The organism is Cupriavidus sp. 05L310, from assembly GCF_056398185.1.
Genome location: NZ_JBFTOX010000048.1, coordinates 1 through 56,777 on the forward strand (window position 1 = coordinate 1; position 56,777 = coordinate 56,777).

49 protein-coding genes and 2 pseudogenes (1 of these 51 running past the window's edge) are annotated in these 56,777 nt (G+C 64.2%); 8 read left to right on the forward strand and 43 right to left on the reverse strand.

Annotated features, from left to right (window positions below; all coding sequences use genetic code 11):
• Both AC1DS6_RS29445 and AC1DS6_RS29450 read right to left on the reverse strand, forming a co-directional pair.
• A pseudogene (locus AC1DS6_RS29445) lies at positions 1 to 150 on the reverse strand (thiolase domain-containing protein); the annotation flags it as partial.
• A gap of 412 nt (positions 151 to 562) precedes the next feature.
• The gene (locus tag AC1DS6_RS29450; RefSeq protein ID WP_441629518.1) at positions 563 to 1,636 is read right to left on the reverse strand and encodes a helix-turn-helix domain-containing protein; all 1,074 of its coding nucleotides are present in this window, start codon (positions 1,634 to 1,636) and stop codon (positions 563 to 565) included.
• A 606-nt stretch (positions 1,637 to 2,242) separates the two neighbouring features.
• Here AC1DS6_RS29450 and AC1DS6_RS29455 point away from each other — a divergent pair.
• Positions 2,243 to 3,058 carry an arylamine N-acetyltransferase family protein gene (locus AC1DS6_RS29455; protein ID WP_441629519.1) on the forward strand — a complete coding sequence of 272 codons (816 nt, stop codon included), beginning with the start codon at positions 2,243 to 2,245 and terminating at the stop codon, positions 3,056 to 3,058.
• A 554-nt stretch (positions 3,059 to 3,612) separates the two neighbouring features.
• Here AC1DS6_RS29455 and AC1DS6_RS29460 read toward each other — a convergent pair.
• The 9 genes from AC1DS6_RS29460 to AC1DS6_RS29500 all read right to left on the reverse strand — a co-directional run bounded on the left by AC1DS6_RS29460 (position 3,613) and on the right by AC1DS6_RS29500 (position 11,078).
• Entirely contained in the window at positions 3,613 to 4,869 is a 1,257-nt protein-coding gene (locus tag AC1DS6_RS29460) for an MFS transporter (protein WP_477103713.1), read from the reverse strand.
• 39 nt (positions 4,870 to 4,908) lie between these two features.
• The gene (locus tag AC1DS6_RS29465; RefSeq protein WP_477103714.1) at positions 4,909 to 5,469 is read right to left on the reverse strand and encodes a 3-keto-alpha-glucoside-1,2-lyase-like domain-containing protein; all 561 of its coding nucleotides are present in this window, start codon (positions 5,467 to 5,469) and stop codon (positions 4,909 to 4,911) included.
• 100 nt (positions 5,470 to 5,569) lie between these two features.
• Entirely contained in the window at positions 5,570 to 6,028 is a 459-nt protein-coding gene (locus AC1DS6_RS29470) for a chromate resistance protein ChrB domain-containing protein (RefSeq protein ID WP_045242333.1), read from the reverse strand.
• 10 nt (positions 6,029 to 6,038) lie between these two features.
• On the reverse strand, positions 6,039 to 6,365 hold the full coding sequence (gene chrE / locus AC1DS6_RS29475) for a rhodanese family chromate resistance protein ChrE (RefSeq protein ID WP_441629522.1): 327 nt from the start codon (positions 6,363 to 6,365) through the stop codon (positions 6,039 to 6,041).
• 16 nt (positions 6,366 to 6,381) lie between these two features.
• Complete coding sequence (locus AC1DS6_RS29480; protein ID WP_441629523.1) at positions 6,382 to 6,972, reverse strand: superoxide dismutase; 591 nt, start codon at positions 6,970 to 6,972, stop codon at positions 6,382 to 6,384.
• A gap of 23 nt (positions 6,973 to 6,995) precedes the next feature.
• Positions 6,996 to 8,201, reverse strand: a complete 1,206-nt coding sequence (locus AC1DS6_RS29485) for a chromate transporter (RefSeq protein WP_441629524.1) — start codon at positions 8,199 to 8,201, stop codon at positions 6,996 to 6,998.
• A gap of 30 nt (positions 8,202 to 8,231) precedes the next feature.
• Positions 8,232 to 9,194 carry a chromate resistance protein ChrB domain-containing protein gene (locus AC1DS6_RS29490; RefSeq protein WP_441629525.1) on the reverse strand — a complete coding sequence of 321 codons (963 nt, stop codon included), beginning with the start codon at positions 9,192 to 9,194 and terminating at the stop codon, positions 8,232 to 8,234.
• A gap of 348 nt (positions 9,195 to 9,542) precedes the next feature.
• Entirely contained in the window at positions 9,543 to 10,076 is a 534-nt protein-coding gene (mug, locus tag AC1DS6_RS29495; protein ID WP_441629526.1) for a G/U mismatch-specific DNA glycosylase, read from the reverse strand.
• Positions 10,077 to 10,088: 12 nt separating this feature from the next.
• Complete coding sequence (locus AC1DS6_RS29500) at positions 10,089 to 11,078, reverse strand: SLAC1 anion channel family protein (protein ID WP_441629527.1); 990 nt, start codon at positions 11,076 to 11,078, stop codon at positions 10,089 to 10,091.
• A gap of 175 nt (positions 11,079 to 11,253) precedes the next feature.
• Between AC1DS6_RS29500 and AC1DS6_RS29505 the strand changes: the two genes are divergently transcribed.
• Positions 11,254 to 12,162: a LysR substrate-binding domain-containing protein gene (locus AC1DS6_RS29505; protein WP_441629577.1), complete on the forward strand. Its 909-nt coding sequence runs from the start codon at positions 11,254 to 11,256 to the stop codon at positions 12,160 to 12,162.
• Between the two features lie 348 nt (positions 12,163 to 12,510).
• The gene (locus AC1DS6_RS29510; protein ID WP_441629528.1) at positions 12,511 to 12,888 is read left to right on the forward strand and encodes a c-type cytochrome; all 378 of its coding nucleotides are present in this window, start codon (positions 12,511 to 12,513) and stop codon (positions 12,886 to 12,888) included.
• A gap of 215 nt (positions 12,889 to 13,103) precedes the next feature.
• Here AC1DS6_RS29510 and AC1DS6_RS29515 read toward each other — a convergent pair whose 3' ends face one another.
• From AC1DS6_RS29515 to AC1DS6_RS29525, 3 genes and pseudogenes are all read right to left on the reverse strand, one after another.
• The gene (locus AC1DS6_RS29515; protein ID WP_441629529.1) at positions 13,104 to 13,691 is read right to left on the reverse strand and encodes an isochorismatase family protein; all 588 of its coding nucleotides are present in this window, start codon (positions 13,689 to 13,691) and stop codon (positions 13,104 to 13,106) included.
• Positions 13,692 to 13,709: 18 nt separating this feature from the next.
• Positions 13,710 to 14,447 carry a pirin family protein gene (locus AC1DS6_RS29520; RefSeq protein WP_441629530.1) on the reverse strand — a complete coding sequence of 246 codons (738 nt, stop codon included), beginning with the start codon at positions 14,445 to 14,447 and terminating at the stop codon, positions 13,710 to 13,712.
• A gap of 10 nt (positions 14,448 to 14,457) precedes the next feature.
• A pseudogene (locus AC1DS6_RS29525) lies at positions 14,458 to 15,531 on the reverse strand (alkene reductase).
• 104 nt (positions 15,532 to 15,635) lie between these two features.
• Between AC1DS6_RS29525 and AC1DS6_RS29530 the strand changes: the two are divergent.
• A complete protein-coding gene (locus AC1DS6_RS29530; RefSeq protein ID WP_441629532.1) occupies positions 15,636 to 16,508 on the forward strand; it encodes a LysR family transcriptional regulator in 873 nt (290 codons plus the stop codon).
• A gap of 308 nt (positions 16,509 to 16,816) precedes the next feature.
• Here the strand turns inward: AC1DS6_RS29530 and AC1DS6_RS29535 are convergent, their stop codons facing one another.
• The 3 genes from AC1DS6_RS29535 to AC1DS6_RS29545 form a co-directional block, all read right to left on the reverse strand.
• The gene (locus AC1DS6_RS29535) at positions 16,817 to 17,419 is read right to left on the reverse strand and encodes a cysteine hydrolase family protein (RefSeq protein WP_441629533.1); all 603 of its coding nucleotides are present in this window, start codon (positions 17,417 to 17,419) and stop codon (positions 16,817 to 16,819) included.
• Positions 17,420 to 17,754: 335 nt separating this feature from the next.
• Complete coding sequence (locus tag AC1DS6_RS29540) at positions 17,755 to 18,903, reverse strand: NADH-dependent flavin oxidoreductase (protein ID WP_441629534.1); 1,149 nt, start codon at positions 18,901 to 18,903, stop codon at positions 17,755 to 17,757.
• 72 nt (positions 18,904 to 18,975) lie between these two features.
• Positions 18,976 to 19,962, reverse strand: a complete 987-nt coding sequence (locus tag AC1DS6_RS29545; RefSeq protein WP_441629535.1) for an aldo/keto reductase — start codon at positions 19,960 to 19,962, stop codon at positions 18,976 to 18,978.
• A 318-nt stretch (positions 19,963 to 20,280) separates the two neighbouring features.
• On the opposite strand from AC1DS6_RS29545, the gene AC1DS6_RS29550 reads away from it, so the two are divergent.
• Together AC1DS6_RS29550 and AC1DS6_RS29555 are read left to right on the forward strand one after the other, a co-directional pair.
• Complete coding sequence (locus tag AC1DS6_RS29550) at positions 20,281 to 21,189, forward strand: LysR family transcriptional regulator (RefSeq protein WP_477103715.1); 909 nt, start codon at positions 20,281 to 20,283, stop codon at positions 21,187 to 21,189.
• Positions 21,190 to 21,642: 453 nt separating this feature from the next.
• Entirely contained in the window at positions 21,643 to 22,617 is a 975-nt protein-coding gene (locus AC1DS6_RS29555) for a GNAT family N-acetyltransferase (RefSeq protein WP_441629537.1), read from the forward strand.
• A 220-nt stretch (positions 22,618 to 22,837) separates the two neighbouring features.
• Here the strand turns inward: AC1DS6_RS29555 and AC1DS6_RS29560 are convergent, their stop codons facing one another.
• The 14 genes from AC1DS6_RS29560 to AC1DS6_RS29625 all read right to left on the reverse strand — a co-directional run bounded on the left by AC1DS6_RS29560 (position 22,838) and on the right by AC1DS6_RS29625 (position 41,882).
• Positions 22,838 to 23,830 carry a Bug family tripartite tricarboxylate transporter substrate binding protein gene (locus tag AC1DS6_RS29560; protein WP_441629538.1) on the reverse strand — a complete coding sequence of 331 codons (993 nt, stop codon included), beginning with the start codon at positions 23,828 to 23,830 and terminating at the stop codon, positions 22,838 to 22,840.
• Between the two features lie 61 nt (positions 23,831 to 23,891).
• A complete protein-coding gene (locus AC1DS6_RS29565) occupies positions 23,892 to 26,042 on the reverse strand; it encodes an acetate--CoA ligase family protein (RefSeq protein WP_441629539.1) in 2,151 nt (716 codons plus the stop codon).
• A 73-nt stretch (positions 26,043 to 26,115) separates the two neighbouring features.
• On the reverse strand, positions 26,116 to 26,691 hold the full coding sequence (locus AC1DS6_RS29570) for a DUF2889 domain-containing protein (RefSeq protein WP_441629540.1): 576 nt from the start codon (positions 26,689 to 26,691) through the stop codon (positions 26,116 to 26,118).
• A gap of 100 nt (positions 26,692 to 26,791) precedes the next feature.
• Positions 26,792 to 27,247, reverse strand: coding sequence for a MaoC family dehydratase (locus AC1DS6_RS29575; protein ID WP_441629541.1), 456 nt, complete (start codon positions 27,245 to 27,247; stop codon positions 26,792 to 26,794).
• Positions 27,248 to 27,249: 2 nt separating this feature from the next.
• A complete protein-coding gene (locus tag AC1DS6_RS29580; RefSeq protein WP_441629542.1) occupies positions 27,250 to 28,398 on the reverse strand; it encodes an acyl-CoA dehydrogenase family protein in 1,149 nt (382 codons plus the stop codon).
• A 13-nt stretch (positions 28,399 to 28,411) separates the two neighbouring features.
• Entirely contained in the window at positions 28,412 to 29,611 is a 1,200-nt protein-coding gene (locus tag AC1DS6_RS29585) for an acyl-CoA dehydrogenase (protein WP_441629543.1), read from the reverse strand.
• 87 nt (positions 29,612 to 29,698) lie between these two features.
• Complete coding sequence (locus AC1DS6_RS29590) at positions 29,699 to 30,877, reverse strand: thiolase family protein (protein ID WP_441629544.1); 1,179 nt, start codon at positions 30,875 to 30,877, stop codon at positions 29,699 to 29,701.
• 31 nt (positions 30,878 to 30,908) lie between these two features.
• Complete coding sequence (locus tag AC1DS6_RS29595) at positions 30,909 to 32,057, reverse strand: porin (protein ID WP_441629545.1); 1,149 nt, start codon at positions 32,055 to 32,057, stop codon at positions 30,909 to 30,911.
• A gap of 127 nt (positions 32,058 to 32,184) precedes the next feature.
• The gene (locus tag AC1DS6_RS29600) at positions 32,185 to 33,096 is read right to left on the reverse strand and encodes an SDR family NAD(P)-dependent oxidoreductase (protein WP_477103716.1); all 912 of its coding nucleotides are present in this window, start codon (positions 33,094 to 33,096) and stop codon (positions 32,185 to 32,187) included.
• Positions 33,097 to 33,141: 45 nt separating this feature from the next.
• Complete coding sequence (locus AC1DS6_RS29605; protein ID WP_441629547.1) at positions 33,142 to 34,344, reverse strand: acetyl-CoA acetyltransferase; 1,203 nt, start codon at positions 34,342 to 34,344, stop codon at positions 33,142 to 33,144.
• Between the two features lie 14 nt (positions 34,345 to 34,358).
• A complete protein-coding gene (locus tag AC1DS6_RS29610; RefSeq protein ID WP_441629548.1) occupies positions 34,359 to 35,819 on the reverse strand; it encodes a 3-oxoacyl-[acyl-carrier-protein] synthase III C-terminal domain-containing protein in 1,461 nt (486 codons plus the stop codon).
• 90 nt (positions 35,820 to 35,909) lie between these two features.
• Positions 35,910 to 36,689 carry an AMP-binding protein gene (locus AC1DS6_RS29615; protein WP_441629549.1) on the reverse strand — a complete coding sequence of 260 codons (780 nt, stop codon included), beginning with the start codon at positions 36,687 to 36,689 and terminating at the stop codon, positions 35,910 to 35,912.
• 35 nt (positions 36,690 to 36,724) lie between these two features.
• Positions 36,725 to 37,702 carry a Bug family tripartite tricarboxylate transporter substrate binding protein gene (locus AC1DS6_RS29620; protein ID WP_441629550.1) on the reverse strand — a complete coding sequence of 326 codons (978 nt, stop codon included), beginning with the start codon at positions 37,700 to 37,702 and terminating at the stop codon, positions 36,725 to 36,727.
• A 355-nt stretch (positions 37,703 to 38,057) separates the two neighbouring features.
• Positions 38,058 to 41,882 carry a LuxR C-terminal-related transcriptional regulator gene (locus AC1DS6_RS29625; protein ID WP_477103717.1) on the reverse strand — a complete coding sequence of 1,275 codons (3,825 nt, stop codon included), beginning with the start codon at positions 41,880 to 41,882 and terminating at the stop codon, positions 38,058 to 38,060.
• A gap of 271 nt (positions 41,883 to 42,153) precedes the next feature.
• On the opposite strand from AC1DS6_RS29625, the gene AC1DS6_RS29630 reads away from it, so the two are divergent.
• Together AC1DS6_RS29630 and AC1DS6_RS29635 are read left to right on the forward strand one after the other, a co-directional pair.
• A complete protein-coding gene (locus AC1DS6_RS29630; protein ID WP_477103718.1) occupies positions 42,154 to 42,924 on the forward strand; it encodes an enoyl-CoA hydratase/isomerase family protein in 771 nt (256 codons plus the stop codon).
• Between the two features lie 81 nt (positions 42,925 to 43,005).
• Positions 43,006 to 44,145, forward strand: coding sequence for an acyl-CoA dehydrogenase family protein (locus AC1DS6_RS29635; protein WP_441629553.1), 1,140 nt, complete (start codon positions 43,006 to 43,008; stop codon positions 44,143 to 44,145).
• A 258-nt stretch (positions 44,146 to 44,403) separates the two neighbouring features.
• On the opposite strand, the gene AC1DS6_RS29640 is transcribed toward AC1DS6_RS29635, so the two are convergent.
• The 12 genes from AC1DS6_RS29640 to AC1DS6_RS29695 form a co-directional block, all read right to left on the reverse strand.
• Positions 44,404 to 45,414, reverse strand: coding sequence for a Bug family tripartite tricarboxylate transporter substrate binding protein (locus AC1DS6_RS29640; RefSeq protein ID WP_441629554.1), 1,011 nt, complete (start codon positions 45,412 to 45,414; stop codon positions 44,404 to 44,406).
• A gap of 57 nt (positions 45,415 to 45,471) precedes the next feature.
• On the reverse strand, positions 45,472 to 46,236 hold the full coding sequence (locus tag AC1DS6_RS29645) for an SDR family NAD(P)-dependent oxidoreductase (RefSeq protein WP_477103719.1): 765 nt from the start codon (positions 46,234 to 46,236) through the stop codon (positions 45,472 to 45,474).
• Positions 46,233 to 47,879 carry an AMP-binding protein gene (locus AC1DS6_RS29650; RefSeq protein ID WP_441629556.1) on the reverse strand — a complete coding sequence of 549 codons (1,647 nt, stop codon included), beginning with the start codon at positions 47,877 to 47,879 and terminating at the stop codon, positions 46,233 to 46,235. Before AC1DS6_RS29650 ends, AC1DS6_RS29645 begins: the two co-directional genes overlap by 4 nt.
• Positions 47,880 to 47,941: 62 nt before the next feature.
• Positions 47,942 to 49,510, reverse strand: a complete 1,569-nt coding sequence (locus AC1DS6_RS29655) for a class I adenylate-forming enzyme family protein (RefSeq protein WP_441629557.1) — start codon at positions 49,508 to 49,510, stop codon at positions 47,942 to 47,944.
• Between the two features lie 99 nt (positions 49,511 to 49,609).
• Positions 49,610 to 50,722, reverse strand: a complete 1,113-nt coding sequence (locus AC1DS6_RS29660) for a CaiB/BaiF CoA transferase family protein (RefSeq protein WP_441629558.1) — start codon at positions 50,720 to 50,722, stop codon at positions 49,610 to 49,612.
• A gap of 63 nt (positions 50,723 to 50,785) precedes the next feature.
• Positions 50,786 to 51,160, reverse strand: a complete 375-nt coding sequence (locus AC1DS6_RS29665; protein WP_441629559.1) for a hypothetical protein — start codon at positions 51,158 to 51,160, stop codon at positions 50,786 to 50,788.
• Positions 51,161 to 51,217: 57 nt separating this feature from the next.
• Positions 51,218 to 51,988, reverse strand: a complete 771-nt coding sequence (locus AC1DS6_RS29670) for a citryl-CoA lyase (RefSeq protein ID WP_441629560.1) — start codon at positions 51,986 to 51,988, stop codon at positions 51,218 to 51,220.
• Positions 51,982 to 54,126 (reverse strand): acetate--CoA ligase family protein, encoded by a 2,145-nt coding sequence (locus tag AC1DS6_RS29675; protein WP_441629561.1) that lies wholly within the window; start codon positions 54,124 to 54,126, stop codon positions 51,982 to 51,984. The genes AC1DS6_RS29670 and AC1DS6_RS29675 overlap by 7 nt, the downstream gene beginning before the upstream one ends.
• Positions 54,123 to 54,623, reverse strand: a complete 501-nt coding sequence (locus AC1DS6_RS29680) for a MaoC family dehydratase (protein WP_441629562.1) — start codon at positions 54,621 to 54,623, stop codon at positions 54,123 to 54,125. The genes AC1DS6_RS29675 and AC1DS6_RS29680 overlap by 4 nt, the downstream gene beginning before the upstream one ends.
• Positions 54,624 to 54,653: 30 nt before the next feature.
• Positions 54,654 to 55,817 carry an acyl-CoA dehydrogenase family protein gene (locus AC1DS6_RS29685; RefSeq protein WP_441629563.1) on the reverse strand — a complete coding sequence of 388 codons (1,164 nt, stop codon included), beginning with the start codon at positions 55,815 to 55,817 and terminating at the stop codon, positions 54,654 to 54,656.
• A complete protein-coding gene (locus AC1DS6_RS29690; protein ID WP_441629564.1) occupies positions 55,810 to 56,559 on the reverse strand; it encodes an SDR family NAD(P)-dependent oxidoreductase in 750 nt (249 codons plus the stop codon). Before AC1DS6_RS29690 ends, AC1DS6_RS29685 begins: the two co-directional genes overlap by 8 nt.
• Before the next feature lie 30 nt (positions 56,560 to 56,589).
• Positions 56,590 to 56,777 carry the final stretch of an IclR family transcriptional regulator gene (locus tag AC1DS6_RS29695; protein ID WP_441629565.1) on the reverse strand. 553 nt of this gene lie beyond the right edge of the window, so 188 of the gene's 741 nt are visible here — the last part of the coding sequence; its start codon lies beyond the right edge, outside the window — the gene reads right to left on this strand; the stop codon is at positions 56,590 to 56,592.

Consider the following 56,777-nt stretch of genomic DNA (forward strand, 5'->3'; position numbering starts at 1 on the left):
ATAGCCATCCACGTCCTGCAGGCTGAGTCCTGCGTCCTCCAGCGCGCCCTTGGCGCACTCGGCGTGCAGTTGCGCGACGGTCTTGTCCGGTGCCTTGCGGGTCGGGTGCTCGTAGGCCCCGACGATATATGCCTTGCCTTTGATGCTCACGCTGGTCTTCTCCAGGTATCCGATGTCGGCACTTTGTTCGCACATCGTAGCCGCACACCCGGGACACCAGGCAAGCTGAAGATGGTGCCCTACCCAATTAAGGTGGGGTGACAGCGAGTGATATGTACGTATAAATGGATGCCGATGCACCCTTGCGGCGGCGCGCGGAGGGTTGCCGCTTTGTACCCGGAGCTAGCATGACGAGGCCGGGGCGGCTGGCAACGCGCTCCCGGAACGCCTCCCCGCGATGGATTCGGTTTCGCAGGCACCTCGGAACGAGAGACGCCGATGCCCGACGCGGCTCCTTGCAAGGCGCTGATCGCGGCGGACGACGTGGTGATGACGGGACTGGTGGCGAAGACCTGCCTTGAAAGGCAGGGGGGGGGATGTTGGGGTGTTCAACACTGCCCGTCTATGCGAAGCGCTCCTGTGCCGCATGTTTGCGCCGGAGCAACGGCGCGTACTCGTGCAACTCCCGCGGCGCGATGTCGAAGGCGCGACGGAATGCACGCGTAAAGCTCGACGCATCATTGAAACCCAACCCCGAGGCAATGTCCTGTACCTCGATATGCGGAAAGCGCACCAGCTCATTGGCTGCCATGCGCAGCCTGCGGCTGCGGATATAAGCGGCCAGGCCGCCTTCATGCTCAAAGAGACGGTACACGCTGGCGCGCGAGAGATGCAGCGATGCCAACACGCTGTCGGGCGACAAATCCGGATCGTGCAGATTGGCCTCGACATGGCGCCGCACCTGTCCATAGACGGCAGCGCGTACCGCCGCGCGGCCATTGCCGGAAAGACCGGCCTGACGGCTGAAAGCGGCGACAAGCAGCTCTACCGCGGTGATAAAGCGCTGACGCGCTTCCTCCCGGTCGAGCCCGACGATTTGTCGATTCAATGCAACCAGATGCTCAATGATCAGGCGGATCAAAGGCGTGGTTGCGTGAATCCAGCGGCCATGCAGCGAGGCGGCATCGGGGAACGACCTCTCCACCAAAGCGCGCGGCACAAAAAGGAGCAGTATCCGACCCTGAAAACTCCGGATTGTGCACGGCTGATCCATGTCCAGCGCGAGGATACTTGGCACTTGCGGTATGTGCGGCGCGTCGGGCGGCGGCTTGCCGCCCAGGAACTGGCCCGGTGGCCCTTCAAGGAACACGCTGAAGCTTATGTCATGAACGCTCTCGGTCGAAACCCGGCCCAACGATCGCACGGCCAGGTTCGGCCCGGTGTGGAAGTCGAAGAAGCTCAGATTGTCGATCGTGTAACGAGACAGCGAAGCAGCGAAGGTATCCTCGGCTCGCTTTGACGGAGGCCGTATGTCGTAGACAGGACTCATGCGCTCCTGCCAGGCCCGGAAGCTTTGCCGGGCGTCGCCTTGCACGCTGAAACTGCTGTGCACGATGCCGGGCGCAAGCGTCGGCGGCTCCGGCGGCAACAACAAGCGGCTTAGCGGCATGGCAGTGTGTGGCAGGTCGTTGTTCAATGCAGCGCCCATCGCTGATTCTTCGTCCAGTTATGAGCACGCCCCGTGTGGCTGAACCTTAAGTTGAGCCACCAGCCCGCCCGGAGCGCGCTGGTGCAGGTTGCAAAGCATACCAGTACTTGTTTTGCCGTAGCGCACAGTGAACGACTCGCCGGCAAATCGATCGTTTCAGTGCTTGGAAACCACACACTATCTTGAGCAGACCGACTATCGGTGACCGCATGGCATTTCCGTCCCGGCTTGCCGGAATGACCGCTTTCGAGGAGGGCCACTGCCTGTTTCGGGTCGACCAGAGCCAAATGGCACACGGCTGCCGGAGGTCGTATTCCGGCCAGGAAGGGCCGCTTAGTCGCTCCGTCGGGAAGACGTTCCGATGTCCGTTGTGCCCACAAAGGCGTCTACTGGCACTAGTGGAAAGGTCTCGTTGACGAAGTGTTTGGTTCCGCACAGACGCGCCCAGATCTTCGGCAAGAATAGCCGGGGGACCTTGGTATCCCTCATGCTTGTTGCACGTTCATGCACTTTTTGGGATGGATCGAGAACCTCAACAACGGTCCATCGAAAGGAGACCGAAGGATGACACACGTGCCTTCAAACGAAAACGGAATGACCTTGACAGCCAGCCAGTTGGACGCCTATCTCGCAAGGATCAAGATCGACCAGCCGGTCTCTCTCGACCTTCACGGCCTGTCGAGGCTTCATCGTGCTCACCTCATGACGTTCACCTTTGATGCGTTGGATGCCTTCATGGGATGGCCGTCCTCGATCACCCCGGCGTCTGCCTTCGCCAAGATGGTGGAGGGCAGGCGCGGCGGCTGGTGCTACGAGATGAACGGTCTCTTCGGCGCAGCTCTCGATGCGCTCGGTTTCCGGGTAACCCGTCTGTGCGGCGGCGTTAATCGTGAAATACTGGGCGACGTTGCCATCGGCAATCACCTAACCCTGCGTGTCGATCTCGACTGCCCCTATCTCGCCGAGGTCGGCGTGGCCGACGCCATCGTCGAACCCGTGCCGCTGGATATCGGACCGATCAGCCAGCGCGGCTTCGATTTTTCAATCATGTCGACGGAGGACGGCTGGCTGCGCTTCAACAATCATGCGCATGGCATCGCGCGCAGCTTCGACTTCCGGGTCGACCACAGCGACGAGGCTGCCATGGCCGCCATGCATGCCTGGTTGATGCGGGATCCCGGGTCGCCGTTCACAAACGCGCTGGCAGTCCTGCGTCATACCGCGGACGGCTATGTCGCCCTGCAGAACGATCGCTTGCGCAACGTGATGCCCAACAGCGTTAGCGAACACCGCATCACCAGCGCGGACCATCTCGCGGACACGTTTGAAACCGTTTTCGACCTCGACATTCCCCAGCCCGGGCACGTTTGGGACAAGATCCGGGCGATTAGCAGCGATAAGGCTGGCTGAACAGGCGACACTCGCTCACCACTGGGTATCTCAATGGCACGGGCGGAGGCGTGTGACTCAGCGTTAGGAGTTCCAATCTCTTGGCACGTCACAAAGTGAAGTTGGCAATAGGCTTCTGTTCGGATGAGATCGTGTAGATGGCCGTTGAACCCGAATAGCCGCTGTTGAGGCAGGCAACTTCGAACGGCGCATTCGGCCCACTTCGGCCATTCGCGGCTTGCTCTCCCAACGGCAGGACCGGCCGATCAGGCGACCCAAACGAAAGTGCCCACGACGAAGTGCCATAGTTCGACCCGGTACAGGCGCCGGCTAACGTCGCGCGTAACTTCAGCCACCTCCTGACGCATAGTCACCGGCACGCGTTCACTATCGACGATTACCACCCGAAATGGCCGGAGCACCATTAAGGTGCAGGTTTCGTCGCGATATCCGGTGTCCGGTGCTGAACGGCAGGTCGTTCGCCGGCTGACATCGCGTCCATTGGACGGCGAGAACGCCAGGCCGTCGGCCCGGCCGCGTCGCATCAGACCTATCGACGCAACTCGCGTGTCACGTCAATCGACTGGCTTGATGCGCCGGAATGCACCAAGCAGCGCGAGGTCATAGGTGATCTTTAGCAGGCCGCAAGCGACCAGTGGCGCGCCGACCCAGCCCATCGCCAGCAAGCCGCCAGCGAGGGTCGGACCCAGCGCGGAAGCCAGGCTCCTGGGTACCGCGGTCAGGCTGGCGGCAGCGGGGCGCTCGGGCGGCGTCACGACCGCCATCACATAAGCGGTCCTTGTCGGTACGTCCATCTGCGACAGCGCGCTGCGCGCGAGCAAGAGGACCAGCGTCGCCACCAGCGAAGGAGAGAATGCTGCGGCGATCAGGCATAGGCTGGACGGAATATGGGTGAACACCATGGTGTTCAGCAAGCCGAACCTGCGAGCCAGCGGCACGGCAACCAGCAGGGAGCCTGCGGAGAGCAAGCCCGACCAGAAAAAGAACCGGCCGGCAGCCCCTGGCGAGAGGCCGAATCGTTGCATCAGCCACAGTGCCAGCAGCGAGTTCACCACCAGCCCACCGGCAAAGGCGTCGACGCTGAACAGCAGGGCAAGGCGGGTAACGATTCGGCGGGACGGGCCTAGTGGCGTTCTAACCGATGCCACGCGCGGCTCTGGCTCGGGCATCCGCGTATAGAGGAACCAGAGCGCGACACCGGTCAATGCATAGATCATGAACATCGCGCGCATGGCGCTGAGGAACGATACCCCCAACTGGGAGGCAAGCCAGCCCGGCAGCGCCGCTGCCAACGCGCCAATGGCGGCGGAGAGGGCTCCGGTCAGACTGTACCGGGCGAACAGCGCCGTGCGCGCATCTGAGGTAGCGGAATCAGCAAGGCGAGCCTGCTCCAGCGGCAGGAACACGCTGACGTCTCCGGAGCTTGGGTTAAGCGTACCGACGAACGCAACTAGCAGTAGTGGCCAGAGGGAGGAGAGCCCGGCGAATCCGATGCCGGTCGCGGCCATCAGCGCGGCCGCCAGCAACAGCAGACGGCGCTGTGGGTAGCGATGGCCGAGGACGCCCACCAGTATCGTCGCCAGTGCCGAGCCGATCAGGGTGGCACTGCTGACCAATCCCACTGCCAGTTGCGCGAAACCGAGCGCTAGCAGGTATGCGGGCAGGAGGACGGCGATGAACCCGTCGCAGAAGCCGCGTAACGCGCGCCCGACCAGAAGTGGCAAGGCACCGGCATCGACGCCTGCTGGCAGTAGCAGGCGAGCGAGCCGGGCTTGGCCGACGGTCACGGCAGGATCCTCAAGCGTTTGCATCGCGGTACGCGACCATTGGTTTCACATCTTTTCCCGGTGCTATTTCGTACCGCCGGACCCATATGAGAAGGTGTCGAACAAGGTCACGCTGTCCGCCTTGGTCCATACGCCCACCGCGCCGGCACCGCTGATATGGTCGTCCGCCACATCGATGTAGCGCTTGCCGTCCAGCGCGACCTGGATATGGTTCCCCACGAACTCCACGCGTAGCGTATGCCAGACCTTGGCTTCGACAGGCGCATCCTTGTACTGGATCGTGTGCCTGCGTCCGGCTGCCGTGTAATACAGCGAGACATTGTTCTCCAGTGCATTCGCCCGCGCGACATAGTAGTTGTTGCCGTCCTTCCAGCGCCAGACAACACCGCCTGCCTGGTCCTCGCGGCCGGACATGGGTTTGAACCTTGCCTCCACGAAGCCATTGGCGATGGAGGCGGCAGGGTTCACACACCAGGGGAAATCCCCGGAACCGGACTGCTTGAGCACGTTGGTGCCGTCCTGCACGGACGGGTCCGCCTCGACAGTCCATTTCGGCGTGCCACCGCCGGTGACACCGGCCACCCATCCCGCCGGCAAGGTACCTTGCCTGTCCTGGTTGAACATGATCGTTTCTCCGGTTGCCGGCATGGCTGTCAGCAGCATCCATAACATGAGCGGGATCGGCTTCACAGTGCATCTCCCGAGCAATGACGCGACTAGCAGTTCATGCAGGCATCTTCGGCGGCCAACGATGCGCTTCCGCCTGGCAATGCTGGCACCAGGCATACAAGGCGTCGTACATCACCATGCCGTGCCTGAGCATCTCGTGGTCGTCGGAAAACACCTGCGAGAGCCCCAGCGAGATGGCGTAGAGCCCGCCCGATTGCGGTGTGAGGTCCAGCTTCGACGTGTCCGCCCCCCGCACAATGCCAGCGAGTTGCTGCAAGGCGGGATCATTCAAACGGTACTTGTCCAGGAAGGCGTCGAAGCTGCACAGTTCTCCGACATGCGAAAGTTCGACACCAGGAATGTCATAGGGAACAGCCCCGGTCTCGCCTGCGACTTTCACGACGTTGCCGGTCGGCACGTACAGGAATTCCGGTTCCTTGTCGATAAAACGGGCTATCAGCCAGGGACAGGCAATCCGGTCTATCTTCGGACGTTCGCGGGTAATCCATTTCATGGCCGGCTCCTTACGATTTGCCGATGGTCGGGTGATCGCCGGCGGACCATTGCTCAATGCCGCCAGTGAGATAGGCCGCTCGGATACCTTCGTCCTCTAGCCGTGCGGCGCAGTCCTGGCTGACTTGCAGGCCATGCGCGCAATAGACGATCACCGGCCGGCTGGAGTCGAGTTTTGCGATCCAGCTATCCATGTCGTCAGGGTTGCGCCAGGAGGCACCGACAATCATTTGCGCGCTGGCATCAAAAGCCTGCCTGCGCCTGACGTCGACAATCTGCGGCGGGACCGGCGCTTGAATCGCTTCGGCAAGTTCGTGGGAAGAGATGGCAGTGGGCATGTTCTTGGCTCCGAACTTACTTCCGGGCTTCGGCGAAGCGCTCGGCTGCCTGGGCCCAATGGATGTTCTGCATGAAGGCATCCACATACGCAGCAGCTTTTGCACCGAAGTCCATGTGATAAGAATGCTCATACATGTCGAGCGCCAGGATCGAAGTAGCGCCCGCCAGAGTGTGTGCGTGATCGGGCGCCCACTGGTTCACGAGCCGCTTGTCGCGTGGCGAGTAGTTCAGCAGCACCCAGCCCGAGCCGCCGCCCAGCGCCTTGCCCATGCCCGTGAACTCAGCTTGCCAGCGGGCCACGCTGCCAAAATCGCGGATAAGCGCCGACTCCAGTTCGGGGCCCAGGGCGCCGCCTTCACCGAGCCCGTCGAAATACACCTCATGCAGGATCATCGAATTGGCGGCGATCAGTTCTTCACGCTTCAGGCCATTGAGCATGAAGACGGGTGCGGTCGCCGGATCCAGCGCGGCAAGTTCCGCCGTGATGGCGTTCAATCGCTTCACAGCGCCGCCGTAGTTGTTCTCGTAATGGCTGATAATCAGCTTTACCGAAAGGCCGGTGAGCTTGCGTGGATCGACGGCAAGCGGCTTCATCTGGTAGGTCATGATCGATTCCTTGTTCGTGCGGCTCAGGCGTGAAGTAGCGGGTAGGCAACCAGACCAGCCAGGGCTGCGCCGATGACGATGACTGGCTCCGGCAGCTTCTTGAATTTCCAGAGCAGGGCGACTGTGACGAGCGCAAGCAGGGCGGTAGGCAGATCGACAATCGAGCGTTTGGCCAGGACGATCACGGCACCCGTGATGGCCCCGACTGCCGCCGCCGTCACGCCATCGACGAAGGCGATGATCCCGGGCCGCTTGCCGTACTTCTTGAAGTAGGGCGCCGGGATCACGGTGAACAGGTAGCAAGGCAGGAAGGTGCCAAGCGCGGCCACGGATGCGCCCGGCAGGCCGGCGACCAGATAACCGATGAAGCCGACCGTGATCACCACGGGGCCCGGCGTGATCATGGCCACTGCGACGGCGTCGACAAACTGCTTGTCGTTCAACCAATGGTGTTCGGTCACGACGCCGCCATAGAGGAACGGCACGATGGCAAGCCCGGAGCCGAATACGAAAGCGCCGGCTTTGGCAAAGAACACGCCAACCTGCGTCAACAGCGGCCAATCCACGGTGCTGACGATCCCGCTCACTGTTGTGGGTACCTGCGTCGCCGCCATGGCATTGAGGCCGCCCTGACGCAGCCACTTCGGCGGCGCCCGCCAGAACCACACCACCATGCCGGCCGCCAGGAACAGCCAGGCAATCTCGGACTCGGTGACGACCGTCACCGTCGCCAGCATCAGGTAGATCACCCACAGCAGCTTGTCGCGGCCAACGCTTTTGTTCGTGAGCTTGTATGCGCTGATCGCAATGATCCCGATGACCGCGGCACCTACCCCATAGAATACCGACTGCATCCAGGTCAGTCCGCCAAACCGGACGTAAGCCCAACCCAATGCCACCACCATCAGGAACGACGGAACGACGAATGCAATGCCGACCAAGGTCGCCCCGACGATGCGGTAATGCACATAGCCGAGATAGATGGCGAGCTGCGCGGCCAGCGGCCCGGGTGCCAGTTGCGCCAGCGCCAGGCCTTCCTTGTAATCGGCATCGGTAATCCACTTGCGTTCATCCACCAGGTCCCGGTGCATGTAGCCGGCGAGGGCCACGGGACCTCCAAAGCCCAGCGTACCCAGGCGCAACATATAGAGCACGAGTTGCCAGAGTGTATAGCCCATTCGCTCAGCCGCTGGCATGTCGGGGATATTGGTTTGCTGCAGGTTGCTCATGGATCGTCCTTGAGATAGGTTCAATGACCCCTAGCGTTTCCGGTTGTTCAAGAAGTGGGCATGCAGGGAATCGAGCACCAAGCCGGTTTCGGCCAGCAGCGCATCGTCATCGGCCAGCCGTTCACGGGCGCCGGCCAGAATCGCCTCGAACCCGCTCGCTTCCGGGACGGTCGGTCCGCCGACATCCAGCGCATGGACCATCCCCGCCAGACGCTGCAATCCTGGATTTGCCTCCAGGGCAAAGCTCGCCAGCAGCACCTCGAAGGAAACCTTTTCACCGACATGGGTGAATGTCGCGCCGTCGAAATCGAAGCCCAGGGCATCGGCGGGACAGTCACCGGGGGCTTCGAGCCACAGGAAACGAGCATGGGGATCGATGAAGCGCTGGATCAACCACGCGCAAGCCACCCGGTCGACCCAAAGATGGCGGCGTGTCGCCCATAGCCGCCCCTGGTATTGCGTGGGGTCGCGTCGCGCGATGGCCCCTGCGGCGGGGTGCGGCTCGCCCGGCGACAGGATTGTTTCAATGGCGCCCGTGAAGTCCCGCCACTGTGCCTCGGCACGCAAGGACGCCTCGTTGGGAAAGAAGTCGATCTTGCGGATCGCCTCGTAGATGCGGCCGAGCCGTCGCTGCAGGCGATTGAGTTCGGCTTCACTTAGACTGGAAAGCGTCTGGCGGGCTGCCGAGACGGACGCGAGGAGTTCGGCGTAGTCGCTCGACCTGTCGAACAACGCGCGGTAGGTGGCGGCGTCGTCGTCCTCTTGGGGCTGTACCGTCAACAGCCAGGCTTGGCCGTCCTGCTGCTGTGTATCGTCGGCCAGTTCGCGGAACTGTTCCACTTGCTCGGCGCCGGCCGGCAGCAGATAAGCCCCATCGCGCAAGGCGGCGCCGCCTAACGCCTTGAGCGTGCGCCAGATCCGCATGCGGGCGGTCGCACCCGATGTGGGAAGGCTGACGATCAGCAGGATCCAGGAATCTTGGGACGTGGTCATGGAAGGCAGCATAGGGTTCCATAGCGCAGGTTTCAATGATGTAGAGATCATTACAAAAACCGGGCCGATTGGGAGGTGGTCCCTCGAATCCCAATGGATCGACATCGCCGCTGCCTGGGTTCGCCCGCGCAAACCACGGGACGGACCAGCCCGAAAGACCGGATCCGGTGTTGCTCGCGCCGCACAAATCGGGCGCGGAAGGCTCCGCTGGAGTCTCGTTAACGTCGACTAGCCGGCGTAAAGCCGGCACGCAATGTCGAGTGGCCTGACGCAGACGACCAGGCAATGCACCCCGCCTTCCGGAAGAGCGAGACGAAACGTACCGGGTGCGCGGCGGCTTTGCGAGCGTCAATCTATTGCAAGGTACAACTCCCTATAAGCCCCGACGAGGTCATCGAGGCTGAACGAGCGATTCAAACCGCTCGGATTTGGCAGGATCCACGCTTTCGACCCGCCGAACATAGCGTTCTGGCGTCCCCACAAGACGTGCCGCTGACCTGAAATGGCTGCGTATGCGGCCTTCCCCAGGAAGGCGATATAGGTGGGGCGATAAAGTTCGATTTTCTTCAGTAACGCCGAAGCCGACTCAAGGAATTCATGCGGTGAAAGCTGGCCGGCCCGCGCCGTAGGCCGGCCAACAGCTGTTGTCAATCCGCACCGATGGGCGAGCAGGTCCCGGTCGTTTTCGGCACGCATCAGTTCTGGCGTGAAACCGGCCAAATGCAGGGCACGCCAGAAACGGTTGCCATTCCCTTCAAAATGGTGGCCCGTCGCCACCGCTCTCATGCCGGGGTTTATTCCACAGAAAACGACCGCCAGACCTTCCGATATTGCGTCTGGAAGTGACGTCAACGCAGCTGTCCCGGGTGCGCAGGTAGCCATTTGTGTGCTGTTTCAACCGGCGAGCATCTTCCCGTTAAGGAGAATGTGCAGCGTTCTGACAAAAAGAATCACAATCGCGAGGCTCAGCATGGCGAGCAGGATGATTGCAATCACCTTCAGGGGCCAGGCCTGGACGAACATCGCGTATTTCAGCGCGGCACTCGCCAGCGCCGCCATCGGAAAGCTGATCGCCCACCAACCGGTAGCAAACGGAACCCCCCTGCGAAACACCTTGGGTGCCAGTGTGAGGAATATGAAAAGACCGAAGTAGAACAGCAACCCGGAGAAGGTATCGACGTGCTGCGTAAAGTTGGTGTAGGCAAGAAAGCCCACTTCGAACGGTGCCATCAGGATTAGCAGCGAAGGGACCATGCCGGCGGGCAGCGGCTCGTGGTGAATCATTCGCGACATGATCATCGTAAAGAACAACAGGGCAATCATCGTTCCCACGGCCAGCGCGAACATGTTGACCTCATGCGCCCACGGCATTGGCATGGTTCCGCCCGCAACGGCGATATCCAACGTGGCCACGCCCGGGATGAACCAGGCGGGAACTGCGTGCGCAGCGTCGATCTTTCCCCGCAGCAGCCGGCCCGCAATCGCGAAACAGAGCGCGAGCGTGAAAATCGTACCTACCGCCCACATGACTTCGGCAAGCATCTGGCTCAGTTGGGCAACGACCGAGGAAAGCAGCAGGATAGCGATCGTGATCGTGCCGAAGAAATTGCCGGCGACGGGATGCCGGTATTCCGCGACGACCGCCTCAGGATGTTTGACTGCCTTGAAGAGATAGCCCGCGCTCAGCACGACGAATACAACCAGGGCGAGGATGCCGGCTGCGTCAGAGATCAGCGGAGTCACCCCAAATTCGTGGCTGGCCTGGCGCCACGCAATAGACAGTCCGGCAATACCCATTACCGACGCAAACAGGTTGACGGGCAAGTTTCTGATGGAAGCGGTTGTTCGCAAGGACTGCGGATGGGGACTCGAAAGCGTTGACACAGCACATTCTCCTGATTCTTGGGGACCCGGGACGTGGCGGCCAGAAAGCAGCCGATTGAGAGGCCGCGAATCGTTCGCCGCCTCGCCTGTCGGGGAGATGCGGCCGATGGTATTCTCTTCCACCGATGAAGATAATCTGTCATTATTGGGAATCATCCTCCCAAAAAATGAGAACATGGCTGATCGCTTCGAATCCATGTCGATCCTGGTGGCCGTGGTCGAAGCAGGCAGTTTTTCTGCCGCGGCGCGCCAACTCAAGATGCCGCTCGCAACGGTGAGCCGCAAGGTTGGAGACCTGGAGTCGCACCTGAAAACCCGACTCCTGCATCGCTCCACCCGACAGCTTTCTCTCACCGAAGCCGGGCAATCGTATGTCGCCGCATGCCGGCGCATTCTCGAGGAAGTGGGAGAGGCGGAGCGTGCGGCGTCCGGGGAATACGCGGCGCCCAAAGGCGAGCTGGTCATCACTGCACCCATCGTCTTCGGACGCCTGCACGTCTTGCCCGTGGTCGCGGAATTCCTCAAGACTTATCCGGACATCGATGTGCGGATGGTGCTGACCGACCGCAGGGTGCCTCTTCTTGAAGAGCACGTCGACGTCGCATTGCGGATTGCGGAACTGCCCGACAGCAGTTTCATCGCGGCACCGATTGGCACGGTGCGTCGGGTGGTGTGCGCAAGCCCCGCCTACTTCGCCGAATACGGCACGCCGACGAGCCCCCTTGAGCTCGCCACGCATGCATGCGTTACTTTCGAACAGATGACATCCAGGCAGGTGTGGAGCTTCATGTCGGGCAAGTCGGAGATCGCGGTGCCCGTCCGCTCGCGGCTTGCCGTCAGCACTGCCGAGGCTGCAGTCGACGCGGCGGTGGCTGGCGTCGGGATTACTCGCGTGGTGTCTTATCAGATGGCGAGCGCGTTGCGTGCCGGTGCACTCAAGATCGTGCTCGCACCGTTTGAGCCGGCGCCGTGGCCCATCAGCCTTGTTCACACTGGACAGGGAATCCTGCCGCTGAAGTTGCGCGCTTTTCTTGATTTCGCCACGCCGCGGTTGAGGGCCCGGGTGGTTGAGGTGGGGGTCTGACGTTTGCAAGTCGGGGGGCGAACGTTGCAAGTGGGGCGGGAATGGTCGTCGCCGTAGATGGCCGCTCACGGCCAGTTTGCGACACTCGCTGGCGTGTGTCCGCAGACGATTGAACGGCGGTTCTACCTTGGTGGCGGACAGTGGGACAATGGCGGACCGAGCCCATGTGAAGGTAAGGCCGGCAGACCTATCAAACAAACCGAGAAGTAGTTCGTGCCGCAAATCACTATCAAAGATGGCAACCTTAGCTCTAATTTCAAATTTTATCGAGAGAATTGAGTGTTGCAGTGGAATCTCCGGGGATTTCCCTAGGTTCAGATCTGATTTATACAACAATGCCACATAAAAATGAAAATATTATTCATCGCTTCGCTGGGATTTTTAGCGCTAATTCAAGCATCACTATCCTTCGCGGATAATGTAAATGGAAAAAATCTCTATTTACAGAGATGTGTCATGTGCCACGGAATGGATCTCAAAGGAACAGGACCGTTGGCTAATAAAAGCAACCCTCCCACACCTGATCTTACAACATCCGCTTTCAAAAAACGACTAAATGATTATCCTGGCGTTATTGTATCATCGATAATACTTCGTCCAAATGGAGACTTGATTCCCAAAACTCTGCAAGAGAATGGTGTAAAGCTATCGCCGTACTCTTGGAGGGTTAAGGATTTTCGCGATTTAAATCAATACATGATTAGTGTGATTTCCAAAAATCGATGATTTTTAGATGAGAGGTGGGCACGGAAATCTAAGGGCCATTTCAGGGTCCGGACGGCCTGGCCCCGTCATCGGGCCCAGCCCAAAGGGTCTTCTAACGGCCCTGCAGGCAAGTGCCGCCCGGCCAGCTTGATGCCCTGCCTGTCGCCTGCGGTCTGCGCGCACCGCCAGGCCGTCGGGTTAGCACCTCGGGCCTAACAAGGGGGTGGCTCCTTCCCTCAGCCCTGCAATGCGGGCATGACCACTTCCTGCACAATCCGCATCCCTTCGGGCGTACTCCAGCTACCCGCAAGCTCGGCAATTACCTGGTTCGTACTGGAGAGCGTGACGCCGTTCTTCTCCATGCGGCGCAAGGCCATGTCGTCGCCGATCTTGCTCGGCGAGCCGCCGGCATCGGCGATCACCTGCACTTCGTAGCCAACGCGCACCAGGCTCAGTGCCGGGAACACCGTGCAGACATCGTTGGTGACGCCAGCGATGATGAGCTTCTGGCGCCCGGTTGCCGCGACGGCCGCAGCAAAGTTCTCGTCATCCATCGCGTTAACGATACCGACGCGCTTGATGCGCGCGGCGAATTCGTCCGGCAGGATGGTTTCCAGTTCGCTCAGCAGCGACCCTTGTGCGTATTCCTCCATGCTGGAGGTCAGCACGACCGGCATCTTCAGGATGCTGGCGGTCTTGGCCAGCATCAGCGCGTTGCGCTTCATCTCTTCGAAGGGGATGGAATGGACCCAGCCCATGGTGCCGACCTGGTGGTCGATCAACAGAAGCGCGGCGTTATCGCCGGTGAAGCGTTCGAAAGCCATGATGAGACTCCTTCGTGGTCAGGTTGCGGTGGAGTGCAACGGCGGGCCGGCAAAAAGCATGACCTCGGCGCTGCCGTGGAGAGCTTGCAGCGTGATCGCGCAGCGCGCGTCCTGCGCCGGAAAGACCGGGAGCTTGAGATCGTTGCGCCCGAAGTCCTGGCCGTCCACCATCGCCGTGCCGAAGATCGGCATGACGAAGGCACAATGTCCTGAGTCGATGCGCACGGCCAGTTCGGCACCTTCTTCCAGCGAAATGTCGAGCATCGTCACTTCGGTCGGCGGCGTCAGCGGCGAACGGGCGTGCCGGAAGCGTCCCACGGGCACGCGCACCTTTGCCCCGGGCAACTGCACCACCGGTACATCCTGCGGTTCCAAGGTCAGTGCGAATGGAGCAATGTACTGTCGCTCCGGGGCAAGGTTGACGAAGATCTGCAACGAATGGACAGTCTTGCCGGCCTCTGCCGGAACTTCCTCATGAACGATACCGCTCCCGGCCGTCGCCCAGTGCAGGCCACCGGGTCGGATCAGGTTGCGGGTGCCGAGCGAATCACGGTTGTCGATGCCCGTTTCCGAGTCGAGGAACAGGTAGGACACGGCCGAGAAGCCGGCATGGGGATGCGGCGGAAAGGTCGGCGCGCTCATCCAGGCATGATCGATCCCGAGGAAGGGATCGATCAGCGCTGCCACCCCGCGCAGGCCGTAGGCGCGGAAGTGGCTGCCGTGGTTGGCGCGCTGCAGCGGGGCAATGACGGGCATGATGTTTGCCTCAGGCACCCTGGGCTTCACTCAAGGTTGGGTAGTCGATGTAGCCCTGCGCAGTGCCGCCGAAGAAGCCATTGCGGTCCGCCTCGTTCATCGGCGCGCTGTGCTTCAGCCGGGCGACGAAGTCCGGGTTCGCGAGTACCATCTGGCCGTAGGCTTCCAGGTCGGCCAGCCCCGAAGCCAGGTCGGCCCCGACCTGCTAGCGCGGGCGGCCCGGCCGGTTCAGGATCAGCGTGCGCTGCCAGAGCTTGCGGATGTCGGCCTGCACCGCTTCATTGCCCTGGTGCATGATGTGCAGGTAGGCCAGCCCCAGCTTGTCGAGTTCGGCGACCAGATAGCGGTACAGGGCCGGTCCTTCGGCGCCTTCGTCGATGCCCCACATCGTCGTGCCGGGCGACAGCCGGATGGCGGTGCGGTCCGCGCCGATTTCGTCGGCAATCGCAGCAGCCACCTCGATTGCGAAGCGGGCGCGGTTCTCGATCGAGCCGCCGTATTCATCGGTGCGGGCGTTCGCGCTGGGGGCGAAGAACTGCTGGATCAGGTAGGCGTTGGCGCCATGGATCTCGACGCCATCGGCACCGGCCTCGATCGCGCGGCGGGCCGCATAGCGGAAATCCCGGACAGTCTGGCGCACTTCCTCGGTGGTCAGCGCACTTGGCACCGGAATGTCCTGCATGCCCTTGGCCGTGAACATCGGCGTGCCCGGGGCGATGGCCGACGGCGCGACGCCCCGCCGGTGATGCGGCGTGTTATCCGGGTGCGACATGCGCCCGGCGTGCATCAACTGGATGAAGAGGTGGCCGCCCTTGGCATGCACGGCATCGGTGGTTTTCTTCCAGCCTGCCACGTGCGCGTCGGTGTAGATGCCTGGCGTGGTCAGGTAGCCCTGCCCGTCGTCCGAGGGCTGGGTGCCTTCGGTGACGATCAGGCCGACACTGGCGCGCTGGGCGTAGTACTCGGCAGCCATTTCGCCCGGCGTGCCGTCGTACTGGGCACGGCTGCGGGTCATCGGTGCCATGACCAGGCGGTTCTGCAGGGTGTAGCGGCCGACGCGGACGGGATCAAACAGTTTGCTCACGATGGAATTCCTCGGTTGAATTGGATGGAGGCATCATCGCGCGTTCCTTGTGCGGGATAAATATGGTAATTTGGAGAACATTGATCCGATAATGGAGCAATTGCATGGAACTGCTTAACGACATGGCGTTGTTTGTTGAGGTCGTCAAAGCCAAGGGTTTTCGCAGCGCCGGGGAGGCCATGGGCGTGCCGAACTCGACACTGTCGCGCCGGATCAGCGGATTGGAGAAGGCGATCGGGCTGCGCCTGCTGCATCGGACGACCCGCAAGATCGAACTGACCGAGGCCGGCCAGATTTACTTCGAGCGTTGCAAGCGCATCGTCGATGAAGCCCGCCTGGCACACGAGCAGCTCGGCGAAATGCTGGCCCAGCCCAGCGGCGTGCTGCGCGCCTCGTTGCCGGTGGATTTTGCGGTGACCTACCTGGCGCCCCTGATCGCCGAATTTGCCGGCCTCTATCCTGGCATCACCTTCGATTTCGACCTGACGCCGAGACGGGTCGACCTGGTCAGCGAACCCTTCGACGTGGCAATCCGCATGGGGGAATCCGAAAGCTCGCAGTTGATCGCACGCACGCTGGCCTCGCTCACGCCATACCTCTATGCCTCGCCGGGCTACCTGGAGCGATCGGGCGAGCCAGCCAATCCCGCCGACCTGGCACGGCATGAGTGCCTGGGCATCCTGAAGGCGGGATCATGGACATTGCACGATGGCGAGCGCGCCACCACGGTGTCGGTGGGTAGCCGCTTCACGCTCAACAGCGTTGGCATGATCCGCCGGCTGGCGACGCTCGACATGGGCATCATCCTGATGCCCGAGGAAATCGTTGCCGATGACCTGGCCAGCGGGAAGCTGCGGCGCATCATGCGGGCATGGCACGGCATGCCAATGCCGGTCTATGCCATCACCGAGACCCGCCTGCTTCCCGCGAAGACTCAGCGCTTCATTGAGTTCCTGCGGGAGAGATTGGGGCGATAGCTCGGCAGGGTCCAATAGTCGCCGAGCATCGGGATGATTCGGCCCTCAAGCGCAATGGGGATCAGTCCCGAAGAAGGACCGCTTAAACCATGGTCAAACCGCAAGACTTCTCGCGTTCGATCCACCCAAGGCGTGGTTTCTCCGCCATTTCCCTCCATGCAATGGCGAATGTCCGTCGCTCGGTGCCATAACCGCCGTTCAACCGCGCGCGCAACGGCCGTGATGGGTCAACCGGCCATTGAGCGAGCCGCACGACGCGCGGTGGAGCGACCGCCTTGCTCCCCAAACTGTCGAAATGCCAGCAAATGCTAGGCAAGCAACCGCAAGGCATCAGCGAGCGAGAGCACCGTTGTGCGCGAATCGAACGCCGTTGAAAAAAGATGATCGTGCACGACCTGATCCGGGTCGTAGCAGCAATCCTTGACCGTGAATAAACGGAAGTCCGCATCGCTCGCGTACGCGACCGACGACAGCACCACACCGGTCGAAGCAATGCCCACCATGAGCAGGGTATTGATACCCTGCGCGGAAAGCCGTACCTGCAGGTCGGTACCAAAGAACACGCTGGCGCGATGCGCGACGATGAGTGGCTCGGTGGCCTGTTGGCCGAGTTCCGGCGAGATCTGGTCGTCGACGAAAAGACCAAGTTGCTTGATTCCCTGCCCATTCCTGTTCAACGGACTGACTTCCGGATAGCCTGGACGGAAGTGGATCTTGGCGAAATAGACGCTGACGCCCTTGGCCCGCGCAGCGTCACACAGCTTGCGCGTATTGGAGAGCAAAGTGGGTGCGACCGATGGAAATAACGCCAGGATGTCGGTCTGATAGTGCATGACCACCAGAGCGGCTTGCGCTGGAACAATTGCCGGAATCCGCATGGTCACACTATGTGCATCAGCGGCGCTTTCCATGCCCTGTCGATGGTCTGCTGAATCGACGGGTCCACGTTCAACGGGTGGCGGCATAAGGCTACGCGATCAAGAATGATGATCGACTCTACCACGACCAATCGGTTGACCGTTCAGGGTCGGGGACGGACAGCCAGCAGGGATCTCACAATGCCTGCGCCCGGCCAATAGGGGACCGTCAGCTCTCGGTCCAACTGGCCGCTTGAGCGTCCGTAACGACGCTTCAAGCGGACACAGGCTGGCAACGCTGATGCCGCTTCATCGACCTCAAAGGCAAGGACCGCACGGCGACCTGTAAGGCGGCGGCAGTGATGCCTGTGGCACGCGTTTCACCACCGTCAAGCTTTCTCGGCTCGTCCCGGCGAATTCTCGGATACGTTGAACCAACCTGGCGTTGCATCGATGACAGCCCATAGCTTTTGCGGGATGCCAACCCGCGAAACGTCGCTAGCGGAAACAGAAAGGCGGATGCTTTCATCGCGACCTTCACGCGCCTGCGCCATCCAGTCTGGGTTGATTACGAGGCCCTGACCTACGGCCGCAAGCGCGAGCCCCATCTTTATCCCGGCTTCGGCTTGCTCCGGTGTCCTGATGCCGCCCGCCGCAATTAAGGGGACCCGACCACTAATGTGATCCCGCAGAATGTTGACGATCGACTTGTCAGAATTGGCCATCGCGGGCCTTTGATCCAACGCACTGCCGAGCGAAGCATGGATATAAGTCGCTCCGGTATCGATCAGGCGCGTGACCAACTGGAGGGAATCACTGATGCCCAGTCCTCCGTCTACGCTTTCTTCTACTGATATCCGATAACCAAGCGCGAAGGGACGATCGGCATGATCTGCGATGGTTCGCTTCACAGCCTCTACAACTGCGAGTGGGAACCGCATACGGTTTTCGAGCGAACCGCCCCATCGATCAACGCGTCGATTCGAATGGGGGGAGAAGAAGTTCTGGATCAAAAAACCGTGTGCGCCATGAAGCTCAATGCCATCGAAGCCGGCAGCGATAGCGCGTCGCGTGGCGGCAGCGAACGCCTCAATAACGTCCAGGATTTCCTCTTCCTGAAGCTCCCGCGGCACGAGGGCTGAGGCAAACGGGCCTGCGTCACCTTCAACGTCGCTTGCTGCTACTACGTCGCTGACGAGCGTCGGCAACGTCTTCACGCCAGCGTGAAAAATCTGCAGGATCGCATGGGCACCGCCGCTTTTAGCGGCCTTCGCTAGTTTTTTCAGACTTGGAATGAAGCGATCCTCGTACGCGGCAAATTCTCCAGTGAAACCAACCCCATTCTCTTGCACATGCGTGCAGCCGGTGATGACCAAACCGACGTCCTTCACCCGAAGGCGGTAATAGGCGTCCTCCTCGTCGGAGACGGTGCCATCGTCGTTGCTAGCCCAGGTTGTCATTGGGGCCATCGCTACTCGATTGCGTACGGTCAGGCCAGGTGCCAGCACTATTGGCTCAAAAATCTTGCTGTATTTCACGTAACTTTACTTCGGGTTCTGGTGGCTCGGGGACACAATGGCGGAATGTTGACCACCACCGCGTTATGGAAATCAAACCGTATAGTCGATCTGACTCATGTGTTCTTTGCCCATACGGTCGCCGAAGACAGGGTATTTTGAAAGCTTGGTGTCGATTTCCTGAATGTCAGCGCCCGTAAGTTGGAGGCGCTGGGCACCGAGGTTTTCGAGCAGATGCGCCTCGGTACGCGTACCCGGAATAGGAACGATATTGGATCCTTTCGCAAGCAACCACGCCAGCGAAACCTGCGATGGTGTCGCCCCTTTGGTAGCTGCGTACTCCTTGAGCCATTGGATGATGGGCATATTCAACTTCAAGAATTCCTTCGAGAAGCGAGGGAACCCAGCGCGAAAGTCATTTTTTTCGTCGAACTTCGTGTTCGTATCGAAGGCGCCGGCCAGAAAGCCTTGGCCCAATGGTGACCACGGCACGAAGCCGATTCCGAGTTCTTCACACGTCGCCAGCACACCATTCAGTTCGACGTTGCGGGTCCACAGCGAGTATTCCGTCTGGACTGCGGCAACTGGTTGCACGGCATGCGCGCGACGGATGGTCTTCACACTCGCTTCGGAAAGCCCGAAACGCAGAATCTTTCCCTGGCTGATCAGGTCCTTGATCGCTCCGGCGACATCCTCGATCGGGACACTCGGATCGACGCGGTGCTGGTAATACAGATCGATGCGATCGGTTCGCAGGCGTTTCAGAGACTCCTCAACCACTTTGCGGATATGCTCCGGGCAGCTGTTCAGCGCAATCGTTCCGTCAATAGCAAAGCCAAATTTGGTGGCGATCTGCACCTTGTCACGGAACGGCGCAACCGCTTCGCCAACGAATTCCTCGCTCAGGTACGGTCCGTAGACCTCGGCGGTATCGAAGAATGTGACGCCATGCTCGAAAGCCGTTCGGATTGTCTTTAGAGCTTCGTTTTTCGGGACGGGGGCATTGTAGTTGCCAGCGAAAGTCATGCAGCCTGCGCCGATTTCCGAGACCTGCAGTCCTCCTAACGTGCGCTGTTTCATACCTTGTCCTTGTGTGGGTTGAGTGTCATGTTTGCGTTGGGAATATGCCCTGCCAATACCGAGGGTGAGTTCGGCGGCTGCGACCGCGCCCAGTGCAATCGCGTGCTTTACGAAGGTGCGCCGGCTGTCGCTTCGGAGACTGAGACGATGCGGTGGCTGCTGCGGTAGTCCAGCGTCTTCGTCACTAACAAGCATGGTCATGCCTCGTGGTTTTTGCGGATGTGCGTTCCGCCGGCTGCGTACTGTCAATCTATCACCGTGAAACTCATACGATTAGATGGCACAATCCTCTTGCTGTTATAGGAAGGGGTTATAAATATGAAGGTGAGCCTGGATGACCTTGCCGCGTTCCTCACGGTGGCTTCGAAAAAGAGCTTTACGCGAGCGGCGGCGCAACTGGGGATCTCGCAGCCTGCATTAAGCGCGAAGATGACGTCTCTCGAACAGAGATTGGGCGTCCAGCTTCTGACGCGCACGACTCGCAGCGTCTCCACGACCGAGGCAGGCGAACGGCTGCTCAGATCGATCACGCCTCACTTCGAAGGTATTGCCTCTGGCCTTGCCGATCTGAACGCGCTGCGGGACAAACCAGCCGGGAGCCTGCGGATAACATCTGTCGAGCACGCTTCGCAAGAAATCCTGGTGCCGACGTTGGCAAAGCTGCTGCCTGAATACCCCGATATCAGCGTGGAGGTCATCAACGATTACAGGCTGGTTGACATCGTGGCGGAGCGGTTTGATGCGGGTATTCGTCTTGGCGTGCAGGTAGCGCAAGACATGGTTGCCGTGCGCATTGGCCCAGACTTCGAACAGTGCGTGGTCGGCGCGCCAACGTATCTCCAACGGTATGGCACACCCACGACCCCGGACCACCTGATGGGGCATCGCTGCATTTCCCTGCGCCTGCCGAGTTCCGGCGGCGTCTGGTCGTGGCCGTTCGTAAAGAAAGGGAACGAGCTGAAAGTACGGCCGGGTAGCGAGTTGTCGTTCAACACGATCACGCTACAGCTGGACAGCGCCCTGGCCGGGCTCGGCCTCGCATACTTGCCGGAAGACGTCGTGAGCGACTATGTCGCGGCTGGGAAACTCGTGCGCGTATTGGCCGACTGGTCGATGCCGATGCCCGGTTACCACCTCTACTATCCGAGCCGTCGCCAGCCGAGTCCGGCATTTACTGTTCTCGTTGATGCTTTGAGATTTCGAGCAACAGCAGCCCCGGTGAGATAGACGGGAGGGCCTGTGCGTCGCGCAGGCGCTGAGGGTGCACCCCAATGGGAAAAGGTGTACACCGTCGAATGGTCAATACGGGTAAGGCAGTGGCGGCTTCGCTATATGAGTCGGCGCGTCTTCAGGACGCTTGGCTCACGAACAAATGAAACGGAGCGTCGGTGTTTTCCTACGGCGCAAGCGACCGTCCGTTATAGCTTGAAAGCCGACCTGGATGCGGCGTGTCGCCGATCGTCCCCTGTGGGTCGGGAAGGGACGACCGGGTAGCGGCCGGTCGAGGTCCCTTCCCGGCCAAGTATGGATGTTCCGCCGACACGCGTCGGCGGCCGCGGCAGAATCGAAAACGGCCCATCAAGGGTGCTTGCCGGAATTCGACGTCTCCGCAAGACTGACTTGCATAGGTTGCGTTTCGCAACTATATTGCTTGCGAAGCGCAACTTGTGAGAGCCCGTCATGGATCTTGTCGACATGCCAGCCAAGCCCCGGGAAACTACGATACTGGAGCTCCGGGACTTTTCCCGAAGACTGGTTCGTGAACTCGGTTTCATGCGAACGACGCTGGCCGAGAGTGATCTTGCTCCGTCGGCTGTCCACGCGATCATCGAGATCGGGGCGACGCCGGGCATCAATGCGAAGGATCTGGGCAATATCTTGCGCCTGGACAAGTCGAACACCAGCCGGCAGGTCGCGAGGCTGGAGGCGAGCGGACTTGTGGAGCGCCAGACTGCAAATGAAGATGCGCGTTCGTCCGAGCTGTATCTGACGGACGCAGGGCAGAAGCTCCGGAGAAAGATCGACCGATTCGCGACGGATCAGGTCTCCAACGCGCTTCGACGTATGGTTCCTGCCGACCAGCAAGCCTTGGTCCGCTCTCTCGCGCTGTACGCCGACGCACTTGCAAGGGACAACTCGGCCAAAGCCACTTCCGAAGATGCCTCGCCCACACGGATTCTGGAAGGCTACCAGCCTGGCTGCATTGGCGACGTCGCGAGCTTGCACGCCCGCTTCTACTCGGAGCACTGGGGCTTCGGCGCTTTTTTCGAGAAGAAGGTGGCAACGGAGCTTGCCGAGTTCGCCGGTGCGCTGCCGGCTAGCGGCAAGGCGCTATGGCTCTACGCAGAAAATGGCCGATTTCTCGCCTCGTTGGCAATCGACGGGGATGACAACGCGGGCGTAGCCCATTTGCGATGGTTCATTGTGGACGATTCGTTGCGTGGCTCCGGTATCGGACGGCAACTGATGTCTCGCGCGATGAGATTTGTTGACGAGCGCTTTAGCGAGACATACCTCTGGACGTTCAAAGGTCTGGATGCGGCGCGCCATCTATATGAGTCATTTGGCTTTCGGTTGACCGGCGAATCGGAGGGGGCGCAATGGGGAACGGAGGTCATCGAGCAACGGTTCAGTCGTCGCTCGGCCAGACCCTGACACTAATTCGAAAATGGACGACAGCGAGAGGCCAGCAAGCCATGCGCTTGCGGCAGGGACCAGGCCGCTCATGCCGAGCGGCCTGGTAGTCAGTCTTGCGCAGTGGCCCCGGGAAACCCCTTCCAAAACCGGTCAAAAAATAAACCGTGTATTGATAAACGTGTCGCTGGCGTCGCGGCGTTCGGCAAGTAAGGGCTTTCGCCGCTGCGGGGGGGCCGGCCTATTCGGGCTGGATGCCGGCGATGGCGATCAGGCGTTTCCAGATCTGCTGGTCTTCCATGATCGCCTTGCTGACCTCCGGCCCGGCGGCCGGATACGGCGCGCTGCCGCGGCTGGCGTAGTGCGCGACGGCTTCCGGCGAGTTCACGAACTCCAGCGTCAGGCGGGTGAGCCGGTCCACGATCGCGGGGGGCGTGCCGGCCGGCGCGAACAGGCCCGTCCAGTTGATCATGGTGAGTTCCGGCAGGCCGGATTCCGCGATGGTCGGCACGTCGCCAAGGACCGATACGCGGTTTGGACCGACAACCGCCAGCGCCCGCATCTTGCCGGAGCGGATATGCGGCGCCACGGCGGATGCATCGACGCCGGCGTAGTCGACCACGCCGGCCATGACATCGGTCAGCAGATTGCCTTGCGTCTTGTAGGGGACGTTGACGGTCCGGATCTTTGCTGCTTCCCCGAACGCAGCCATGATCGTCTGGTAGCCGGAACTGCTGGTGCCGTAGTTCAGGCTTCCCGGCCTGGCTTTGGCGGCCGCGGTCAGATCGGCGATGGTGCGCAAGGGCGAAGAACCCGGCACCACGATGGCGGCCGGCAACGCGGACATGCGCGCCACGGGGACGAAGTCCTTGCGCGGGTTGTAGGGCAACTGCTTGTACAGGAACGGATTGGCTGCCATCGCGCCGGAGCCCGCATAGAGCAAGGTGTAGCCGTCCGGCGCGGCTTTCGCCACGTAGTCGGTGCCGATGATCATGCCCGCGCCGGGCCGGTTCTCGATCACGACACTCTGGCCGAGCTTCTGTCCAAGGAACTTCGCCAGCAGGCGGGAGTAGTCGTCCAGGCCGGTGCCGGGGCTGGTGACCGAAACGATCTTGATCACCCGTTCGGGATAATCCCGGGTCTGAGCGCTCGCCGGCAAGCCAAGGCCGTACAGGGTGCCGATGACAGCCAGGCCGATGAGGCGGCGCCTGGCCGGTAAGGGAATCATTGTCATGCTTGTCTCCTGCATTCTTGTTTGTTTTGATGGCAGCATCGAGCCGGCCGTAGCCGGCGTGTCAGGCCGCGCTGGCCTGGGGCTTTGCAATCAGCGCGTCCACCGCGACGACGCCGTCCGCGCTGCAGATGAGCGGATTGACATCGAACTCCGCGATCACCGTGCGTTGGTCGGCGGCAAACTCCGAGAGCCGGACGATGGCGTTGGCGAGCCCATCGATATCGACCGGCGGGGCGCCGCGGAAGCCCTGCAACAACGGATAGCCGCGCAGCTGTTCGAGCAGGCGGTGTGCCTGCTGCGTGGAGCACGGCGCCATGGTGGTGACCGTGTCCTGCATCAGTTCCACCAGGACGCCGCCCATGCCGACCACAAGGAGCGGGCCGAGTTGCGGATCCACCTGCGCGCCGACCAGGATCTCCACGCCGGCCGGGACCTGCCTTTGCACCAGCACGCCTTTGATGGCGGCCTCGCCCGCCACCTTACGCGCGTTCGCCATGATCTCGCGGTATGCCGTCACCACGGCGTCGGCATCGCGCACACCGATGCGGATCACGCCTGCCTCGGACTTGTGCGGGATGTCCGCGCTTTCGACCTTGAGGACCACGGGATAGCCGCAGGCCGACGCCGCCTCGATCGCTGATGCCTCGCTTGTCGCCAGGTGTTCGCCAACCACCGGTACCCCATACAAGGCCAGCACGTCCTTCGATTGCCGCTCGGTCAGTACCCTGGCCGGCGTGGCCTCGATCATCCCGCGCGCATCGCGAATCACGGATTCGTGTGTCAGGCGGGGCGGCCGTTCCTCGTTGCGCTGCGCCAGCCATTGCTCGCGGGCGTGCCAGGCTGCCAGCGCGGCGAAGCAGTCCGACGCCGAGCGGAACAAAGCGAGCCTGGGAAGGTTCTCGGCCATCGCGGCATTTGGCCCTTCCAGCCATTCCGACAGCCACAGCCCGCAGGCCATCTTGTCGTGCCTCGCCGCCAGGTCGTTGAACAGTTGCAGCCGCCTGACATTGGGCTCGCCCGTGACCGGCAAGGGCAACACCACCGCGCCATAGGCCGGGTCGCTGAACATGGCTTCGCCGCATTCGACAAAGGAGGTGAAGTTGTTGGCTGCCTCCGCGGTGACGTCGCACGGGTTGCGGGCCGCGCCGAAATCCGGGATGCAGCGCTCCAGCACGGCACGTGTTTGTTCGGCGGGTTGGGGCAGGGCCACGTGATGGTGTTCGGCTTCGTCCGCCGCGATGATGCCTGCCCCGCCGGAGATGGACACGATCGCGGTGCCGGCGGCGCTGGGCCGTGGCGCCTTGGCGAAGAACGCGGTCGTGGGAATCAGTTGTTCGAGCGTTTCGACCTGCACCACGCCCGCGTGGCGGAACGCCGCGGCATAGGCGCTGTTGGAGCCTGCCATCGAGCCTGTGTGCGACAGTGCCGCCTCGGCCCCCAGTTTGCCGCGGGCCGTCTTGTAGACCACCAGCGTCTTGCCGGCGTCGGCGCAGGCTTGCGCCGCCTGGACGATGCGGTTTGCGTCGGACAGTCCCTCGAAGATGCAGGCAATCGCGGCGCAGTGCGGATCGCCGGCGAGAAAGGAGATCTGGTCCGCCACGTCGATGTCCCCCGCATTACCGCAGGAAAACACATGGCTGAAAGCCGTACCGTGGTGGACGGCCTCCTGCATGGCGAAGGCGAGCGCGCCGGACTGGCTCACCACGCCGATCGCATGCGCCGGCAGCGGTGTCGTGCGCGGCGCCAGGTCGGCAAAGGAGACGATGGCGTTGTCGACGTAGCTGGCGTAGCCAATGCAGTTCGGTCCGAGCAGCCGTACGCCGCTCTCGCGCGCCAGCCGGATCAGCCTGAGCTGCTCTTCGACGTGTTCGGACTTGCCCGTCTCGGCGTACCCGGAGGCGAACACCACCACGCCGCCGACGCCAAGCGCGCCGCACTGGCGCACGATCGGCTCGACCGTGTCGCGTGCCGTTGCGATCAGGACGCAGTCCGGGGTCTCGGGCAGGTCGGCCAGCGAGGGATAGCAGACTTGCTCCCCGATACGGTCGTACTTCGGATTGACGAACATCCTTTGCCCGCCGAAGCCGCGCAGGTTACCCATGGCGCGGCCGGCGAAGGCGCGTTCGTTGGGCGTCGCGCCGACGATCGCGATGCTGCGGGGATGAAATATGCGCCGCAGATCGGCATGGGTGTACAGCGTGCGTGAAGCCATCGATTTTTCCATGTTCAGAAGGACTCCGGAAGGCCATCGCGCCCGGCAAGGCGGCCGGCGCGGCAGCAGTTCGTTATTGCGCGCCAGCGCGCCGGTGTTCCGGCCACAGCACCTTGACCGCTTCGCCGTCGATGCGGTGGGTGTGGCAGCTGTCGACCAGCGACGGCCGTGGCATCGGGCTCTGCCCGTCGGCAGGCCGGCGGCCGCCGCGCTCGGTGCGCTGCATCGCAAAGAGGCTCTGCATGGCGGTAGTGGCGAGTACGCTGACCAGCTCCGTCAGGTGCGTGCAACCTTGCACGCCGCCCAGACGCGCCTTGACCTCGCGTTTGAAGCCCGGGCCGATCCGCATGCCGCGCAGTGCCGCGTAGGCCGTCTCGATCTCGGGACAAAACTTGGTCGGACCGCTCTCGATGCGCGCCGTCGCAGCCTGGATGACCAGATCGCGGTCCACCGTCAGCACGATGCGCATGTCATGGATAGGCGTGCCCGGCGGCACCGTCTTGAAAATAAGGTCGGTGCCATCCGGACTGATGTCCTGCAACTGTCCTTCGATATCGAACAGTCCATCGCTGCGCGCAAAGCCGGAGGTGGCGATGTGGCGGTAGTGCAGCGGTTTTCTCCAGGCCGGAGTCGATGTGGATTGACTCATGAGTGCTTCGCCCCATATTGGTTGGAATCCGTTGGCGTCCTCCCTTGCCATCCGCGGCCAGGGAGGACGCACGCTGACAGGCACTGGCGTGCCAGGCGGTTCAGGGCAGGCGGCGCATGATCGATTCCGCGACGCAAACCGGCTTGTCCAGGCCCTGGCACTCGACCGTCATCTCGACCTTCATCTGCGCGCCGCCACCGGCAAGCGGATCCCAGGCCAGCAGCTTGAAATGCGCGCGAACGAGGCTGCCGACCCGCACGGGGGCGGGAAAGCGGACCTTGTCGAGCCCATAGTTCACCCCGGTGCGGGCGTCCAGGATCTTGTAGGCGGTCGCGGTAAGGACCGGCAGCAGGCTCAGCGTCAGGAATCCGTGGGCGATGGGGCCGCCAAACGGGCCGCCCTTGGCGCGTTCCGGGTCCACGTGGATCCACTGGTGATCGCCGGTCGCATCGGCAAACAGATTGATGCGCTCCTGCTCCACGGCAAACCAGTCGCTGATGCCGATGCACTCGCCGATGCGGCCTGCGAGATCCGTGATCTTTTCATAGGTCTTCATGTTTATTGTTCCTCCGGCGTCAGCGACGCCTGCAATGCCGCCGCACAGGCAGCTTCGTGCCGGTCGGCGCTGCCGAACAGGAAGTCGGCGACGACGGCACGTTTGTAGTAATGGCCCACGGCGTATTCCTCGGTCATGCCGATGCCGCCGTGCAACTGGATGGCCTGGCCGCACACGGCCTTGGCGGCACGCCCGATCAATGCCTTCGCCTGGGACAAGGCGCACTGGCGCGCGGCATCGTCGTCGTTGGCGAGGGACGCGAGCAGGGCGTACAGCATCGAGCGGGAGACTTCCATCTCCGTCGCCATGTCCGCGATACGGTGCTGCAATGACTGGAAGGTGCCGATGGGCACGCCGAACTGCTTGCGGATCTTCAGGTAATCCGCGGTGAGCTCGATGGCCTTTTCCATGACGCCGACCAGCTCGGCGCACAACGCAGCGGTGGCGTGTTCCAGGCCATGCCGGAGCGCGGCCGCACCGTTGCCAGGCTCGCCGAGCACGGCGGCCGGGCCCACCTGGACGCCGTCGAAGACCAGTTCCGCCGCGTGGCTGCCATCGTGCAGCCGCATTCCGCGCACGACGAGGCCCGGGCTGTCCGCGTCCACGAGGAACAGGGTCGTCCCGGCATGTCCCGCCAGCGATGCCGACACGATAAAGGTGTCCGCCACGGTGCCGCCCAGCACCAGCGTCTTGGTACCATGCAGCGCATAGCCGTCGGCGCACAGCTCGGCGCGCAGCGCAACCGGCTCTGGAAAACCGCCCGATTGCGCTTCGCTGTACGCCAGGGCGAACCGGCGCGTGCCCTCCGCCACTAGCGGCATCAGCCGGGCCAGTTGCGCGGGGCGGGCGGCCGCCACCAGCGTCTGGGCAGCGAGCACGGCGCAGCCGATATAGGGCTCCACCACCAGCCCCCGGCCCACCTCGTGGCAGATCAGCGTGGTATCGATGACCGTTCCGCCAAGGCCATCGTGGTCTTCCGGCAAGGCAGCCGCCAGCCAGCCATTGCCGGCAAAGGTGCGCCAGTGGGCCTCGCTGCAGCCGGTGCCGCCCTTGAGCAGCTCGGTGCGCTGTTCGAAGCTGTAACTCCTTTCGACGAAGCGGCGCACGCTGTCCTGCAGGAGTTGCTGCTCGGAATGCAAATTGAAGTTCATGATCGCTCGGTTCTTAGAGTTGGAACAGCGTCTTGGCGATAATGCCGCGCTGGACCTCGCTGGTGCCGCCGTAGATGGTCGAGGCCCGGCGGAAGAACATCTCATTGGCCAGTCCGCGCCCGGGCCACTGCGCCGGCATGCGCGCGCCGTCCGCTTCTTCCTGCGCGCTTGGGAAGGCCACCGCGCCATAGTCGCCGAGCGACTCCACCACGAAGGTGCTCATCCTCTGCTGCAGCTCGGTGCCGCGCACCTTGAGCATCGAGCCCATCGCGTGGGCGCCCGGGCTGTGATCCTGCTCCAGGGTGGCGACGCGCTGGACCATCATCGCAATGGCGCTCACTTCCGCCTCGAAGCGCGCCAGCTGCAAGGCGAACTCGTGCCGGCTCCCCAGCGTGCGCGTGCCGGCGCGCTGGCTGCCCGCGAGCTGCCTGAGCTGCGTCAGGTAGCGCCGCAGGGTCGGCAGATCCGCCGCCGACGCGTGTTCGTTGTTGAGCAGGAACTTGGTGATCTTCCAGCCTTCGCCTTCCTCTCCGATGCGATTCGCGACGGGCACGCGCACGTTGTCGAAGAAGGTTTCATTGAGGTGGTGGCGGTCGTCGATGCTGCGGATCGGCCGCACCGTGATGCCGGGTGTCTTCATGTCGGCCAGCAGGAAGGTGATGCCAGCCTGCTTTTTCACCTCGGTATTGGTCCGCACCAGCACGAAGATCCAGTCGGCCCGGTGGGCATAGCTGGTCCAGATCTTCTGGCCGTTGATCACATAGTCATCGCCATCGCGCTCCGCGCGGGTGCGCAGCGACGCCAGGTCCGAGCCCGAGCCGGGCTCGGAGAATCCCTGGCACCAGGTGCGATCCGCATTGAAGATCGGCGGCAGGTGCTCGGCCTTCTGCGTCGGTGTGGCGAATTCGTTCAACACCGGCCCGATCAGTTTCTGCGCGGCGCCATCCTGCGACGGTGCGCCGGCGGCCATGCACTCCTCGTCGAAGGCCAGCCGCTGCAGCACCGACCATCCGGTGCCGCCGTGCTCCTTGGCCCAGTAGGGCGCGCCCCAGCCCTTCTGGTTCAAAATGCGCTGCCAGCGCACCAGGTCCGCGTTGGGCGAGCGTGTGCCGCTGCGTACGGGCGCCACCAGGTCGGCCGGCAAGTGATCGCGCAGGAAATCGCGCACCTCCTGCCGGAACGACGCGAGGCCCGGATCGGGTTGAAAATCCATTTCGGTTCCTTCTCATCTGAAATCCATCGCGAAGGCGCATGAACCAGCGCCTTCGCCCGCCGCGCGGCGCGCGGCTCTTCACACCACTCAGACGTGCAGGATGGTGGCGACCGCAGCCGCCCCATCCAGGCCTATCTGGCCGCCGCCGTTCTCGGCCAGGGCGAGCCTGGCATTGTCACGTTGGCGCGGACCGGCTTCGCCACGCAGTTGCTGCGTCAGTTCGACCAGTTGCGCGACGCCGGTGGCGCCGATCGGATGGCCCTTGCTCAGCAGGCCGCCGCTCGGGTTGACGGAGATCTTGCCGTTCAACCCGGTTGCGCCGCTGCGCAGCATGCCAAGGCCATCGCCGGGACGGCACAGCCCCAGGCTTTCGTAGTACATCAGCTCTGAGGGCGCGGAGGCGTCGTGCACTTCCGCCACATGGATGTCGAGCGGATCGACGCCGGCCTGCTCATACACTCCGTACGTCGCGCGCACCGCGCAATGCGCGAGGCTGGCGTCGGGCGTGCCCGAAACCAGTACCGAGCCGCCCACCCAGACCGGGCGCGCGGTGGTCATGCGCTTGAGGTAATCGGGCGAGCACAGCACGACGGCGCAGGCGCCGTCGCCGATCGACGAGCACATCTGCAGGGTCAGCGGGTCGCTGATCATGCGGCTTGCCAGGACCTCTTCGACCGTCGTTTCGGTCCTGAACTGGGCGTAGGGATTGAGCGAGGCGGCCTTGCGGCTCTTGACGACGATCTGCGCGATATCCGCAGCGGTGGCGCCGGTCTCGGCCATATACTTGCGCGTCTTCTCGGCGTAGATGTCCATGAAGATCGAGCCGCTGCCCGATCCGACATGGGCCGGCTTTTCTTCCTCGAGGTCGACCGCCTTGGCCAGCGCGCCGAAGGAAACGCGCTTGTCCTCGTGCGTCATCCGTTCCGCGCCCACCACCAGGGCCACCTGGGCCTGGCCGCTGCGCACCGCGTTCCACGCGAGATGGAAGGCCGTGCTGCCGGTTGCGCAGGCGTTCTCCACATTGAATACCGGCTTTCCCATCAGGCCGGTGAAGCGCAGCGCGGCCTGGCCGCGGATCATTTCCTGGCCGGTGATAAGGCCGGCCACGGCGTTGCCGAAATACACCTGGTCGACGTCCTGCGCCTGCAGGCCGGCGTCGTCAAGCGCGGCCTTGACCGCGCTTGTCGCCAGCATCCGTACCGTCTGGTCGGGGAACTTGCCGAAGCGGGTCATGCCGACGCCGACGATTGCACAAGTCTTTTTCAATTGGATTCTCCACTAAGTGAAACGAAGGTCGTCAGAAGATGTGCCGCATCCCGAGGGTGACGGCGAACTGGCTGTTCTTGCCGGCGCCGAGGTAGTAGCCGGTGCCCAGGCCGCCCACCGAGGTGTCGAAATTCAGGCCGGCGTTCTTCGAGTAGGCGGTGGCGAGATACAGGCTGGTGCGCTTGGTGAAGAAGTACTTCGTCGTGAACATCACCTGCCACGGGTTCTTGATGTCGCCGAGCATGGCCCCGTTCACCGGATTGGTGACCTGCCGCACGTCGTCGTAGTAATAGGCTAGCGTGGATTCAAGTTGCGGCGTGAAGGCGTAGGTGCCGCCGACCCAGTAGTAGTTGTCGCGCAGGGTCTCGACGCCTGCCGGATTCTGGCTGCGGCCCCAGCGGTAGCCCGCCACCAGGCGCACCGGGCCTGACGCATATTTGCCCGCCACCGCGGCGCGTTTCGCCTTGCCCGGGGGGCCGCCGGCCGTCGTGGCGGCGTCGACCTCATCGTAGGCGACGCCGACGCCGAACGCGCCGGCCGCGTAGCTTGCCGCCGCGCCATAGGCAGCACCCGAACGGAAATTCCCCGGCACTTCGCCTGCCGTTGCGGGCACGGTGGTATCGACGCCAAACGACCAGTGCGCGGCGACTTCAAGCGGACCGAAGTTGGCGCCGTACTTGACGACGTTGTCCTCCCGGTAGTACCGGCCCAGGTACGCCACCACCGGCTCGTACTGAGGCTGGTAGAAGCCGGCCTGGTAGTTGGCCAGTACGTCGAAGATGGAGGTGTACTGGCGGCCGAAGGTCAATTTGCCATACGGGCTGTCGAAGCCGACGTAGGCCTGCCGTCCGAACAGCCGGCCGCTGTTGGCCATCTTGCCGTCATCCGAACTGAAGCCGCTTTCCAGCACAAATACGCCCTTGAGCCCGTTGCCGAGATCCTCCACGCCGCGCAAGCCCCAGCGCGACCCGCCGATGCCGCCGGTCAGCATGGCGACGCGATGCGCCGCCGGGCCCGCCGGTATGGTCGCACCGGTGCTCGACTGGTTGTTGACGTACTCGATGTTGGTATCGATCAGGCCGTAGAGGGTCACGGACTGCGCGCTTGCCGTTCCGGCAAGCGCCGCGCCGGCTGCCAGCAGGGCAACCCGGGCGCACTGCATGTGTTTGGTCAGCTTCATGAATGTCTCCATTTCTATTTTTGTATTCGCCGCGCCTGACGCTGGTTTGGGTCGGGCTCTGGATCACTGCATGCCGATGCCGGCCGCGACACGGTGCACCCGCATCGCGGCCGGCGCTCAAAGGGGGTCAGACCGGATCCCACGGAAAAACGTCACGCGACAGTTCCAGCGGATAGAAGGAACCCTGCAGCATGGGAATGGCGCGCTCGATGCACGACTGCACGGTCCAGCCTTCGCTGGCATGCGCGGTGCGGATCGGGCGCGGTTGCGAGAACAGGTAGATTTCGTTGTTGCGCACGCCAAAGACCTGCCCGGTGATCTGCTTGCCCTGGTTGCTCAGCAGCGCCAGCGTGAATGGCGCGATCTTGCCGGCTTCCAGCGTCATGTTGATCTTCATGCGTTCCGCGGCCTCCGGCGTGTTGGTCGGGATGCTGCCGACCATGCGCGTGAAGGCGAACGGCGCGATGCAGTTCGAGCGGACATTGAACTTCTGCATATCCACGGCGATGGACTTGGACAGGCCGACGATGCCCAGCTTGGCGGCGGCGTAGTTGGCCTGGCCGAAGTTGCCGATCAGGCCCGATGTCGAGGTCATGTGCACGAAGGCGCCGCCTTCCTGCGCCTTGAAGTGCGGCGCCACCGCGCGCGACACGTTCCAGCTGCCCTTGAGGTGCACGCGTACCACCGCGTCGAATTCTTCCTCGCTCATCTTGTGGAAGATGACGTCGCGCAGGTTGCCGGCATTGTTGACCACGGCATCGACGCGCCCGTACAGGTCGAGTGCCTGCTGGGCGATCTTCTGCGCCGAACTCCATTCCGCCACGCTGTCGGTGTTGGCGCTGGCCTCGCCGCCCGCTGCCTTGATCAGGTCGACGGTCTCCTGGGCCGGGCCGGCGCTGCCGCCGGAGCCGTCCATGTTGACGCCGAGATCGTTGACGATCACGCGGGCCCCCTGGCGCGCCGCCTCCAGAGCGATGCCGCGACCGACGCCCGCACCGGCGCCGGTGACGATGATGACTTTCCCTTGAAGCAAACTCATGGTTGAAACTCCTCCAAAAACGAACAAGAAATGGACTGGCCGGCTTTAATGGTTCAGGCCCAGGATGCTCACCGCCGCAATGCCCTGGTAAGGCACGCCGCCCAGGTTGTGCGTCAGGCCCGTGGTGGGATTGGCGAGCTGGCGCTCGCCGGCCCGGTCTTGCAGCTGGTTGTAGATTTCGTAGGCCATGCGCAGGCCGGAGGCCGCGATCGGATGGCCGAAGCATTTCAGGCCGCCATCGACCTGGCACGGCACGCCGTTGCCATCGCGGTCGTAGAAGCCGTCGAGCACGTCGTGCACCGCGCGGCCCGGTTCGGAGATGAACAGGTCTTCCATCGTGACCAGCTCGGTGATCGAGAAGCAGTCGTGCACTTCAATCAGCGACAACTGCTTGCGCGGATCGGTGATGCCGGCTTCCGCGTAGGCGCGCTGGGTGGCCATGCGGGTATTGCGTACGTGGCTGCCATCCCAGGCGTTGGTGGTGGACTCGATGCCCGAGCTGATGCTGAGCTGGATCGCCTTGATGGTGACCATGTCCTTGCGGCCGAGCGCGCGGGCGATCTCCGGCGTGGTGACGATGGCTGCCGCCGCGCCGTCGCTGACGCCGCAGCAGTCGAACAGGCCGAGCGGGTCGGCGATCATCGGCGCGGCCAGGATCTGCTCCATCGACACCGGCTTGCGCAGGTGCGCCTTCGGGCTGAGCGCGCCGTTCTGGTGGCTCTTCCAGGAAACCCGTGCCAGCGCGCGCTTCAGGTCTTCCTTTGAAATGCCATGCTTTGTGCGATAGCCGTCGGCCAGCTGCGCGAAGCCCGCGGGCGCCGATCCCAGCGGCAGCCACAGGTCGTTCATGGTGCCCTTGTACGAGAACGGCAGGCCGCCATAGCCGGTGTCCTTCAGCTTCTCCGCGCCGATCGCCAGGGCGATATCGACGGCGCCGGAGGCAACAGCGTAGGCCGCGCCCCGCAGGGCCTCGGTGCCCGTGGCACACATGTTCTCGGTGCGGGTGAACGGAATGCCGTCGAGCCGCAGCGCCAGCGAAGCGGGAATGGCGGAGTTGCCGATGTTCACCGCGTCCAGGCAGGAGCCGAACCAAGCTGCCTCGATTTCCTTGCGCCCGATGCCGGCATCGAGCAGCGCTTCGTCGAAGGCCTCGGCCAGCAGCTCGTGGGTACCCACGTCCCAGCGCTCGCCGAAGCGCGAGCAGCCCATGCCGATGATGGCGACCTTGTCCTTGATACCGTTTGCCATGATGTTGATTCCCCTTATGCCGACACCGGCGTGGCTTTCCAGAAATAGCGCGGATAGTTGCGCGCCTTGTCGACGTCCTTGATGCGGAACGCCATCCGCAGCGGTGTGCCGACGTCCAGTCCCTGCGGCCCGACATCGACGATTTCCATCAGTACCCGCGCATCGTTGTCGAACTGCACAAAGCCGACGTAGAGGGGCGGCGAGGGGTGATAGGACAGCCAGTCCGCGGTACTGGTCAACACCTTGGCCGGCACGTCGTACAGGTGCGCGCGTGTGAATCCGGCCGCCGGCGCGTTGCAACCTGCCTTGACGCAATAGGCCAGCTGCGGGAACTGCAGCGTGCCGCAATGAGGGCACTTGCCGGCGACAAAGCTGGCGAGCTGGTGCGCGCAGCGGTACTGCTCGGTGAAGGCGGTCTTGACCGGCTTCTCGGCGCGCATGCCCCATTCCAGGTCGATGGAGCCGCCATACGACAGCATGCGCAGGTAGGCGTCGTGGATCTGGCCGTCGGCGATGGCGCAGGCCACGCCGCGGCGCGGCCTGAATCCGAGAATGGCTTCGGTCACGCGCAGCACCAGCACGTCGCAGCCCTGGCCGAAGCCGGCGACCACGATCACCTGGCCTGGCTGCGCGCGCTCCAGCACATCGGCCAGCATCAGGCAGGCGTGCGCCGCGCCGGCATAGCCACAATGCTCGTCCAGGTGTGCGCTGACGGCTTCAGGCGCGAAGCCGCAACGCTTGGCCACCATCGCGGCAGCACCCTTCAGGGCCGATGCCAGGATGAAATGGCTGACGCCCGCGGGCGCGACGTTGGCGTCGGCCAGTGCCTGGGCCACGGTGCCCGGCACGACCTTGCCGTAGCCCTCGTCGCGGATCCAGCGCTCCTCCCAGTAGTAGTCGTACTTCCCGTCGGCGGCGCGGAAGTGGTCCACGAACAGGTTGGTGCAGCTGGCGCTGCCAATCAGGCTGGCCAGGATGTCCTCGCTGCCCAGCGTGAACGCCGCGGCGCCGGCGCCATAGGTCAGCTCTTGCGTGCTGGCAGGCTTGCCGGCAGGGTTGTCGCTCGCGACGAACAGCGCCTTGCCGTCCGCGGCGCGCAGCTGCGCCAGCAAGCCGGACACCCCGGCGCGCTGCGACAGGCCGACGTCCTGCGTGCGGACATTGGCCGGCAGGTCGAGCGCGCCCGCCACGATGCTGGCGCTCTGCAGGTCGCCGAAGGCGGGCCGCGTGGTGGCCAGCGCGAGCGCGGAAAAGTCGTGGCGAGGGCGGTGGTCCAGCGCGTCGCGCGCGGCTTCCACCGCCATGGTCACGCTGTCCTCGTCCCAGTTGCAGAAAGCGCGGTGGCCTTTGGCCAGCGCGGCATTGCCGGGCGCCATCCAGCGGTGAGCCGCGGCGATGGCGGCGCGCTGCATGCGCAGGCGGGGCACATAACCGCCGTATCCGGTGATTCCGTAAGGTGTCGTCGTCTTGGTCATGATGTCGGTGCTGTGGTTGCGGCGCTTGGTGAGTCCCGTTGAGGGTCGCAATTCCTGTGGTCTGGCGTTAGCTGCAAGTAAGCTGGCAAATCAGCGGGCAAATGGCAGCAAGAGCGTGTCGCCCCGCACGACTGCCTGGTGCAGCGAAGCGAGGCTGGCCATGCCGCCTGGCGAGGCGGGCATGGCACGGTCCGCCATGCGCGCGAAGCCCCGATGGCTGAGGGTCGTGGCGCCCGGCTGGCCCGGGCCATCCGGCGCATGCAGCAGCACGGCCGGGTCCGGTCCGCTCGCCACCATGGGCACCGGCCCGATACCTGCGGCCAATGCATCCGCGAAATCGTGCACGACGGCAGGCCGAGCCTTGCCGGGCGCCTTGCCTTGCGCGCTGCCGGAAAGGCCGGACGGCGCCGGGCACGCGGCGACAATGCAGCCACGCAGTCCGCCCTCGCCGAGCAGGGTCGTCACGGCGGCCCGGGCTTCCTGCGCGGCGATGGCAACCCGCGCGCCGGTATCGCTGGCGCAGCGGGCCATGGCCACCGGCGTCATGGCCGGGTTCATCGCCACGACCACGGCATCGCAGCGCAATACGGCATACCAGGCGACCGCGAGCTGCGGGCCGTCCCGCATCGCCAGCAGCACGGGGTCGCCGCGCCGCACCGCAAGGTGCTGCTGCAGATAGCCGGCCAGGCACAGGGCGGCGCGGTGCAGGTCGCCATAGGTGATGCGTTGGCCCTGGTATGCAATCGCGCAGCTGTCGTGGTCGCGCTGCGCGCGGGCCTCGAGGTATCCGAAGAGGTGGCAGTCCCGCGCGCCGGACGCATCGTCGGCGCCGGCGGACGATGCCGCCGGGAAGCAGGAGAGGACGGACATGTCGTTCGCCAGAGTCATCGGGCCGGATCCCGTGATCACTCGGGCTGGATGCCGGCGAGGTTGATCAACCGCTTCCACATCTTCTGGTCCTCGACGACGCTCTTGCCAAGCTCGGGACCGGTGGCCGGGAAGGCCAGGCTGCCGCGCTCCGCATAGTGGGTCTTGGCTTCCGGCGAGCTGACGAATTCGAGGCTCAGGCGCGCCAGCTTGTCGATGATCGGCTGCGGCGTGCCGGCCGGCGCAAACAGGCCGGTCCAGCTCACCATCTGCACGCCCTGCACGCCGGCTTCGGCCAGGGTGGGCGTGTCGGGCAACAGGGCCATGCGGCTCGGGCTCATGACCGCCAGCGCGCGCAGCTTGCGGGCCTGGACTTGCGGCACCGCGGACGCGATATCGGTAAGGCCGTAGTCCATGGTGCCGCCCATCAGGTCGGTCATCATGTTGGCCATGCCCTTGTATGGGACGTTGACCGCCTTGATGCCGGCGGCCTCGTTGAAGGCGGCGACCGCGACCTGGGAGGGCGCGCTGGCCGTGCCGTAGTTCAACTTGCCGGGCTTGGCGCGCGCGCCGGCTATCAGTTCGGCCACGTTGTGATAGGGCGAGCTGGCGGGCACCACGATGGCCACCGGCAGCATCGACAAGCGCGCGATGGGCGCGAAATCCTTGCGGGCATCGTAGGGCAGGTGCTTGAACAGGTTCGGGTTGGCCGCCATGGTACCGGAGGTGGCCAGCAACAGCGTGTAGCCGTCCGGCGCTGCCTTGGCCACGAACTCGCCGGCCATGATCATGTTGGCGCCGGGGCGGTTGTCCACCACGAAGCTCTGCCCGAGCTTCTCTGCCAGGTACTTCGCCAGCAGGCGCGTATAGGCGTCAGCGCCGGTGCCTGCGCTGGAGACGGACACCACCCGCACCATCCGCTCGGGGTAGTGCTGCGCGGTGGCCGGGACAGCCAGTGCCAGCAGGGAGCAGAATGCCGCGATGCGTCGACGGGCGAGTGAGGTGAAGGGGGTCATGCGGGTCTCCTGTCATTCGTTGTTTTGTGGATAGGCGCTGCGGGCAGCGCCGGAACCGGTTCCCGTATCCAGCATGGCGGGGACGACTCTTTCGGCGGAGTCACCGTGTTCTCGTGTTGGCTGAATGATTGCCGTGCCAGGGGGGGAGGGCACTCCCCGGGCCGGGGGGGCGGCGCGTGCGGGGCGCCGTTCGGGTGGCGAGGGTGTTTCGTATGAAACGGCAAGGCGGCCAGGTTTGCACGACGCCGGCAGGCTTGCCGTGCGTCAGGGATGGTGTCGCGGATTCACAGCTGGTGTGCTGCCGGCCGCGCGTGAGACGCGCGGATCCCGCAACCGCGGGCCGCCGGCCTGGCGCTTATGTGCGCTGCGCGGGTGGTTGTGTGCCGGCCAGGTCGCGCAGGCGCGCGGCGGCACCGCCACGCCCGGTCACGCCGAGCTTGGCGTAGATGTTCTTCAGATGCCACTTCACCGTCTCCGGCGACAGGTTCAGCACCAGCGCGATCTTCTTGTTCGGCATGGCTTGCGCAACCAGGCTAAGTATCTCGTGCTCGCGCTCGCTGAGTGCTTGAGAGGCTGAGGCCGGCATGCCCTTGCGGGGGCCAGCATCGTGGGGCGCGGCGGCGGCGGCCGATTGCAGGCGCTGCGCATAGAAGGTCAGCACGGGATCCAGCGCTTGCGTGTCGAGGAGCGCGCCGAGAACCCGGGGCAGGTCGCTGGAAACATCGAGCAGGGTGCGCACCAGGCCGAGCCGGTGGCCGATCCGCAGTGCCTGGCGCAAGTGCGGCAGCGCCGCCTGCGCGTTGCCGAGCTGCTGCCGGGCGATGCCCAATTGCAGCCACAATGTGGCGACCCGCACCTGCTGGCCACGTTGCTCGCAGGCGCGGATATAGGGCTCTATGCGGGCCACGGCGCCGGCGAAATCATGGACGTAGAGGCACATCTCGATGCGGGCGCGCTCCACGCCGTAGGTGACGCGCAGGGATTTTCCGGCGTGGCGGGCGCCAAGCGCCTCGAGACGTTGCAGCACGGCACCGGCCTGCTCCATCTGGCCCTGGTCCAGGTGGTGCCGCAAGCGCAGCCCGAGCGCGCTCACCAGCAGCCTGTCCAGCCCGAAACGCACGGCATAGGTCTCGAGCCGGTCCAGGCAGGTACCCGCCTCCGCGCGGCGGCCCGTCAGCCATTGCGCCTCCGACAGCACCAGCAGCGCGCGCATCACGGTGTCGGGCAGCGAGACGCGCTCCAGCACGTCAATGCGCGGCTCCAGCAGCCGCAGCGCCCCCTCGAAATCGTTCAGCTCGTATAGCGTATCCGCAAGCAGCCCGGCGGCCATGCACGACAGGCCCGCATAGGGGGCGCCGCGCTCGTCGGCCTCGCGCAGCACCTCGCGCACGATCCGCTCGGCCGGGACGATGCTACCTTCCAGCGTCAGGCTCATGGCGCTGATGCAGCGGCCCAGCAGGCGGCTGCGCGGCGCGCCGGGGCGCTCGCCGGTGTCATCGAGCACCGCTCGCGCGCGATCGTACTGGCCACGGTAGACGTAAGCCCACGCCAGGATGTTGCTGCGGCCGGTCCAGGCAAAATCGCTGGCATCGCGAGGAATGTCGCGCACGGCCTCGAGCAGGGCGTACACCGTATCGGTATCGTCCTGCTGCAGCGCCAGGCCGCAGCGCAGCAGGGTGATGGCGTAGCGCTGGCCAGCGTCAAGCATGGCGTGCTGCGATTCCATCCGTGCCAGGCTTTCCCGCAAGGCGTCGAACTTCCGCGTGTACAACTGCAGGTAAGCCGAGGCGACAAGAATGCCGAAGCGCGCCTGCACCTGCTCGGCCGGCAGCCGGCGCAGCAGGCTGGCCAGCTGGCCGAGCTCGCCCCCGGACAGCAGCTCGTAGGCGCAGGTCTCCACCATGGCGGCGGCCGCGCCCGCGTCGCCCGCGAGCACGGCGTGGCGCACGGCATCGTCGATATGTCCGCGCTCGCCAAACCAGTGCCATGCGTCCACGTGGAGCGCGCGTCGCGCATCGTCGGACCACCCTGCCACGCGCGTCAGCAAGACCTCTCGCAGCAGCGGATGCAGGCGATACCAGGTTTCCCGGTCGTGGCTGCCGATCTGCGTGATGAACAGGTTATCGTTCTCCAGCCGCGCCAGCCGGGCCTCCATCTGTGCGGCGTATTGAGGCTGTCCCAGCACGCTGGCGCACAGTGGGGCGCAGATGCGGTTGCAAACGGCCATGCGCGTCAGCATGTCCAGGTCGTCGGGCGCCAGGCGCACCAGCACTTCCTGCTCGAAATAGCTGGCGAATGTCCGCGCGTCGCGCACCTGGACGAGCGGGTAGGTGCCGCCCCCCCGAGCCCGCAGGTCCACGGCAAACAGCTGCAGGCCCGCAACCCAGCCGTCGGTGAGCGCGTGCAGGGCGGCCGCGTCGCGCTTGCCGATGCCCCCCAGGCGTTCGCACAGGAATTGCTCCGATTCGTCGGCGGTAAAGCGAAGGTCGCGCATGTCGACCTCAGTGAGCTTGCCTTGCGAGCGCAAGCGCTCCAGCGAGAGCGGCAACGCGCTGCGGGAGCTGAGCGCCAGGTGCACATGCGCGGGCACATAGTCCAGCAGCCACTGCAACGCCTGGTAGATACGCGCGTCGTCGATATGGTGCAGGTCGTCGAGCATCACCACGATTTCGCGCCGATACCGGGCAAGGCCCTGCACCAGGCTGATGACCCAATGCTCGATGGCGGCAGCGTCAGTGTCGCGCCCGATCAGCAAGGCGGTTTCCCGCACAATGGCGGGATCCACTTCGCCGATGCTGGCCAGCAGGCAATCGAAGAAGCGGCCCGGTTCGTTGTCCTCCACCGCCAGGGAAAGCCAGGTGACGTCGTAGTCCAGCGCCAGCAGCGACCTGCGCCAGGCCAGCAGGGTACTGGTCTTGCCACTGCCGGCCTGGCCCTGGACGACGACGCAGCGCTGGCGCCGCGCTTCCTGCAGGCGCGCCATCAATGCCTCGCGCGGAATCAGGTTGCGGGCCACGCGGGGCGGCATCACCTTGGTGCTGGCAATGGGCTCCACGGCGCTGCCCGATGCTGGCATGTCCGTGGCTTCTGCTGTCGAATGGCTCCGTGAGGCGTGTTCCTGCTCCGCGGAATCTGCGAGATGTGTTGCGTCGTCACCGGAACTTAAGGCCTGCGCGAAAGCCGCGGCCGGCTTGAGCTCCTGAGCGGGCATCCAGATATACGGCCTGCCGTCGCCGCGCGGAAGGTGCGCGTCGATTGCCTCCAGCAATAGCGGCATGGAGGGCACTCCGGGCCGCCGCGGTTGCGCGGCGGTGGCGCGGAAAAAGCGCTGCAGCATCCGCAGCCATGATGCAGGGTTCGGCGCGAAGTGGGCTTCGATACGAGGGTGCCGTGCCAGCCACTTCAGCACGGCCGCGTGCTGATGCGTCGCGTAGTTGTCGGCGATCAGGTGAAGGCGCGCGCCGGCCGGCGTGCTGCGCTCGAGCTTGCGCAGGAAGGCAAGCCACTCGCTTTCGCGCTGCCGCGTCTGCATTGCCGTCCGGGTCCGCGTCGGGGTCTGCATGTCCTCCTGCATCCCCTTGAGCGCGGCCAGCAAGCGCGCGACGCTGGCAGGCCGGCCGCTGTGCGCGGCCTCTTCGGCCGGTGCTGGCATGGTCTCGCCGCCGGCATGGATCGCCAGGGCATGTTCGGACGGCGCCATATACAGGCCAACGATTTCCAGAGGCTCGCCGGCCAGGCCGAGGTCGGCGGCGACGCCGGGTTTCTGCGCGGCGGGCGGCGCCAGGCCGGCCGCCCGCCAGTGCCGCGAGATGCTTGCGGCACTCACCCCCAGCTGTTCGGCCAGCTTGCGGGTGCTCCAGGGGGCGGGTGAATCCGGCCGGCCCTGGGTGGTCAGCGCTACCAGCCGCGCGATGTCGACCTTTACCGGGGGCGCGCCGCGCGGAAGGCTGGCCTCGATGCCCGCGAGCCGCAGCTTCGCATAGCGCTCGCGCCAGCGCGAAACCTGCACTCGGCCCACGCCGAGCCGTTCGGCGATGTCCTTGTTCTGCATGCCCGCCGCGGCCAGCAGCACCATGTGTGCGCGCTGTGCAAGGCGGGTGGCGCCGCCGTCGGCATCCCGCAATTGTTCCAGTGCGGCGCGCTCGGCGTCGGTGAGAACAATGTCAGGGGCTACTCGCATTCACGCACTCCATCGGGCTTGCCGCGTTCCGAAAATCGAAGCGCAGTAGAACATAACTTCCGTTTTGCGTGCAACTCTCCGTAACCATGATAGCCGCGGAACCGGCGAGGCGGCCGGGTGCCTCCGTCCGGCCCACCCCGAACGAGTAGTGCCAGGGGCGGGGCGGACGATTAGATTGATCCTGCCGAAAGATCAACATCGACATCGACATCGACATCGACATCGACATCGACGTCGAGACGGATACCCGTACATATTCCTGGAGACACACATGAGTTTTTCGCAAGCAGTGGTCGGCTCGGTTGGCTGGCTGACCTTGACCCGTCCCGACAAGCTGAACAGCCTGACCCGCGAGATGGTCGAGGGTATGACGGCGCAGTTGCAGGCCTGGCGCGACGATCCCGCCGTGCGCGTCGCGGTGCTCACGGGTACCGGGCGCGCCTTCTGCGCCGGGGCCGACCTCAAGCAAGGCGCGGCGCCGCCCGCACCTGGCGAAAAGGACTCACTCGACATCATCGTGGCTTTTTTCGACACGCTGCGTGCATTTCCCAAGCCCGTGATCGCGGCAGTCAACGGCCTGGCGCTGGCCGGCGGGCTGGAAGTGGTGCTGGCCTGCGACATCGTCCTGGCTGCCGAAAGCGCACGGCTGGGTGATGCGCACTCCAACTATGGCGTATTTCCCGGCGGCGGCGGTGCGGCGATCCTGCCGCGCAAGGTGCCGGACAACGTGGCCCGCTACCTGCTGTTTACCGGTGACTCGCTGAGCGCGGCCGAGATGAAGGGCTATGGCCTGGTCAACGAAGTCCTTGCCGATGCCGAACTGTGCGATCGCGCGCAGGCGCTGGGCGACAAGCTGGCCCGGAAGAGCCCGCTGGTGCTTGCGCGAATGAAGCGCGTGGCGGCACAGGCCACCGACAAGACCACGGCGGATGCGCTGCGCCAGGAGGTGCTGGAGCTGCGCGATCACAAGCGCTCGTACGACATCCAGGAAGGCCTGCGCGCCTTTGCCGAGAAGCGCGAGCCTCAGTTCCGGGGCTATTGATCGCATCGCGCGCATCGCGCCAATCCCGAATGCATTGCCGGCTTCGCCGCCGCGCCTAACCTAAAGCCAAGAGTATCGACCATGACATATCAACTTCCCACCGAAGACCAGACCCTGGCGGTCGAGAGCTTCCGCAAGTTCCTGCAGGCCGAGATCAAGCCCGTCGTCAAGGAGTATCGCGACCGCTTCATCCCCAAGGAAACCATGCGCGAGCTGACCCAGAAGATCGCGCAGTTCGGCTTGCCCGGCTGCACGCTCCCCGTCGAGCATGGCGGCATGGGCTTGTCGTTCACCACGCATTGCATGCTGTTCGAGGAACTGGTTGCCTGTTCGTGCGATATCGCGCTGACCGTGATGATCAACAACGGCATCGCCCGGCGCCTGCTGTCGGCAAAACCGGAGATTCGCGACCGCTACCTGCCGGGCATCCTGGCAGGCAAGCTGTTCGGCTGCGCCGGTATCAGCGAGCCGGACGTCGGCTCCAACGTAGCCGAGATCAAGACCCGCGCGGTGCGCGACGGGGACCACTTCATCATCAACGGTGAGAAGACCTGGATCACAAACGGCTTTTACTCCGACTTCCTGATCTGCACCGTGCGCGGCGAGAACGGGCTCTCGCACATCGTGATCGACCGCGAGGCGCATGGCTACGAGGCGCGCAATATCCAGAAGATCGGGCTGAACTCGCAATCCACCGCGCAGATCTTCATCACCGATGCACGCGTGCCCGCCACCAACCTGATCGACGACGAAGGCGCGGGCCTGAAGAACACCATGAAGATGTTCGAGCACGCTCGCGGCCATGTCGGCATGCTGTCGGTCGGCATCATGCGAGCAGCGCTCGAAGAATCGATCGCCTATGCCAAGGAGCGCAAGCAGTTCGGCAAGATCATCGCCGGCCATCAGCTGATCGCGGCCAAGATCGCGGACATGGCGATGATGCTCGACGCCGCCCGCCTGATGTGCATGCGCGTGTTTGGCATGATGGATGCCGGCGTGCGTTGTGACCTGGAGGCTTCCATGGCCAAGGCATTCGCGACCGAAGCCGCGGTCCAGGTGTGTCGCGACGCCGTCCAGCTGCACGGCGGCAACGGCATCACCAAGGAGTTCAACGTAGAGCGCTATCTGCGCGAAGCCATCATCATCCCGATTCCCGATGGCACCACGGAGATCCAGCGCTTGTTCATCTCGCGCCGGCTGACGGGGATTTCGGCGTTCTGAGAGGGGGAGGCGAGGAAGGCCGGCGCTGGGGGGCGCCGGCTTTTTTCGTTGGGCGTTCATCCGACGGCTATGTTGTCCTCGGCGCAGAAGGCAACCAGCGCTTCGGTAACGCCGAACGTGGGGCTATCCGGATCATGGACCGGCACGGAGAGGCCCAGGTCGATGCCATGGCATCGCGCACGGAACTGGTCATCCCCCCGCAGCACGTGATCGATGAAAGGTGGCCCGGAGGTGGCCGCACCGCGCCACGTCTTGGAATCACTCGGGCTGCAGGCCCGAGACTGCGATCATGCGTTTCCAGATGGCCTGATCGGAAATGACCGTCTTGCCCAGTTCGGCGCTGGTTCCAGGGTTCGGCATGGTGCCATGGGCGGCGTGATGAGCCATGGCGATCGGCGAGGTAGCGAATGCCAGGATCAGCCGTTCCAGATTGCTGACAATCGGCGCTGGCGTGCCCGCCGGCGCGAACAGCCCGACCCAGCTGATCCTTGAAATGGCATCGGCCATCGCGGCGTCCTGCATGCCGGTTTCCGCCAGGGTCGGAACGCCTGGCGCTTGCGGCAGCCGCTTGGCGCTCAGCATGGCAAGCGCGCGCAGTTTGCCGGACTGCAGGTGCGGCAGGATGTAGGAAGCCTCGACGACGCTATAGTCCACGACGCCGCTGATCAGATCGGGCAACAGGCCGGCGGCGGACTTATAGGGAACATTGACCGATTTGATTCCTGCCGCCTCATTGAAGGCCGACACCATCACCCGATAGCCCGTGCTGACGGTGGCGCAGTTGAGCGAGCCCGGCCTCGCACGCCCCGCGGCAACCAGGTCGGCGACGGTCTTGAAGGGCGAGGTACCGGGCACAAGCAACGCCAGCGAAAGCGAAGAGACGCGAGCCAGCGGCACGAAGTCCTTCACCGGGTCGTAGGGCAGGCGCTTGAACAGGAAGGGATTGGCGGACATCGCGCTGGACGCGGCAAGCAGCAGGGTGTAGCCGTCCGGGGCGGCCTTTGCCACGTAATCGGTAGCGATGATCATGTTGGCTCCGGGGCGGTTCTCGACCACCACGCTCTGCCCAAGCGCCTCGCCAAGGTATTTGGCCGGCTGGCGGCTGTAGTCGTCGAGTACCGTGCCTGGGCTCGTGATCGAGACGATCTTGATATACCGCTCTGGATACTTCTGCGCCTGCGCCCTTGCTGGCGACGCCAGGGTCAGTAGCGCGCCGCCGGCGGCGAAGCCCATGATGCGTCTTCGGGTCCGTGAAACCAGGGTGTCCATGCGTTCTCCTCGTGCGTTGTTGTCATGCGTGATGAAAGCTGTGCGCGTGTTGGGGCATCAGCGGGCCGACATCCGGATGGCGCCATCCAGCCGAATGGTCTCGCCATTGAGCATCGCGTTCTCGATGATGTGCATCGCGGTGGCGGCAAATTCCTCAGGCATGCCGAGCCGCGCGGGATGCGGCACCGACGCGGCGAGCGCGGAGCGTACATACTCCGGCGCCTTGGCAAAGAGCGGTGTGTCGAACACGCCGGGGGCGATGGTGCAGACGCGGATCAGCCTGTGCGCGAGGTCGCGCGCCGCCACCAGCGTCATGCCGACCACGCCGGCTTTGGCCGAGGCATACGGCGCCTGGCCGATCTGGCCTTCGTACGCCGCGACCGATGCCGTGAGCACGCATACGCCGCGTTCGCCATCGACGGGCTCATTCAGGGCCATGCGCGCCGCTGCCAGCCTCAGCGCATTGAAGGTACCCACCAGGTTGGTGCGAACGATCGACTCGTACTTCTCCAGCGAGCCCGCACTGCCATCCCTTTCGACCACGCGCACCGGACCTCCCGCGCCTGCGCAATGGATCAGCACACGCAGGGCGCCGAGCGAGGCGGCCGTATCGCAGGCGTGCAACATCTGCGCGGCATCGCAAACGTCCGCCCTGACAAAGCGCGCCAATGGCCCCAGTTCGGCCGCCGCGGCAATGCCATGGGATTCGGACAGGTCGGCTATCACCACGGCAACGCCCCGGCTGACCAGCTCGCGGGCGCACGCGAGGCCAAGCCCCGACGCGCCTCCGGTAACGACAGCAGACAATGCCGCAATCTTCATTGCCTTTGCACCATGTCCTGTTGATCGGGTGACTGCCCGGCGGGCCGATGCTTGTGCACCTGTTGGGGGTGATTCTTCAACGCCTCGATCAGGACGCGGTCCTGCGGCTTCTCCGATGCGGTCTTCGGGATCTGTTCCAGCACCTGTACAAAGGACGGCACGAAATTCGTCTCGAGACGCGCGCGGCAACTGGCAAACAGGTCGTCCACGTTGAAGGCCTTGCCGCGAGCCGGTACCACGGCCGCGACGACATCCTTTTCGCCCGGTGCCCCGGAGGCGGCTTTGACACCATAGACATAGACGTCGTCGACCAGTCCGGATTCCGCGATGGCCTTTTCCACGAATGCCGTATTGATGAAATCTCCGTTGCGCCGGATGCCGTTCCCCTTGCGGTGATCAAAGAACAACCAGCCCTGCGCATCCTCATGCACCATGTCGCCCGTGTGCAACCAGCCATCCGCGCACTTGACCGCGGACGCCTCGGGGTGGTTCACGTAGTCGACCCGATAAGGCTGGCCGTCGGCGTGCCGAAGCAGCAGCTCGCCTGACGCGCCGGCCGGTACATCGTGTCCTTGCTCGTCGACGATGCGGTGGATGAAGTTGGGACTCGGTCTGCCGATGCTCCCGACCGGGCCAGCGTCCACCGGGTTGAAAGCCATGCCGCCCTCCGCCTGGCCGTAGAATTCCAGGATCCGTGCGCCGAAGCGTTGCTCGAACGGGCGCCACAGCGCTGCCGGCATGCCCGCCGAGATGACCAGGCGCACGCGGTGATTGCGATCGCCGGGCCTTGGCGGCTCCGCGTACAGCGCCGCCGGCATGCCACCCAATAACGTGAGGGTGGTGCAACCGTATTGCCGGGCAATGTCCCACAGGCGCGATTTGGTGAAGCGGCGGGAGAACACTGCGTGCAAGCCGCCGCACAGTGCCGCTCCCAGCGTCACGGTCTGGGCGTTGCCGTGGGTCAGCGACAGTCCGGAATAGAGCGTATCCGTGCCGGTGTAGCCGAACCGTTCCAGCACGCTCCTCGCTGACGTGCAGTAGCGGCGATGGGTCAGCACAATCCCCTTGGGATCGCCGGTGGTGCCGGAGGTGAAGAGGATCTCCATGGCGCTGTCTGGTTCTGTCCCGTCATGCGGCAACTCATCCTGGCAAGGCAGGCGCAGGGCGTCCATGCCGAGTGCCGACGCCGGCCACGCAGATGGCTCTGGCCCTTCGTCCGTAGCCAGTACGAACACGTGCCTGAGGTCAGGCAGCGCGCACGGGATCTCTGCAATCTGAGGCAGGGCATAGTCCGCCATGACCAGGGCACAGGCTGCCGAATCGCGGATCATGAAGCGAAGCTTTTCGCCACGGGTTCTTGGATCAATGGGGACGACTACCGTCCCCAGGATCGCCGAAGCGATCAACAGTTCGACGACCTCGGCATGGTTGGCCATCAGCGTGGCGATGATATCGCCCCGGCGGTAGCCCATCGAATGCAAACCATGGGCCATTGCCTGCCCGTTACGCCACAGATCGCCGTAAGTCCGGACCTGATCCGGGCGTACCGATGCGCCCTCGAAGGTCAACGCAACCCGATCGGGATCGTGCTTCGCGTGGTCGCGCACCACGCCCGCGGTGGTGAGATGGGGGGGAACGTGCATGAGACGGGAGACCCTCAAAGAGTGAAATGCAAAGGCGACATTCTCTTTACGCCTTCCCAACGTCAAGCTACCCGCCGCGTGTGGCCTTTCCAGTACTTCTCCCGCACCTGCCTGCGCTGTACCTTGCCGACGACGCTGACCGGCAACTCGGCGACGAAGGTGATCGCCTTGGGTGCCTTGAACCTGCCAATGCTGCTCTTGACGTGCTCGATAAGCACCGCCTCGCTGACCTCGGCGCTTTGCTTGAGCACGACCTCGGCATGCACGGCCTCGCCCCATTGCTCATGCGGAATGCCCACCACGGCCGAGATGGCAACCGCAGGATGCGAATTCAGCGCGGCTTCGACTTCGATGGCGTAGACGTTGAAGCCGCCGGTAATGATCATGTCCTTCTTGCGGTCCACGATGAACAGGAAGCCGTCTTCATCGACATAGCCGAGGTCGCCGGATTTCCAGAAGCCGTCCTCGAATTCGGCCGCCGTTCCCTCCGGATTGTTGAAGTATCCCGGAATGATCCCGCGGCCCCGCAGCCAGATTTCGCCGGTCTGGCCCGGTGGGAGTTCCTTGCCCGCTTCGTCGGCCACCAGCAGTTCGGTGCCCGCTATCACGCGGCCCGCGGAGCCCAGCCGTTCGTCCGTGGCGGTGGCGTGGTCGGCCTTGGTCAGCGCGCTCACGCGCTGGATGCACTCGGTGGAGCCGTATACCTGCACGAAGATATTGCCGAAGCGCTGCTGCAGCTGCCGCAATTTGACCGGGCTCATCGGCGCCGCGCCATAGAAGAGGGTGCTCAGGCTGGACAGGTCGTAGGCCGACGCCTGCGCCATGTCCAGCAGGCGGTAGAGCAGGGTGGGCACCATCATGCCGATGGTGATCTTCTCGGTTTCGACATTGCGGCACCACTGGTCCAGGTCGGGCATGTTCTGCGTGACCGTGCAGCCGCCGCGGAACAGCGTGGGCAGCATGCCCATGCCCGAGCCGTGGCTGATCGGTGCCATATGCATGTAACGGGTGCCGGCGTCCAGCCAGTGCTCGTCCACCGCATAGAACGAATCGCGGTTGGAGAGCCAGTTGTCCATGGTGTACTGCGCGCACTTGCTCTTGCCGGTGGTGCCGCCGGTGAAGCGGTACACCAGGATGTCGCTGGTGGTGTCGCTTTCGATGCCGGGATCCGTATCCTCGACGCCTTCGAGCAGGTCGCCGAAGCAGGACAGGCCGTCGCGCGCGGTTGCGGGCGGGTCCATGCAGACTACCTGGATGCCGCGCTCGCGCAGCATGTCGAAGTAGCGGTCGAGCAGCGCGTTCTCAAGGAATACGACCTTGGGACGGATGAAATCGATCTGCCAGCGGTGCTCGTCGATGGAATCCCGGTAGTTGGTCCAGGCGACGGCGGCCTCGCCCTTGAGCGCGGTCCAGGCGTGCAGCAGCGACAGGTTGTCGTTTTCGAGGATGCACATGTAAATGTCGCCACGGCGCAGCGACAGCCGCTCGCGCATCATGTTGACGACACGATTGGTGTAGCGATGCAGCTCCGCGTGGGTGAAACGCCGGCTACGCTCGATGTTGACCAGCGCCTCGCGGTCGCGATGGAGCATCGCCAGTTGCCCGGTCAAGCGGGCGAAGTTCATCTTCATTCTTGTCTCCGTCATGCAAAGGTGGCGCATGCCTGGCGTAACATGCGCCGAATAGTCTGTTGGCAGTGCCCTGGCCCTTCTGGCGCCGCGCCTGTGCCGTCAGCGCGCGAGCCAGTCGGCGAGCACGGCATCGGTATGCTCGCCGCGATGGGGAATTGCCCCCGGCGCGCCGGCGGGTGTCCCGGAAAAACGCGGCGCCGGATTCGCCTCCAGCACGCCGCGCTCGCGCGTGTAGACGCCGCGCGCCTGCATATGCGGATGGTTCGCCGCTTCCTCCGGGCTGAGCACAGGCGCAAAGCAGACGTCGGTGCCTTCCAGCTGCGCGCACCAGGCATCGCGGTCGCGGCTGGCAAAGAGGATAGTCAGGCGCTCGCTGAGTTGGGGCCAGATGGCACGGTTGTACTGATCATCGTAGGTCGGATCGGCATCCAGGCCGAGCTTCTCGCGCAACTGCTGGTAGAACTGCGGTTCGACCGGGCCGATGGAGATATGGCGGCCGTCGGCGCAACGATAGGTCTTGTACCAGTGGGAACCGTCCAGCAGGCTCGTTCCGCGCGGGCCATCCATCCTGCCGGATGCCATCAGCCCGTGCAGCAGCGTCATCATGTGGGCGCTGCCATCGACAATGGCAGCGTCGACGACCTGGCCCTTGCCGGTCGTGCGCGCGCTTGTGATGCCCGCCAGCAAGCCCACGGCGAGATACATGGCGCCGCCGCCAACATCCCCGACCAGGCTTGGCGGCGCCACCGGCGCTTCGCCGGGCTGGCCCGCATACCAAAGCGCGCCGGACAGCGCGATGTAGTTGATATCGTGTCCGGCGGCACGGGCGAGCGGGCCATGCTGGCCCCAGCCTGTCATGCGTCCATACACCAGGCGCGGATTGCGCTGCAGGCAGAGTTCCGGACCCAGCCCGAGCCGCTCCATCACGCCGGGGCGCATGCCTTCGATCAAGGCGTCGCACTGTGCGGCCAGGTCCATCACGGTGGCCACGCCAGCCGGCGTCTTCAGATCGATGGCCACGGCGCGTTTGCCGCGCCGCGACAGCGCATGTTGGCTCAGGTCCGGCTCCTGCGCGCCGGCCGGCACGCGATCGACCACGACCACGTCCGCGCCCAGGTCGGCCAGCAGCATGCCGCAGAAGGGGCCGGGACCGATCCCCGCCATCTCCAGAACACGGATGCCGGCCAGCGGGCCCGCCCTGTTTGATTTCATCGTGTTGTCTCCGTACTTGTCTTGCAGGGCCCTGGAACAGGGATTGCGCCGCCTGTCAACCGGTCAGCGGAAGGACGGCTCGGGCATGGGGCCCGGCATGCGGGCCCGTGCCACGCCGAGCATGCGGCGATGCGCCGCCCAGAACAGGACGCGCAATGAGAAACCCCGAGCCCCCGTCATGGCCTGCTTGCATTCATCCGCATGCAGCTCCACCGCAATCCCGAGTTCCGCCGCCGCCGCGTAGCAGAGGATCTTCAGGCGCGGGTCGCTGGCGCGAATGCGGCTGTCGATCATCTGCCGCAGCGTCAGGTTGTAGGCATGGGGGTCGCCGCCACGCGCCGAACTGGCGGCGCACTGCTGCAGGTGCCGGCTGAACTGCCGGACTTCCTGCCGCAGGTCGATGAGCCCTTCCATGCGGGATGGGGATAGCTGTGGCATATCGTCAATCCGGCATCGGCGCCATGCCGCGGGCAACAGGGAGCATGGGGAGTGCCGTCATGGCAGCACGTTGCGCGGGTCGTCCTTCAGCACCAGTTGCCAGGCTTCCCGCGCCATGGGCGCGCTCTTTTCTTCCATCACGTGCGCAAGCAAGCCAGCCGAGCGGCCGACCAGCGACAGGCCGCGCGCGATCAGCGGATCGAGGCCCATGGCCGCGACCACGGCCGCGATCGCACCCACCGCATTGAGCGGCAGCGGCTTGTTCTGTTCCTTGGTCAGCACCTGGCCGATGGCGTCCATCAGGCGCCAGTGCACGCCGTAGTAGCCATTGGCGCGCGACAGTTCGCGCAGTGTCGGCACGCGCGGATCGCCATCGACGTGGATCGGGTGGCCGACGCCGTAGATCGGCTTGCGCAGTTCCTTGTGACGGCGGATCACGGTCCGCGCCGCCTCGAGGATCTGCTCATCGGTGGCGTCGCTGGTCAGCTCGCGGGCGCCCTCGATCAGCATCTCCGCGCCATTCTGCATGGTGCCGAGGAAGACGCTGCCGGCGCCCAGCAGGCCCGCGGCAACCGCGCCCTGGAGCGCCTCGGGCGCGCCAATGTAGGTCAGGCGCGCCGCCAGCGAGCTGGGCGTGATGCCGTGGTCGGCCGTGGTCACCAGCAGGGCGTTGACCATGACCTTTTCCTGCTGGCTGGGCAGGCGCGCCAGGGTGGTGTGGAAGATCATGTCGACGAAGTCGAACTTGCCGATGATCTCGGTGGCCAGGTTCAGGCCACGCACCATGATGGTGTCGGTGGTCGTGTAGCCGATTTCAGTCTTTACCATTGGGAAGGCTCCATTCCTTGATACGAGAGGACAGCGTCCAGCGCGGTCACTCCTTGTCCTTGCGGCCGGACCGCAAGCGGGTTGATTTCCAGCTCGTCGACCTGGCCGGCATGCCTGACGACGAAGTCGCTCAGCTTCACCAGCGTATCGACCAGCGCGTCGATGTCGCACGCGGGCTGGCCACGATGGCCCTTGAGCAGTTCGTGGCAGCGTGTCTCGGCGATCATCTGCCGGGCCGACTTCGGCGTTAGCGGCAGCAGCCGCCGGCTGACGTCCTTGAACAGTTCGATGCTCACGCCGCCCAGCCCGAAAGTGCAGACGTGGCCGAACACGGGATCGCGGTGAATGCCGACCACGGCTTCCACGAAGGGTGAGGGCAGCATGGGCTCCACCAGCACACCTTCGATCTCGCCGGGCGCGCACGCCTTGCAGCCGTTGGCATGTATCGCCTCAAACGCGGCCTTGGCGTTGCTTTCGGATGCGATGCCCAGGCATACGCCGCCGATATCGGTCTTGTGAGTAATCGCGGGGCTGACGATCTTCATCACCGCCTTGCCGTTCGCCACGTCGCGGAAGGCCTGCGCGGCTTCGTCGGCGGAGCGGGCAACCACGCCGTCGGGTACGGGGATCCCCGCCTTTTTGAGCAGAGACTTGGTCCTGGCTTCCGACAGGTTCGCGGTGGCTTCGGCCTCGCCCACGCTGCCCAGCGGCAGCCACTTGTGGTCGAACTCGGCGCGCCAGCGGCCATACGCGATGAAGCGCTTGATGGCCAGCACGGTGTTGCCGATGGCGCGCATGGGCATCAGACCGCCATCGATCATCTTGCGGTGGCCTTCGCCCGTGCGGTCGCTCATCCAGACCGGCACGATGGGCGTCGTCACTTCGCCCTGCACCTTGACCAGGCTTTCGCCGAGCAGGACGGTGGTCTGGCCGTACTCGACCGGAATCGGCACCATCACCAGGTCGGTATTCGGATCGCTCGCCGTCGCCTTCAGGGTGGCGTAGCTGACTTCCGAATTGACCAGCACTTCCGCCGTGACGTCGACAGGATTGTCGACGGCGGCATAGCCGGGCAGGGCCTTCTTCAGCGCGGCGACCGTCTCGGGCGCGAACTCGGCCAGCTTCAGGCCGGCGGTGCCGACCATGTCGGAGGCGAGCGCGGCGGTGCCGCCCGAGAAGCTATATACGGCAAGCTGTTCGCGGCCGGTGGGCGTCGCCCTGGACAGCAGCGAGGCGACATCGATCAGCTCGTCGATGTCATCGACCTCAATGATGCCCAGCTCGCGGAATACGGCGGTGTTGATCTCGGCGGAACCGGCAATGGCGGCCGTATGCGACTGGGCCGCCCTGGCGCCGTACTCCGACTTGCCGACCTTGATCGCCACGATCGGCTTGCCGCGGCGGGCCGCGTGCAGCGCGGCGGCCATGAAGCGCGGGCCGTTGCGCACGCCTTCCAGCGTGGTGACGATGACCTTGATATCCGGGGCGTCAGCCATGTAGTGGATGAAGTCGCTGACCTCCAGATCCACTTCATTGCCGCCGGAGCACCACAGCCCGATGCCGACGCCGCGATCCATCGACTGGATGAACGAGCGTCCGAGGCCGCCGCCCTGCGTGGCCACGCCGATCGGGCCGGGACGGCGGTCAATGCGCCAGGCCGGCGAGAACGTCAGGCCAAGGCGCGCGTTCATGTTGTTCAGTCCCGGGCAATTCGGACCGTAGATCCGCATGCCGGTGCTGTGCGCGATCGCGCGCATCTGCGCTTCCACGGCACGGCCGGCTTCGCCGGTTTCGCCGAAACCAGAGGTGAAGACGATGGCAAACTTGACGCCAATCTTGCCGCAGTCGCGCAGGGTGTCGAGCACCGTGTCCGCGCGCACGGCCAGGATGGCCAGGTCGGGCGCCGCCTTCAGGTCCAGCACGGAAGCCACGCAAGGCCGGCCATGGATCTCCGTGCGGCCCGGGTTGACCAGGAGCAGTTCACCAGTGAATTCCGAGTACTTGGTCAGGTTCTCCAGCGTGCGTCCGCCGATGCTGTCCGGCTTCTCCGAGGCGCCGACCAGCACAATCGATTGCGGCAGGACCAGCCTGGACAGGTCGGTGAAGCTCGGCGGCGAGGGATCGTTGCCTGCGCTCATTGTGCTTCCCCGGGGTGGCGGCGCTTGAACAGGCAGGTGGCGGCCATTTCGGCCACCACTTCGCCGCGTTGGTTGATGCCCTTGCGCAGGAAGCCGACGATGCCGCGGTCCGGGCGGCTGGTGGCCTTCTGCTCCACCACTTCGATGTCCACGCGGATGGTGTCGCCGATGAAGGTGGGCTTGGGGAACTTCAGCCGGTTCTCCAGCACGCTGAATAGCGAGCCTTCGAAGAATTGGTTGGGAATCGAGCGCGAAGTCAGGCCGGCCATGAACGACGCCACCAGCATGCCGTGGGCAATGCGCTGGCCGAAGATGGTGCCCTTGGCGTATTCGGCGTCGACGTGCACCTTGTTGAAGTCGCCGGTCAGCGCGGCGAAGGCAGCCACATCAGCCTCGGTGATGGTGCGCGACGAGGTCGAGTACGTCATGCCGGGAGTCAGGTCTTCCCAGTAAAGCGTGGTATTTGCGATCTGTTCGAGGATGGCGGGTTGGGTCATGTCTGGTGTCTCCGTATAGCGTGCCAGGGCTCAGGTCAGGGCGCTGATGCCCAGGATTTCGCGGCCGATGATGAGGGTCTGAATTTCCGTGGTGCCCTCGGGGATCATGCCGCCGCGGGTGTCACGGAAGATGCGCTCGATGGGGTATTCGGTGGCGTAGCCCATGCCGCCATGGACCTGCAGCGCGAGGTTCGCGACTTCGAAGGCGGCTTCCGTCGCATACAGCTTGGCGATCGAGCATTCCGTGCGCGAGTTGCCGTTCTGCATGGAACGCGCGGCGCGGTAGCCGAGCGCGCGCGCGGCCAGCGTCTTCATGGTCATGTCGACGATGTGCTTTTGCACCAGCTGGAACGAACCGATGGGGCGGCCGAACTGCTTGCGCTGCAGCGCATACTCGGTCGACAGGTCCAGCGCGGACTGCGCCGCGCCCACGGCGCCCATCGCCACGTTCAGTCGCCCGAAGTTAAGGCCGATGAGGATCTGCTTGAGGCCCTGGCCTTCGCGGCCGAGCAGGTTGGCGGCCGGCACTTCGGCATTGTCGAAGGAAAACGCGGCCGTGCCGGTACTGCGCGCGAACATCGTCTCGACCGGGCGGATTTCATACGGCGTTTCGTCCCGTTCGACCAGGAACAGCGACAGTTCGCCATTGCAGGTCTCGCTGAACGTGCGCGCCACGACGATGCCGAAGTCCGCGAACAGGCCGTTGGTGATCCACAGCTTGCTGCCGCTCAGCACGTAGCGGTCGCCGCGCTTGTCGGCCCGGGTCTTGATCTCGGCGACATTGGAGCCGACGTCCGGCTCCGAGATCGACACGAAGGTCTTGCGCTCGTTGCGCAGCAGCGGACGCATGAAGCGCGCCTTCTGGTCTTCCGTGCCGTAGGCGTTGATGATTCCGGAAACGATGTTCAGGCCGTTGAGCAGAATGCGCAGGGACAGCCAGCAATAGCCGGCTTCTTCCATCATCACGGCCCATGTCAGGTAGTCCAGGCCAAGGCCGCCGTCGGCTTCCGGCAGGTAGCCGCCGAGATAGCCGAAGTCCGCCAGGCCGCCGATCAGCTCGTGCGGGAAGCGCTTGTCGGCTTCGGCCTGCTGGATGCGCGGCGTGAAGTTCTCTTTCAGGTAGCGGCGGATGTTGTCGCGCAGCAGTTGCTGGCTGGCATCCAGTCCGTCGACGTCGAGCATCGGCTCAGCCATAGCGGCCTCCGGTCACGAAGAGGGTGGTGCCGGTGATGTAGCGGGCGTGCTCCGACGCCATGAAGGCCACCGCGCCGGCGATGTCGCTGGTCTGGCCGGGGAAGGTCACGGCGTTCTTCGCCATCACGTTCTCGAGGATGGTGTCGTAGTTCGGCAGGCTCTTGATGTATTCGGTCTCGATATAGCCCGGGGCGATCGCGTTGACCGTCACGCCTTTGCGCGCCTGCTCCAGCGACAGCGCGCGGGTGAAGCCGACCAGCCCCGCCTTGGCGGTGGAATAGTTGGCCTGGCCCGGGTTGCCGAACAACGCGCGCGAGCTGATGTTGATGATGCGGCCCCAGCCCTTCGCATGCATGAACGGCAGCGCGGCGCGGCAGCAGTGGAACGCGCCCTTGAGGGTCACGCCCAGCACCAGGTCCCAGTCGGCCTCGTCCATCTTGAGGATGGTGCGGTCCTTCACCAGGCCGGCGTTGTTGACCAGTACGTCGATGCCGCCGAAGGCTTCGTTGCCCGCCGCCATCATCTTGCGTACCTGCTCTTCATCGCGCACATCGCACTGCACCGCGATGGCCTTGCCGCCAGCGGCCTCGATGCCGCGCGCGGTCGCGTCGGCCGCGTCGAGGTCAAGGTCGCTGATGACGACAGCCATGCCTTCCTGCGCCAGCATGCGCGCGGTCTCGGCGCCGATGCCTCGCGCCGAGCCGGTGATGACCGCGACACGGTCTTTCAGTCCTAGGTCCATCTCTTTGTCTCCATTCTCTATGGGTTGGGTTCAACTGTCGGCCAGCAGCGAATTCCGGACTTCGCGCAGTGCCGCCAGGTAGGTTTCACGATGCTTTGCGATGCGTTCCGCCGGGCCCGCCAGCGAAATCCCGACCGGCTGGTCGCCCAGCCATCCCGCGACTGCCAGCGCGGTTACGCCCTCGGTGCCTTCGTCGCGCGCCTCGTACCAGCCGAGTT

Bases quoted from the DNA above. Each gene is read 5' to 3' on its own strand.
- AC1DS6_RS29455 (WP_441629519.1), top strand. From the start codon at position 2,243: ATGACCTTGACAGCCAGCCAGTTGGACGCCTATCTCGCAAGGATCAAG.
- AC1DS6_RS29625 (WP_477103717.1), bottom strand. From the start codon at position 41,882: ATGCGAGTAGCCCCTGACATTGTTCTCACCGACGCCGAGCGCGCCGCA.
- AC1DS6_RS29545 (WP_441629535.1), bottom strand. From the start codon at position 19,962: ATGAAACAGCGCACGTTAGGAGGACTGCAGGTCTCGGAAATCGGCGCA.
- AC1DS6_RS29465 (WP_477103714.1), bottom strand. From the start codon at position 5,469: ATGTTCAACCAGGACAGGCAAGGTACCTTGCCGGCGGGATGGGTGGCC.
- AC1DS6_RS29680 (WP_441629562.1), bottom strand. From the start codon at position 54,623: ATGACCCAACCCGCCATCCTCGAACAGATCGCAAATACCACGCTTTAC.
- AC1DS6_RS29530 (WP_441629532.1), top strand. From the start codon at position 15,636: ATGGAACTGCTTAACGACATGGCGTTGTTTGTTGAGGTCGTCAAAGCC.
- AC1DS6_RS29660 (WP_441629558.1), bottom strand. From the start codon at position 50,722: ATGAAATCAAACAGGGCGGGCCCGCTGGCCGGCATCCGTGTTCTGGAG.
- AC1DS6_RS29620 (WP_441629550.1), bottom strand. From the start codon at position 37,702: ATGACCCCCTTCACCTCACTCGCCCGTCGACGCATCGCGGCATTCTGC.
- AC1DS6_RS29535 (WP_441629533.1), bottom strand. From the start codon at position 17,419: ATGGAAAGCGCCGCTGATGCACATAGTGTGACCATGCGGATTCCGGCA.
- AC1DS6_RS29510 (WP_441629528.1), top strand. From the start codon at position 12,511: ATGAAAATATTATTCATCGCTTCGCTGGGATTTTTAGCGCTAATTCAA.
- AC1DS6_RS29635 (WP_441629553.1), top strand. From the start codon at position 43,006: ATGACATATCAACTTCCCACCGAAGACCAGACCCTGGCGGTCGAGAGC.
- AC1DS6_RS29485 (WP_441629524.1), bottom strand. From the start codon at position 8,201: ATGAGCAACCTGCAGCAAACCAATATCCCCGACATGCCAGCGGCTGAG.
- AC1DS6_RS29640 (WP_441629554.1), bottom strand. From the start codon at position 45,414: ATGGACACCCTGGTTTCACGGACCCGAAGACGCATCATGGGCTTCGCC.
- AC1DS6_RS29505 (WP_441629577.1), top strand. From the start codon at position 11,254: ATGGCTGATCGCTTCGAATCCATGTCGATCCTGGTGGCCGTGGTCGAA.
- AC1DS6_RS29690 (WP_441629564.1), bottom strand. From the start codon at position 56,559: ATGGACCTAGGACTGAAAGACCGTGTCGCGGTCATCACCGGCTCGGCG.
- AC1DS6_RS29520 (WP_441629530.1), bottom strand. From the start codon at position 14,447: ATGCCCGTCATTGCCCCGCTGCAGCGCGCCAACCACGGCAGCCACTTC.
- AC1DS6_RS29470 (WP_045242333.1), bottom strand. From the start codon at position 6,028: ATGAAATGGATTACCCGCGAACGTCCGAAGATAGACCGGATTGCCTGT.
- AC1DS6_RS29560 (WP_441629538.1), bottom strand. From the start codon at position 23,830: ATGACAATGATTCCCTTACCGGCCAGGCGCCGCCTCATCGGCCTGGCT.
- AC1DS6_RS29615 (WP_441629549.1), bottom strand. From the start codon at position 36,689: ATGTCCGTCCTCTCCTGCTTCCCGGCGGCATCGTCCGCCGGCGCCGAC.
- AC1DS6_RS29515 (WP_441629529.1), bottom strand. From the start codon at position 13,691: ATGGCTTTCGAACGCTTCACCGGCGATAACGCCGCGCTTCTGTTGATC.
- AC1DS6_RS29630 (WP_477103718.1), top strand. From the start codon at position 42,154: ATGAGTTTTTCGCAAGCAGTGGTCGGCTCGGTTGGCTGGCTGACCTTG.
- AC1DS6_RS29655 (WP_441629557.1), bottom strand. From the start codon at position 49,510: ATGAAGATGAACTTCGCCCGCTTGACCGGGCAACTGGCGATGCTCCAT.
- AC1DS6_RS29460 (WP_477103713.1), bottom strand. From the start codon at position 4,869: ATGCAAACGCTTGAGGATCCTGCCGTGACCGTCGGCCAAGCCCGGCTC.
- AC1DS6_RS29645 (WP_477103719.1), bottom strand. From the start codon at position 46,236: ATGAAGATTGCGGCATTGTCTGCTGTCGTTACCGGAGGCGCGTCGGGG.
- AC1DS6_RS29650 (WP_441629556.1), bottom strand. From the start codon at position 47,879: ATGCACGTTCCCCCCCATCTCACCACCGCGGGCGTGGTGCGCGACCAC.
- AC1DS6_RS29610 (WP_441629548.1), bottom strand. From the start codon at position 35,819: ATGACCAAGACGACGACACCTTACGGAATCACCGGATACGGCGGTTAT.
- AC1DS6_RS29585 (WP_441629543.1), bottom strand. From the start codon at position 29,611: ATGGATTTTCAACCCGATCCGGGCCTCGCGTCGTTCCGGCAGGAGGTG.
- AC1DS6_RS29575 (WP_441629541.1), bottom strand. From the start codon at position 27,247: ATGAAGACCTATGAAAAGATCACGGATCTCGCAGGCCGCATCGGCGAG.
- AC1DS6_RS29665 (WP_441629559.1), bottom strand. From the start codon at position 51,160: ATGCCACAGCTATCCCCATCCCGCATGGAAGGGCTCATCGACCTGCGG.
- AC1DS6_RS29595 (WP_441629545.1), bottom strand. From the start codon at position 32,057: ATGAAGCTGACCAAACACATGCAGTGCGCCCGGGTTGCCCTGCTGGCA.
- mug (WP_441629526.1), bottom strand. From the start codon at position 10,076: ATGGCTACCTGCGCACCCGGGACAGCTGCGTTGACGTCACTTCCAGAC.
- AC1DS6_RS29570 (WP_441629540.1), bottom strand. From the start codon at position 26,691: ATGAGTCAATCCACATCGACTCCGGCCTGGAGAAAACCGCTGCACTAC.
- AC1DS6_RS29605 (WP_441629547.1), bottom strand. From the start codon at position 34,344: ATGGCAAACGGTATCAAGGACAAGGTCGCCATCATCGGCATGGGCTGC.
- AC1DS6_RS29675 (WP_441629561.1), bottom strand. From the start codon at position 54,126: ATGAGCGCAGGCAACGATCCCTCGCCGCCGAGCTTCACCGACCTGTCC.
- AC1DS6_RS29480 (WP_441629523.1), bottom strand. From the start codon at position 6,972: ATGACCTACCAGATGAAGCCGCTTGCCGTCGATCCACGCAAGCTCACC.
- AC1DS6_RS29685 (WP_441629563.1), bottom strand. From the start codon at position 55,817: ATGGCTGAGCCGATGCTCGACGTCGACGGACTGGATGCCAGCCAGCAA.
- AC1DS6_RS29565 (WP_441629539.1), bottom strand. From the start codon at position 26,042: ATGGCTTCACGCACGCTGTACACCCATGCCGATCTGCGGCGCATATTT.
- AC1DS6_RS29670 (WP_441629560.1), bottom strand. From the start codon at position 51,988: ATGGTAAAGACTGAAATCGGCTACACGACCACCGACACCATCATGGTG.
- AC1DS6_RS29490 (WP_441629525.1), bottom strand. From the start codon at position 9,194: ATGACCACGTCCCAAGATTCCTGGATCCTGCTGATCGTCAGCCTTCCC.
- AC1DS6_RS29600 (WP_477103716.1), bottom strand. From the start codon at position 33,096: ATGAGTTTGCTTCAAGGGAAAGTCATCATCGTCACCGGCGCCGGTGCG.
- AC1DS6_RS29550 (WP_477103715.1), top strand. From the start codon at position 20,281: ATGAAGGTGAGCCTGGATGACCTTGCCGCGTTCCTCACGGTGGCTTCG.
- AC1DS6_RS29555 (WP_441629537.1), top strand. From the start codon at position 21,643: ATGGATCTTGTCGACATGCCAGCCAAGCCCCGGGAAACTACGATACTG.
- AC1DS6_RS29580 (WP_441629542.1), bottom strand. From the start codon at position 28,398: ATGAACTTCAATTTGCATTCCGAGCAGCAACTCCTGCAGGACAGCGTG.
- chrE (WP_441629522.1), bottom strand. From the start codon at position 6,365: ATGCCCACTGCCATCTCTTCCCACGAACTTGCCGAAGCGATTCAAGCG.